This window comes from Actinacidiphila sp. DG2A-62 (genome assembly GCF_035825295.1).
Lineage (GTDB): Bacteria > Actinomycetota > Actinomycetes > Streptomycetales > Streptomycetaceae > Actinacidiphila.
The window spans coordinates 1,262,451-1,319,937 of the sequence record NZ_JAYMGI010000002.1; the positions used below are offsets into that span (position 1 = coordinate 1,262,451).

At 72.2% G+C, this 57,487-nt stretch carries 48 protein-coding genes and 2 pseudogenes (2 of these 50 only partly in view); 13 read left to right on the forward strand and 37 right to left on the reverse strand.

The annotated features are described in order from the left end of the window. The 8 genes from VSR01_RS05815 to VSR01_RS05850 all read right to left on the reverse strand — a co-directional run. Positions 1–121: the 5' portion of a phytanoyl-CoA dioxygenase family protein gene (locus VSR01_RS05815; protein WP_326448203.1), read on the reverse strand. The gene continues 722 nt to the left of window position 1, outside the view; only the first 121 of its 843 coding nucleotides appear in the window; it begins with the start codon at positions 119–121; its stop codon lies beyond the left edge, outside the window. 101 nt (positions 122–222) lie between these two features. Further along, on the reverse strand, positions 223–558 hold the full coding sequence (locus VSR01_RS05820; protein ID WP_326448204.1) for a YciI family protein: 336 nt from the start codon (positions 556–558) through the stop codon (positions 223–225). A gap of 150 nt (positions 559–708) precedes the next feature. Further along, a complete protein-coding gene (locus tag VSR01_RS05825) occupies positions 709–1,374 on the reverse strand; it encodes a cyclase family protein (protein WP_326448205.1) in 666 nt (221 codons plus the stop codon). 12 nt (positions 1,375–1,386) lie between these two features. Continuing rightward, a complete protein-coding gene (locus VSR01_RS05830) occupies positions 1,387–1,977 on the reverse strand; it encodes a pyridoxamine 5'-phosphate oxidase family protein (protein WP_326448206.1) in 591 nt (196 codons plus the stop codon). 15 nt (positions 1,978–1,992) lie between these two features. Continuing rightward, positions 1,993–2,952 carry an iron-containing redox enzyme family protein gene (locus VSR01_RS05835; RefSeq protein WP_326448207.1) on the reverse strand — a complete coding sequence of 320 codons (960 nt, stop codon included), beginning with the start codon at positions 2,950–2,952 and terminating at the stop codon, positions 1,993–1,995. Between the two features lie 116 nt (positions 2,953–3,068). Continuing rightward, entirely contained in the window at positions 3,069–3,917 is an 849-nt protein-coding gene (locus VSR01_RS05840) for a TauD/TfdA dioxygenase family protein (RefSeq protein ID WP_326448208.1), read from the reverse strand. A gap of 33 nt (positions 3,918–3,950) precedes the next feature. Beyond that, complete coding sequence (locus VSR01_RS05845; protein ID WP_326448209.1) at positions 3,951–5,336, reverse strand: condensation domain-containing protein; 1,386 nt, start codon at positions 5,334–5,336, stop codon at positions 3,951–3,953. An 82-nt stretch (positions 5,337–5,418) separates the two neighbouring features. After that, positions 5,419–6,669 carry an epoxide hydrolase family protein gene (locus VSR01_RS05850; RefSeq protein ID WP_326448210.1) on the reverse strand — a complete coding sequence of 417 codons (1,251 nt, stop codon included), beginning with the start codon at positions 6,667–6,669 and terminating at the stop codon, positions 5,419–5,421. Positions 6,670–6,904: 235 nt separating this feature from the next. Between VSR01_RS05850 and VSR01_RS05855 the strand changes: the two genes are divergently transcribed. Genes VSR01_RS05855 through VSR01_RS05865 form a run of 3 tightly spaced genes read left to right on the forward strand, consistent with a single transcriptional unit; the run spans position 6,905 to position 10,709 of the window. Continuing rightward, the gene (locus tag VSR01_RS05855) at positions 6,905–8,236 is read left to right on the forward strand and encodes an FAD-dependent oxidoreductase (protein WP_326448211.1); all 1,332 of its coding nucleotides are present in this window, start codon (positions 6,905–6,907) and stop codon (positions 8,234–8,236) included. 32 nt (positions 8,237–8,268) lie between these two features. Next, on the forward strand, positions 8,269–9,498 hold the full coding sequence (locus VSR01_RS05860; RefSeq protein WP_326448212.1) for a cytochrome P450 family protein: 1,230 nt from the start codon (positions 8,269–8,271) through the stop codon (positions 9,496–9,498). Positions 9,499–9,533: 35 nt separating this feature from the next. Next, positions 9,534–10,709, forward strand: a complete 1,176-nt coding sequence (locus tag VSR01_RS05865) for an acyl-CoA dehydrogenase family protein (protein WP_326448213.1) — start codon at positions 9,534–9,536, stop codon at positions 10,707–10,709. 278 nt (positions 10,710–10,987) lie between these two features. On the opposite strand, the gene VSR01_RS05870 is transcribed toward VSR01_RS05865, so the two are convergent. Further along, positions 10,988–11,956, reverse strand: a complete 969-nt coding sequence (locus VSR01_RS05870; RefSeq protein ID WP_326448214.1) for a GNAT family N-acetyltransferase — start codon at positions 11,954–11,956, stop codon at positions 10,988–10,990. A 325-nt stretch (positions 11,957–12,281) separates the two neighbouring features. Here VSR01_RS05870 and VSR01_RS05875 point away from each other — a divergent pair, with 325 nt between their 5' ends. The 3 genes from VSR01_RS05875 to VSR01_RS05885 are packed head-to-tail and all read left to right on the forward strand — an operon-like array spanning position 12,282 to position 15,292. Further along, on the forward strand, positions 12,282–12,548 hold the full coding sequence (locus VSR01_RS05875; RefSeq protein WP_326448215.1) for an acyl carrier protein: 267 nt from the start codon (positions 12,282–12,284) through the stop codon (positions 12,546–12,548). A 4-nt stretch (positions 12,549–12,552) separates the two neighbouring features. Next, positions 12,553–14,013 (forward strand): AMP-binding protein, encoded by a 1,461-nt coding sequence (locus tag VSR01_RS05880; protein ID WP_326448216.1) that lies wholly within the window; start codon positions 12,553–12,555, stop codon positions 14,011–14,013. Next, complete coding sequence (locus VSR01_RS05885; RefSeq protein WP_326448217.1) at positions 13,994–15,292, forward strand: ATP-grasp domain-containing protein; 1,299 nt, start codon at positions 13,994–13,996, stop codon at positions 15,290–15,292. The genes VSR01_RS05880 and VSR01_RS05885 overlap by 20 nt, the downstream gene beginning before the upstream one ends. 23 nt (positions 15,293–15,315) lie before the next feature. Here VSR01_RS05885 and VSR01_RS05890 read toward each other — a convergent pair. Then, a pseudogene (locus VSR01_RS05890) lies at positions 15,316–16,667 on the reverse strand (condensation domain-containing protein). Positions 16,668–16,958: 291 nt separating this feature from the next. Between VSR01_RS05890 and VSR01_RS05895 the strand changes: the two are divergent. The 3 genes from VSR01_RS05895 to VSR01_RS05905 all read left to right on the forward strand — a co-directional run bounded on the left by VSR01_RS05895 (position 16,959) and on the right by VSR01_RS05905 (position 21,430). Next, positions 16,959–18,305: an MFS transporter gene (locus VSR01_RS05895; RefSeq protein ID WP_326448218.1), complete on the forward strand. Its 1,347-nt coding sequence runs from the start codon at positions 16,959–16,961 to the stop codon at positions 18,303–18,305. Positions 18,306–18,674: 369 nt separating this feature from the next. After that, positions 18,675–20,411: a cellulase family glycosylhydrolase gene (locus tag VSR01_RS05900; RefSeq protein ID WP_326448219.1), complete on the forward strand. Its 1,737-nt coding sequence runs from the start codon at positions 18,675–18,677 to the stop codon at positions 20,409–20,411. Positions 20,412–20,551: 140 nt separating this feature from the next. Beyond that, entirely contained in the window at positions 20,552–21,430 is an 879-nt protein-coding gene (locus tag VSR01_RS05905; RefSeq protein WP_326448220.1) for a siderophore-interacting protein, read from the forward strand. Positions 21,431–21,512: 82 nt separating this feature from the next. Here the strand turns inward: VSR01_RS05905 and VSR01_RS05910 are convergent, their stop codons facing one another. The 15 genes and pseudogenes from VSR01_RS05910 to VSR01_RS05980 form a co-directional block, all read right to left on the reverse strand. After that, positions 21,513–22,259 (reverse strand): ABC transporter permease, encoded by a 747-nt coding sequence (locus VSR01_RS05910; RefSeq protein WP_326453510.1) that lies wholly within the window; start codon positions 22,257–22,259, stop codon positions 21,513–21,515. 95 nt (positions 22,260–22,354) lie between these two features. Next, on the reverse strand, positions 22,355–23,377 hold the full coding sequence (locus tag VSR01_RS05915) for an ATP-binding cassette domain-containing protein (protein ID WP_326448221.1): 1,023 nt from the start codon (positions 23,375–23,377) through the stop codon (positions 22,355–22,357). Positions 23,378–23,606: 229 nt separating this feature from the next. Further along, a complete protein-coding gene (locus VSR01_RS05920; protein WP_326448222.1) occupies positions 23,607–24,254 on the reverse strand; it encodes a PadR family transcriptional regulator in 648 nt (215 codons plus the stop codon). Positions 24,255–24,481: 227 nt separating this feature from the next. Beyond that, a pseudogene (locus VSR01_RS05925) lies at positions 24,482–27,305 on the reverse strand (DEAD/DEAH box helicase). Positions 27,306–27,459: 154 nt separating this feature from the next. Beyond that, a complete protein-coding gene (locus VSR01_RS05930; RefSeq protein WP_326448223.1) occupies positions 27,460–28,347 on the reverse strand; it encodes a diacylglycerol kinase in 888 nt (295 codons plus the stop codon). A 107-nt stretch (positions 28,348–28,454) separates the two neighbouring features. Next, positions 28,455–29,384 (reverse strand): twin-arginine translocase subunit TatC, encoded by a 930-nt coding sequence (tatC, locus tag VSR01_RS05935; RefSeq protein ID WP_326448224.1) that lies wholly within the window; start codon positions 29,382–29,384, stop codon positions 28,455–28,457. A 117-nt stretch (positions 29,385–29,501) separates the two neighbouring features. Then, positions 29,502–29,786 carry a Sec-independent protein translocase subunit TatA gene (gene tatA, locus VSR01_RS05940; protein ID WP_326448225.1) on the reverse strand — a complete coding sequence of 95 codons (285 nt, stop codon included), beginning with the start codon at positions 29,784–29,786 and terminating at the stop codon, positions 29,502–29,504. Between the two features lie 163 nt (positions 29,787–29,949). Continuing rightward, the gene (locus VSR01_RS05945) at positions 29,950–30,132 is read right to left on the reverse strand and encodes a hypothetical protein (protein WP_326448226.1); all 183 of its coding nucleotides are present in this window, start codon (positions 30,130–30,132) and stop codon (positions 29,950–29,952) included. A 58-nt stretch (positions 30,133–30,190) separates the two neighbouring features. Then, positions 30,191–30,427, reverse strand: a complete 237-nt coding sequence (locus VSR01_RS05950) for a hypothetical protein (RefSeq protein WP_326448227.1) — start codon at positions 30,425–30,427, stop codon at positions 30,191–30,193. An 11-nt stretch (positions 30,428–30,438) separates the two neighbouring features. Beyond that, positions 30,439–31,395, reverse strand: a complete 957-nt coding sequence (locus VSR01_RS05955; protein WP_326448228.1) for a helix-turn-helix transcriptional regulator — start codon at positions 31,393–31,395, stop codon at positions 30,439–30,441. A 20-nt stretch (positions 31,396–31,415) separates the two neighbouring features. Next, on the reverse strand, positions 31,416–32,357 hold the full coding sequence (locus VSR01_RS05960) for a helix-turn-helix transcriptional regulator (RefSeq protein ID WP_326448229.1): 942 nt from the start codon (positions 32,355–32,357) through the stop codon (positions 31,416–31,418). A gap of 130 nt (positions 32,358–32,487) precedes the next feature. Continuing rightward, positions 32,488–32,859 (reverse strand): FKBP-type peptidyl-prolyl cis-trans isomerase, encoded by a 372-nt coding sequence (locus VSR01_RS05965; protein WP_326448230.1) that lies wholly within the window; start codon positions 32,857–32,859, stop codon positions 32,488–32,490. 63 nt (positions 32,860–32,922) lie between these two features. Beyond that, complete coding sequence (locus tag VSR01_RS05970; protein ID WP_326448231.1) at positions 32,923–33,942, reverse strand: FKBP-type peptidyl-prolyl cis-trans isomerase; 1,020 nt, start codon at positions 33,940–33,942, stop codon at positions 32,923–32,925. A gap of 84 nt (positions 33,943–34,026) precedes the next feature. Then, on the reverse strand, positions 34,027–35,388 hold the full coding sequence (gene pafA / locus VSR01_RS05975) for a Pup--protein ligase (protein WP_326448232.1): 1,362 nt from the start codon (positions 35,386–35,388) through the stop codon (positions 34,027–34,029). A gap of 9 nt (positions 35,389–35,397) precedes the next feature. Further along, positions 35,398–36,645, reverse strand: a complete 1,248-nt coding sequence (locus VSR01_RS05980; RefSeq protein ID WP_326448233.1) for an MFS transporter — start codon at positions 36,643–36,645, stop codon at positions 35,398–35,400. Between the two features lie 184 nt (positions 36,646–36,829). Between VSR01_RS05980 and VSR01_RS05985 the strand changes: the two genes are divergently transcribed. After that, the gene (locus tag VSR01_RS05985; protein ID WP_326448234.1) at positions 36,830–37,996 is read left to right on the forward strand and encodes a LacI family DNA-binding transcriptional regulator; all 1,167 of its coding nucleotides are present in this window, start codon (positions 36,830–36,832) and stop codon (positions 37,994–37,996) included. 190 nt (positions 37,997–38,186) lie between these two features. Here the strand turns inward: VSR01_RS05985 and prcA are convergent, their stop codons facing one another. From prcA to arc, 5 genes are all read right to left on the reverse strand, one after another. Continuing rightward, positions 38,187–38,930, reverse strand: coding sequence for a proteasome subunit alpha (gene prcA, locus VSR01_RS05990; RefSeq protein WP_326448235.1), 744 nt, complete (start codon positions 38,928–38,930; stop codon positions 38,187–38,189). A gap of 95 nt (positions 38,931–39,025) precedes the next feature. After that, positions 39,026–39,874: a proteasome subunit beta gene (prcB, locus tag VSR01_RS05995; RefSeq protein WP_326448236.1), complete on the reverse strand. Its 849-nt coding sequence runs from the start codon at positions 39,872–39,874 to the stop codon at positions 39,026–39,028. 110 nt (positions 39,875–39,984) lie between these two features. Continuing rightward, positions 39,985–40,203, reverse strand: a complete 219-nt coding sequence (locus VSR01_RS06000) for a ubiquitin-like protein Pup (protein ID WP_326448237.1) — start codon at positions 40,201–40,203, stop codon at positions 39,985–39,987. Between the two features lie 146 nt (positions 40,204–40,349). Beyond that, positions 40,350–41,861 carry a depupylase/deamidase Dop gene (dop, locus tag VSR01_RS06005; protein WP_326448238.1) on the reverse strand — a complete coding sequence of 504 codons (1,512 nt, stop codon included), beginning with the start codon at positions 41,859–41,861 and terminating at the stop codon, positions 40,350–40,352. A gap of 93 nt (positions 41,862–41,954) precedes the next feature. Beyond that, positions 41,955–43,721, reverse strand: coding sequence for a proteasome ATPase (arc, locus tag VSR01_RS06010; protein ID WP_326448239.1), 1,767 nt, complete (start codon positions 43,719–43,721; stop codon positions 41,955–41,957). A 317-nt stretch (positions 43,722–44,038) separates the two neighbouring features. Between arc and VSR01_RS06015 the strand changes: the two genes are divergently transcribed. Then, positions 44,039–44,344: a ferredoxin gene (locus VSR01_RS06015; RefSeq protein WP_326448240.1), complete on the forward strand. Its 306-nt coding sequence runs from the start codon at positions 44,039–44,041 to the stop codon at positions 44,342–44,344. 58 nt (positions 44,345–44,402) lie between these two features. Here VSR01_RS06015 and VSR01_RS06020 read toward each other — a convergent pair whose 3' ends face one another. The 3 genes from VSR01_RS06020 to VSR01_RS06030 all read right to left on the reverse strand — a co-directional run bounded on the left by VSR01_RS06020 (position 44,403) and on the right by VSR01_RS06030 (position 47,638). Beyond that, positions 44,403–45,029 (reverse strand): hypothetical protein, encoded by a 627-nt coding sequence (locus tag VSR01_RS06020; RefSeq protein WP_326448241.1) that lies wholly within the window; start codon positions 45,027–45,029, stop codon positions 44,403–44,405. Between the two features lie 353 nt (positions 45,030–45,382). After that, the gene (locus tag VSR01_RS06025; protein WP_326448242.1) at positions 45,383–46,306 is read right to left on the reverse strand and encodes a tRNA (adenine-N1)-methyltransferase; all 924 of its coding nucleotides are present in this window, start codon (positions 46,304–46,306) and stop codon (positions 45,383–45,385) included. Between the two features lie 54 nt (positions 46,307–46,360). Continuing rightward, the gene (locus VSR01_RS06030; RefSeq protein ID WP_442785403.1) at positions 46,361–47,638 is read right to left on the reverse strand and encodes a site-2 protease family protein; all 1,278 of its coding nucleotides are present in this window, start codon (positions 47,636–47,638) and stop codon (positions 46,361–46,363) included. 205 nt (positions 47,639–47,843) lie between these two features. Here VSR01_RS06030 and VSR01_RS06035 point away from each other — a divergent pair, with 205 nt between their 5' ends. Further along, positions 47,844–48,758 carry a RecB family exonuclease gene (locus VSR01_RS06035; RefSeq protein WP_326448244.1) on the forward strand — a complete coding sequence of 305 codons (915 nt, stop codon included), beginning with the start codon at positions 47,844–47,846 and terminating at the stop codon, positions 48,756–48,758. 24 nt (positions 48,759–48,782) lie between these two features. Further along, positions 48,783–49,454 carry a response regulator transcription factor gene (locus VSR01_RS06040; protein ID WP_326448245.1) on the forward strand — a complete coding sequence of 224 codons (672 nt, stop codon included), beginning with the start codon at positions 48,783–48,785 and terminating at the stop codon, positions 49,452–49,454. Between the two features lie 38 nt (positions 49,455–49,492). On the opposite strand, the gene VSR01_RS06045 is transcribed toward VSR01_RS06040, so the two are convergent. The 4 genes from VSR01_RS06045 to metH form a co-directional block, all read right to left on the reverse strand. Continuing rightward, entirely contained in the window at positions 49,493–51,097 is a 1,605-nt protein-coding gene (locus tag VSR01_RS06045; RefSeq protein WP_442785404.1) for an ABC transporter substrate-binding protein, read from the reverse strand. A gap of 28 nt (positions 51,098–51,125) precedes the next feature. Then, a complete protein-coding gene (locus tag VSR01_RS06050; protein ID WP_326448247.1) occupies positions 51,126–52,739 on the reverse strand; it encodes an ABC transporter substrate-binding protein in 1,614 nt (537 codons plus the stop codon). Positions 52,740–53,139: 400 nt separating this feature from the next. Further along, on the reverse strand, positions 53,140–53,841 hold the full coding sequence (locus tag VSR01_RS06055; RefSeq protein ID WP_326448248.1) for an HAD family hydrolase: 702 nt from the start codon (positions 53,839–53,841) through the stop codon (positions 53,140–53,142). A gap of 152 nt (positions 53,842–53,993) precedes the next feature. Then, on the reverse strand, positions 53,994–57,487 hold the 3' portion of the coding sequence (metH, locus tag VSR01_RS06060) for a methionine synthase (protein WP_326448249.1). Its footprint extends 67 nt past the window's final position; the window shows 3,494 of its 3,561 coding nt (coding positions 68–3,561); its start codon lies off the right edge, out of view; its stop codon occupies positions 53,994–53,996.

The following is a 57,487-nucleotide window of genomic DNA, read 5'->3' on the forward strand; positions in this document are numbered from 1 at the left end:
CGTCCGCGGGCAGGAAGTCCGGCGGAAGGAGCAGATAGCCCGTACGGCGGTACTGCGCGAGCAGTTCGGGCCCGAGCGGTTGCAGGAGTTCACCGGACGCGCCTGCTGCTGTCTGAGTCATGGATCCGACCCTCCCTTGGTCGTGGGGCCACCGCCCGCCTGGGGCCGCCGCGGCTCCTGGTCTGGATCCGGCTCGCCCCGCACGAGCCGGCGTTGCGCGACTTACCAGAACGGACGGACGTCGATGGTGCCGAAGCGGGCGACCGGGTGCTTGCCGGCCACCTCGATGGCCTCGTCGAGGTCGGCGCACTCGATGATGTCGTAGCCGGCGATGTGCTCCTTGGTGTCCGCGAAGGGGCCGTCGGCGACGGCCACCTTGCCGTCCCGCACCCGGACCGTGGTGGCGTCGCTGACCGGCCGCAGCCGGCTGCCCTGCAGCCGCACCCCGCGCCCGTCCATCTCCGTCACCCAGTCGGCGGTGCCGACCGCCATGCCCGCCTCGTCCTCGGGCGTGACCTCGGTGTTCGGGTCGGCACAGATCAACAGCAGGTACTTCATGATGTCTTCTCCTTCTTCGCGCCTTCTCGCGCCTGACGCACGTCGTGTGCGCAGCCGGTCATGGCTGTTCGTTGCCTGTTCGGTCTCCCGGGGGTGCGACGAACGGGAGGGCTGCGGATGGACAGTCGGCGGTGTGGCGCCCGGGTGCGGCTACCCGGCGACGGCGTAGGCGCGGACCGGGAAACTGCCCATGCCCACCACCGGCGGCGGGGCGACGTGGAAACGGAAGCCGGTCTGCGGCAGCCGCTCGAGAGCGGTCAGGTGCTCGACGATCGCGATCCCCGCGGCGAGCAGACCGGTGTGCGCGGGCCGGGCCAGATCGGCCATGTCGTCGATGTTGACCGAGTCGATGCCGACCACCGCCGCGCCCTGGGCGACCAGCCACTGCACGGCCCCGGCGGTGAGGAACGGGTGGCCGGGGTCGCCGTACTTGTCGGTCGCCCAGTGCCGGTCCCAGCCGGTGCGCACCAGCACCGCACGGCCGGCCACCTGGTGCGCCGACAGGACCTCGGGGCCGATCGCCCGGTCGGGGCCGGTGGCGTCGACCACGACGCCCTCCACGTCGACCAGCCGGGACAGGTCGAGCCCGGAGAGGTCGGGGCCGTCGTGGTGGCGGTGGAACGGCGCGTCGAGATAGGTGCCGGTGTTGGCCACCATCGCGATCCGGCCGATCTGGAACTCGGTGCCCGGCGCGTAGCGCGGCCGGGACTCGTCTCGGGACATGTGGTCGCTGATCTCCGGTCCCGGCAGGCCGGGGTAGGTGATCATGCCGTGCTCGATGGGGTGGGACAGGTCGATGATGGTTCGGCCGCTCACAGTGGCGTACTCCTAGGGTTGTCGGACCGGCAGCAGCCCGTCGTACTCGGGCTTGAGCTTCCAGTCGGGGTCCGGGGGCCGGTAGCCCGGTCGCGGACAGTGCCGCGAGTGCTCGCCGGTCCGCGGGTCGTGCAGATAGCGGGGGCAGTTCTCGAAGACCGCGCGGACGGCGACCCTCAGCACGGCCTCCGCGCCGTGATGCGGGCCGACGGCGGCCGGATCGGTCAGTACCTCGCAGCTGCCGTTGACCCGCAGCTTGGCGGGCACGCCGGGGAAGAGGAAGAGCAGGCCGATCTGCTGCCGCGCGGCGGCGTTGCCCAGCGTGCGGTACATCCCGTTGCCGTCGTAGCTGGGGATCTCCAGGGTCCGGGAGTTCGGCACCTGGACGAAGCCGGGCAGGCCGCCCTTGTACGAGCAGTCGGGGAAGCCCTGCTCGTCGACGGTGGCCAGGTAGACCGCGTCGGCGCCGCGGATCCACTCCATGTGCTCGTCCTCCAGCACGTCGAAGACGTAGCGGCGCGACAGGTGCGCCGCCAGATCCTCGGTGCCGAAGCGGCGCTGCAGTTCGCGGCTGCCGTCCTGGTAGAAGTCCTCAGGCTCCATGCCCGCACCGCCGGGTCACCGCACGGCCCGCATCTGCTGCCACACCCGCTCGTAGTAGGCGTTGGCCACCCGCTCGCGGGTGAGCGCGCCCATGCCGATCTCGCGCAGCGCCTCCGGGGAGTGGTGGGCCAGCGGCACGAGCACGTTCTCCAGCCACTCGGCGCCGTGGTCGGCGTCGACGTGGACGTGGATGCGCTGGTAGTGGATGACGTCGGCGGGCACGCCGAGCCTGCTGCAGCCGTCGACCATCGCCTGGAAGCGGGTCGGCGCGCTGTACTCCATCAGCCCCATCGCGGCCAGCGCGCGCGGCGCCAAGTGGCGGTGGATGCCGTACATCAGCACGAGGTTGGCGTTCTCGTAGACCTCCATGCCGCCCAGGTGCGAGATGTCGACGGCGCTGTCGGTGAGCCGGGCGCGCATGAAGCGAGCGGAGTGCTCGAACAGCCGGGTGTGCATCTGCTCCAGCTTGCCCTCGCCCATCTCGTCCCAGTAGTTCTCCGCCATGGTCAGCTTGCTGACGTCGCCGGCGCCGATCTGGGCGAGCGCGACGAGGTCGTCGAAGCGGCTGTCGACGAGCTCCTCGGCGAGGAAGAACAGCGCGATCTCGTCGAGGGTGGCCTCCTCCGCGAGGTAACGGCAGAAGGCCGGCTGCACGTGGCGGGCGCGCAGGGCGGCGAACCAGTCGGCGAGCCCGTCCGCGGACTCCGGCAGCAGGGCGGTGTCCACCTGGCCGTCCTCCCAGCGCAGCCAGGCGTCCTCCACGGCGGCGATCTGCGGGTCGCCGTTGAGCCGCGGGACCTGCTGGAACGATTCGGCACCGCCCAGATAGGCGGTGTAGTAGCTGTGCAGCCGGTCCATCAGTTCGAGCCGCACCGCGGCGTCCGGCGCGGCGCCGTCGCTCGGGAAGGCGGCGGCGACGTCCGCGTCGGTGATGCCGCGCTGCGTCGCGACGCTCCCCGGAATTGCCCCAACCATGATTGCCTCCTGTTGTGTCCCATCCCCGGGGTCCGTTCCCGGGCATGTCTGCGGAGCCGCACCGCGCACGGTTGCGGTGCGGTCGGTCGTACTCGTGCGTGAACGAGGGCCGGCCCTTACATCACCGTGGTCCGGTAGAGCAGCCGGTGGTGGAGCCGGTGGTCGCACGCGGTGCGGGTGTGCATCGTGGCGTCGTTGTCCCAGATGACGAGGTCGCCGACGCTCCAGTGGTGCCGGTAGAGGTAGCGGTCGGCGGTGGCGTGGGCGTGCAGCTCGTCCAGCAGCCGGGTCGACTCGGCCTCGCCGAGGCCGACGATGCCGCTGATGATCATGCTGCCGAGCAGCAGCGACTTACGGCCGGTGACAGGGTGCCGCCTGACCAGCGGCTGTTCGACGTCGGGGGTGCGCTCACGCTCCTCGGGGGTCAGCGGCTTCTTGTGCGGGTTGGTCTTGAGCTCCTGGTCGACGAGGTAGGCCATGGAGTGCACCGCCCGCAGGTCCTCGATGCGTTCCTTCATGTCCGCCGGCAGCTCGTCGTACGCGGTGGTGGCGTCGGCGAAGACGGTGTCACCGCCCTCCTCGGGGGCCACCGCGGAGTAGAGCAGCGAGGCGCGGCTCATGACCTTCTTCCAGGAGTAGTCGGTGTGCCACTCCTCCTGGTCGTCGCCGTCGTAGAGGCCGATCGGCTCGCCGTTCTCGAAGATGTTGCTGATCTTCAGGACTTCGGGGTGCTCGGGCACGACGTACCGGGCGACCGGGTAGACGTCGAGCGGTCCGAAGTGCCGGCTGAAACGCACGTGGTCGGCGTGGTCCAGCTTCTGGCCGGGCAGCACGAGCACGCGGTAGCGGGTCAGGTCGTCGATCAGGCTGTCGGCGGTCGCCTGGTCCACCGGTTCCCTGAGGTCCAGCCCGGAGACGGTCGCGCCGAACACCGGGCTCAGCGCATCCAGTGTGTAGGACGTCATGAACTCTCCCCAACTTGTCGGCAGAATCAGGTTCTAGAGCGCTTTCCACTCGCGTTCCGGCGCGGCCGTCGCCGCCACGACGATCCGGCGATACTCCGCGACCCAGCCGGCGGCGGTGCTCTCGTCGAACTCCTCGGGGTTGAACTGCAGGGCGCCCCTGATCTCCCCGGTCGAGGCGACTCCCATGTTCCAGGCGGCGCCGCCGGGGATCTGCTCGCTCACCGTCTCGCGCTTCTGCACCCCCACGGTGCGGTCGGCGATCCGGTACGGGTCATCGGCCGGTCCTTCCGCGTCCAGGCTCGGGGACTCGAAGAACCCGAAGATGAAGTCGCAGTTGGCCGGATCGGCCATCGGCGCCATCAGGGACGGGATCGCCTCCTCCAGCAGCTGCACCGGCACTTCGTGCGCGTAGGCGTCCAGGCAGGTGGCGCGGGTGGCGCGCAGCACGTCGAGGAAGGTGGCACAGCCGGACAGGTCGGTGCGCAGCGGCAGGAAGTTCAGGAACGGCCCGACGGTGTCCCGGTACTCGGGCTTGCCGCGGCCGTGCACGATGGTGTTGATCACCGGGTCGAACCCGCCCCTGATCCGGTGGGCCAGCACGGAGAACGCGGCCAGCATCACCATGAAACTGGAGCTGCGGCTGGTCCTGGCGAGCCCTGCGACGTCCGCCGCCACCTCGGCGTCGAGTACGAGGTTGCTCGCCCGGTACGGTTCGGCGTGCACCTGCCGCACCGGCCGGTCGGTGGGCAGCGTGAAGAAGGGCGCGCCGTCCAATTGCCCGTGCCAGTACGCCATGTTGCGCTCGGCGTCCGGGCCCGCGGTGGCGTCCCGCTGCCAGCGGACGTAGTCCCGGTAGGGCCGGGCCGGCGGCAGCGGCGCGACGTCCTCACCGGTCCGCAGGGCGTAACAGGCCGCCAGGTCACGGTGGATGAGCTGGAGCGACCAGCCGTCGGCGGCGGTGTGGTGGGTGACCAGGCTCAGCACCGCGTCCTCGTCGTCGAACCGGGCCAGCACCGCGCGCAGCAGGGGGAGTTCCTCGACCGGGACGCTGCTCTCCTCGGCCTCGGTGAGCAACTGCTGTGCCAGCGCCTCCCGTTCCTCGCCGGGGGCGGCGGGCAGGTCGCGCACCGTCAGGGGCGCCGGCGACGGCGGGCGGACCTCCTGGTACCGCGGCCGGGCGTCGCGCACCACCACGGTGCGCAGCATCTCGTGCCGCGCCACCACGTCGTCCAGTGCGCCCTGGAGCGCGACCTCGTCCACGTATCCGCTGATGCGCAGGCACTTGGTCACGATGAATCGGGGCCCGAACGCTCCCGACTCCGCGCCGGCGCACCACAGCTCCTGCTGGCTCGAGAGGGGATACCGGTCCCGCCCGCCCTCCTGGTGCGGGGCCGGTGACACGTCCTGGGTGAACGGCACGTCATCTCCTCGTCTCGTCCTGCGGTTCGACACGTCGACGAACGGGAGGGCGCCGGATTGACCAACCGGCCGGGGAAAATTTTCAACCGACTTCGGAGCCCACCGACGACGGCTCCTGCCCGGACACGTCGACGGCGCCGGCGGCCTCCGCCGCTGCCCGGGGCGCGGGCGCCTGCGCCGCCGCGCCGCCGCGCAGCACCCGGTGGAAGGACTGCAGGTCGGCGGCGAGGAGTTCGGGCACTTCCAGCGCGGGGAAGTGGCCGCCCTCGTCGAACTCGCTCCACTGGATGATGTTCGGGAAGCGCGGCTCGGCCAGCTTGCGGATGGCCAGGCTCGCGTCGTGCGCGAACACGGCGACGGCGAGCGGCACCGGCAGCGGGGGCGCCGCGGCCGGCGGGTGCGGGGCGATGGGCAGCTGGTCGGCCATCTCGTAGTACAGCTGGGCGGAGGAACCTGCGGTCGCGGTCAGCCAGTAGATGGAGACGTTGGTCAGCAGTTGGTCGCGGCTGACCGAGTCGCCTTGTGTCCAGTCCCGGAACTTCTCCGCGATCCAGGCGAGTTGGCCGGTCGGCGAGTCGGTGAGGCCGTAGGCGAGGGTCTGCGGCCTGGTGCCCTGGATGTGCATGTCGCCGGCCCGGCCCTCCTCCTCGAACGCGGCGAGGTAGGCGAGGCGGCCGAGGTCCTGCTCGTCGAGGCCCTCAAGTTCCGCGGGGTCGCCGGACGGCGGGGTCAGCAGGAAGCTGACATGAGCGCCGATCAGGTTCTCCGGGGCCATGGCCGCGGCGGTCAACGATATCCACACGCCGAGGTCGGTGCCGTGGGCGGCGTAGCGGTCGTAGCCGAGGCTGCGCATCAGCTCGTTCCAGGCGGCGGCGATCCGCTGCACGTTCCAGCCGGCCTCCGGGGCCGGCCCGGAGAACCCGAATCCGGGCGGCGAGGGGATGACCAGGTGGAAGGCATCGGCGGGGTCGCCGCCGTGGCTGCGCGGGTCGGTGAGCCGCTCGATGACGTCCAGGTACTCGGCGACCGAGCCGGGCCAGCCGTGCGTCATGATCAGCGGGAGCGCGTCGGGCTCGGGCGAACGCACATGCAGGAAGTGCACGTTGGCGCCGTCGATCTCGGTGACGTACTGCGGGAAGCGGTTCAGCGCGGCCTCGGCTGCCCGCCAGTCGTAGCCGGTGCGCCAGTACTCGGCCAGATCCTTGAGGTAGTCCACCGGCACCCCGCGCGTCCAGCCGGCGCCGGGGACCTCGGACGGCCAGCGGGTGGCGGCCAGCCGGCGGCGGAGGTCGTCCAGGTTCTCATGGGGAATGGAGATACGGAAGGGGCGCATCTAAAGCCTCCTCTTGTCGGGCTGACGCGGCGACTCACAACCTGCTCCTGCGGCGACGCTACCAGCGGAACCGGCCACGATAGCCCCCGATTAGCGGCTTCCGATTGGGCAATCTCGAAGAAGCAGTCCGTGCCCTAGGCAACGATGCTGGAATTCCCGGCAGGTTGCGACTGCGCGATCGCGGTTTGCGCCGGAATCGAGAAATCAATGTCGCGCCGCCTATGAGAGGAACATCGTGGGCACTTATGTCGGGGAGCGCGCCGTGGTGCTCGGCGCGAGCGTGGCGGGCCTGCTGGCCGCGGGCTTGCTGGCCGAGACCTACCGGACCGTGACGGTGGTGGATCGGGACGTGCTCAGCGGGGAGCCCGGTCCGCGCCGCACCGTCCCGCAGGGCCGTCACATCCACGGCCTGCTGGCACGGGGACAGCAGGTTCTGGAGGAGCTGTTTCCCGGGATCACCAAGGAGCTTGCCGAGCTCGGGGTGCCGGTCTGCGACTTCGGCACCGGCCTGAGCTGGTACTTCAACGGCCGGATGATCGAGAAGAAGGAGACCGGCCTGATCTGCGTGTCGGCTGAACGCCCACTGCTGGAGGCCCGGATACGCGAGCGCATCCGGGCGCTGTCCAACGTGCGGCTGGTCGACCGCACCGACATCGCGGGCCTGACCGCGTCGCCCGACAGGGCGCGGATCACCGGCGTGCGGGTGCAGCCGGCGGACGGCGGCCCGGAGGAGGTGCTGGCCGCGGACCTGGTGGTGGACGCCAGCGGGCGCAGCTCGCGAACCCCGCGCTGGCTGACCGAGTTCGGCTATCCGCAGGTGCCGCAGGACCGGGTCAAGATCGATCTCACCTACACCACCGTGGAGTTGCGGGCACCGCTGCCGGTGGACCCGATCGGCGACGGCGCGGGCCTGGTGTGCGTCGCCAGCCCGGCCGATCCGCACGGAGCGACGCTGGTCAGGCTCCGCGACCGCTATGCGCTGTCGCTGTACGGCCTGCTCGGCGACCGCCCGCCGACCGACCGCGCCGGCTTCGTCGCCTACGCGCGGAGACTGCCGGTGCCGGAGATCCACGCGGCCGTCGAGCAGGCCGAGATGATCACCGAACCGGTGTCCATGCACTTCCCCGCGAACGTCCGGCACCGCTACGAGCGGATGAGCCGTCTGCCCGACGGCCTGCTGGTGATGGGCGACGCCGCGTGCGTCTTCAACCCGATCTACGCCCAGGGCATGACGGTCGCCGCGATCGAGGCGCTCGTCCTGCGCACACACCTGGAGAAAGGCCGCCCGCCGCGGCCCCAGGAATTTTTCCGGGATCTTTCCGGGGTCATCGACGCGCCGTGGGACATGGCCGTCGGCGGAGATCTCGGTTTTCCCGGAGTCGAAGGACGTCGGACATTGAAAGTACGGATGGGAAATTTCTATGTGCCGCGGCTGCAATCCGCGGCGGCATACGACGGCGTTCTTTCCAACGCCTTTCTGCGAGCTGCGGGGCTGGTCGACCCGCCCCAGGCCCTGATGCGTCCCACAGTGATTTCGCGAGTGCTTCGACGGATGAGGGCGTCCTGACGTACGCCCTTCGAGGATCTGCTGGAGGTCCCGTGTTGACCCACCCCGAGCCCATAGTTCTCGACCCCACCGGCCGTGACGTCCACGCCGAGGGCGCACGGCTGCTCGCCCAGGGCCAGGTGGCCCAGGTGGAGCTGCCCGGCGGCGTCCGCGCCTGGTCGGTGGTCGGCTACGACGCCGTCCGCCAGGTGCTGAACGACGAGCGGTTCGCCAAGGACGCGCGCAAGCACTGGCCGGCCTTCATCAACGGAGAGATCGGCGAGGACTTCCCCCTCATCGGCTGGGTGCTCATGGACAACATGACCACCAACGACGCCGAGGCGCACGCCCGGCTGCGCAATCTCACCGCCAAGGCGTTCACGCTGCGCAGGACCGAGGCGATGCGCCCGCGGGTCGAGCGCATCGTCTCCGAGCTGCTGGACGATCTGTCGACCGCGGCGCCCGGCGAAGTGGTGGACCTCAAGGGGCGGTACGCCTATCCGCTGCCGACCAAGGTGATCTGCGAACTCTTCGGCGTTCCGGAGGAGATGCGCGCCGACGTGATGCGCGGCGGCGAGGTCAACGTCGACACGACCATCAGCCACGAAGAGGCGGTGGCCAACGTCGAGGAATGGCACAGCGCCATGTACGACCTGGTGGCCATGAAGAAGAAGACACCCGGCGACGACCTGCTGAGCATGCTCATCGAGGCGCAGCACAACGGCTCCCAGCTCAGCGACTCCGAACTGGCCGGCACGCTCCACCTGATGCTCGGCGCCGGTTCGGAGACCACGACCAATCTGCTGAGCAAGGCGGTCGTCGCGCTGCTCACCCACCCCGACCAGTTGCAGATGGTGCTGGACGGCCGGGTGCCGTGGAAGGACGTCATCGAGGAGACGCTGCGGGTGGAATCACCCATCGCGCAGCTGCCGTTCCGCTTCACCGCCGAGGAGGTCGAGATCGCCGGGGTGACCATCCCCAAGGGGGACCCGGTGCTGATCGGCTTCGCCGCCTCGGGCCGCGACCCGCTGCGGCACGGCGACAGCGCCGACCGGTTCGACATCACCCGCGAGGACAAGGAGCACCTGTCCTTCGGCTACGGCGTGCACCACTGCCTGGGCGCGCCGCTGGCCAGGATGGAGGCCGCGATCGGGCTGCCGGCGCTGTTCGAGCGCTTCCCCGACCTTGCGCTGGGCGTCCCGGCCGACCAGATCGAGCCGCAGGGGACCTTCCTGCTCAACGGTGCCTCCACGCTCCCCATCCGTCTCACCCCCGCCGTCTGAGTGCGCGTCATCGCCATGGACCACGAGGAGCGTCGATGAACGCGGACACCACCGTGCGGACCGAACTCGGCCGGCGCGCAGCCGAGCTGGCGCCGGTCCTGCGGTCCAACGCGCAGTGGGGCGAGGACCACCGGGCGCTGCACGACGAGACGTTGGCGGCACTCGCCGACGCGGGCGTCTTCACGATGCGGGTGCCCACCCGCTACGGCGGCCAGGAGAGCGACGCGGCCACCTTCCTGGAGGTGATCACCCAGCTCGGCATGGGCGACGGCTCGGCGGCGTGGAACGTGTCCGCCTGGTCCACCTCGGCGTGGATGGCGGCCCAGTTCCCCGACCACGTCCAGGACGAGGTGTTCGCCCCCGGCTCGCGGGTGTGTGGGGTGCTGAGCCCCACCGCGGCCGCGGTGCCGACCGGCGACGGCGTGGTGATCAACGGCCGCTGGCAGTTCATCAGCGGCGCCAAGCACAGCCAGTGGCAGGTCGTGCTGGCCATGGCGCCCACGCCCGACGGCGCGTCGCAGTGGCCGGTGATGGCGGTCGTCCCGCTGTCGGAGCTGTCGATCGACGACGACTGGTACACCACGGGCCTGTGCGGCACGGGCAGCGTCACCACCATCGCCCACGACGTCTTCGTGCCGCAGGACCGGGTGCTGCCCCTGGTGGGCGTGCTGGAGGAGCAGACCGCGTCCGAGCTGAACGCCGGATCCGCCGTCTTCCGCACACCGCTGATGGTCACCGGCTGCGCCACATTCACCGGGGCCGCGATCGGGCTGGCCAAGGCGGCCCAGGCGGCCTTCATGGACCGGCTCGACCACAAGATCACCTACACCGACTACGCCAGCCGCCGTGAGGCGCCGATCACCCACCTGAAGGTCGCCGAGGCGGCCCTGCTGATCGAGGAGGCCGAGTCGCACGCCACGCGGCTGGCCGCACAGGTGGACGCGAAGGGCGCGGCCGGCGAGGCCTGGAGCCTGCCGGAGCGGGTCAAGGCCCGGGCCTACCTCGGCCGGGTCTTCCAGCTGACCAACGCGGCGGCCACGGGCCTGGCCGACGAGAGCGGCGGCTCGTCGCTCTACCGGTCCAACCCCTTCCAGCGGGCGGTGCGCGACCTTCACGCGCTGAGCGTGCACGCGCTCATGCACGCCTCGACCAGCGCGGAGCTGTACGGGCGCATCCTGTGCGGGCTCGAACCGAACACGATGTACCTGTGAGGCAGGGGCTCCCGGCCGGGCACGGACGGCCGTCCGCCTGATTGCGTGCCCGGCGTCGGCCGGCTCCGCGCACCGTCGCGGGGCCGGCCGCTCCCGTCCCGGCGGCCAGCCGTCCTGTCGGCGCCGCACCGGGACAGGGTCGGACACCCCTACGACGAACCGGCGCCGCCGTCTTGGACAGTGTGCCGAGGAAGCCGGTCACGGGTGGGGCGGACAGGACGCGGGAGCCGGTCACGGGTGGGGCGGACGGGGCGCGGGAGCCGGTCCCGCGGCAGGTGTCACCCGAGTACGCGCTGCGGGTCGTCGACCACCCGGTGGGTGACGGGGATGGGGGAACGGGGCAGCCAGGCGGGCTCCGACGCGTTCGGCACGGCCGAGAGGAGGACGGCGTGCAGCGGCAGCGAGGGCGGCAGGCCCTCCTGGCTGGGGACCGGCTCGGTCCCGCGGTAGGCGACCGACAGTGAGGGCTGCGCCAACGCCCGCATGTGGACGACGAGTTCCGCCTCGTCGCCGGTGACCTGCGGCGGCAGTGTCTGCGCCGGGACCGGCGCGAACCCGAGGCGGGCCTTGAAGCCGAACAGGCCGGGCTGCGCCGTGTGCCCCAGCAGCGAGGGGTCGTTGCCCAACGAGGCCCAGACGAAGCCGCGTTCGCGTGCCGCGTCGAAGGCCGCCGTGTACATCAGGCGCGACAGCATGCCCTGGCGCGCGGCGTCGGCCACCGCGGAGAACCGCAGCTGCACCATGGACTGCTCGGGCCGCAGCCAGCCCAGGCAGCCTCCGGTGAGCGTGCCGTCGGCGTACGCGAACACGCCGAGCAGGGTGCTCAGATGGCGCAGGAGATGGCGCTCCTGCCGACGGGCGTGGTTGACGCCGTGGGTCATCCCGGCGATCTGCCGGTCGTAGAGCCGGAGGAAGTCCTGGAGGTCCTGCTCGCCGACGGCCGGCAGGACGCGCAGCACGATCCCGCTGTTCTCGGCGACGCGCGCGGCGTAGCGGTGGCTCTTGCGCTCCTTGGTCGGCAGCCGCGCCTGGAACGCGGTCGCCGAAGCGGTCAGGGGGGCCAGCCAGCTGATCCATGACGGCTTGACCAGGAAGCCCGCGGCCTCCAGCTCCTCGCGCCGGGCCAGATCGGTCAGCCGCACCCGCACGATGTCGATGTCGAGCGCCGGGTCGTGCCAGTCCCGGTCGAGTGCCTCCGCCACGCTCGCAAGGGCGATCCTGGCGTTCTCCCTGGTGTCGATCCGCATGGTTTCGGCCTCCTCGCCCGGCGGTCCACGGTGATCCGTACCGCAGCCTGCCGACCGGCCCCGGCGCGGGCCATCTTCCGTCGTGCCGGATCCGGCGCACGCTCCACAAGCTGGAAGATGCGGCGGGCGCCGGGGGGGTGTGACAGTGGGGGCGCAGGCCGGCGGCGCCCGGGCGACGCCCCTGCGCCTGCCCATGGGCAGGCCGGCGGCGCCCGCTCCCGGCTGTCATCCGCGGGAAGGAGCACGCCTGCGAGCGCCGGCCCGCCGACCACCGCGACCTCGTCCTGCCCCTTGCCCACCCCTGACCAGCCCGGAGGGACCATCAGTGGACACCGCAACGAGCAGCAATTTCTCCCGCCAGGTGCTCGCCGCCGTGCTCGACGCGGCCCGGCAGGCCCACGGCGGAGACGTCGACGCGGACCTCGATCCGATCTCGGCCGGCTTCGACTCGATCGCGGCGGTGGAGATGGCCGGCATCCTGGAGGAGGCGTTCGACGTCGAGTGCACCATGGTGGACGTCTTCGACGTCACGTCGCTCGGCGAGCTGGCCGACCTCCTGGTCCAGCGCATCGACGCGGCCAGCGGCCGGTAGCGGCGTGGAAGCGGCCACGCCCTGCCCGATCGTCGACCGGGTCAGGCTCATCGCCGCGGGCCGTCCCGAAGACCCGGCCGTGGTCGGCGGGGGCGAGCGGATCACCTACCGGGACCTGCTGCGGCAGACCGACCGGTGGCAAGGCCGCTGCGCGGCGCTCGGCCTCGCCACCGGCACACCGGTCGCGGTACTCACCGGCGGCGAGCCGGCCACCGCGGCGGCCTTCCTCGGCGCCAGGGCCGCCGGGCTGGTGCCTCTGCTCGTCGACGAACAGCAGGCCGCGGCGCGGGTGACCGCCGTGCTGGAGGCCGCCCGGCCGTCGGCAGTGCTGCGGCCCGCGACCGGCGAGGCCGAGCCGACCGGTGAGCCCGACCCGCGCGTCCTGCCGGCCAGCGCCGGCTACCTGGTGTTCTCCTCGGGCAGCCAGGGAACTCCCAAGGGCATCGTCGGCCGCGCGGCCGGGCTGCTGGCCTTCATCGACTGGGAGATCGCCGCGCTCGGGCTGGCCCCCGGCACCCGGGTGGCGATGCTGACCTCCCCGTCGTTCGACGTGGTCTACCGCGACCTGCTGCTCCCGCTGTGCTCAGGCGGTGAACTGCATGTCGCCCCCCGGTCCACCCGCGTCACCCCGGCCGCCGTGCTCCCCTGGCTCGCCGAGAGCGGCATCGAGGTGCTGCACGCGGTGCCGAGCCTGAGCGCCCGCTGGCTCGCCGCTGCCCCGCCGACCACCCTCGACGCGCTACGGCACACGGTGTTCGCCGGCGAGCCCCTGTACGGGCGACATGTGCGGCAGTGGCGTGCGGTCGCCCCGAAGTCGAAGGTCGGCAATCTGTACGGGCCGTCGGAGACCACGCTCGCCAAGTTCCACTACGAGGTGCCCGACGACTGCGGTTCCGGTCTGCAGCCGGTCGGCCACCCGCTGCCCGGCACGGTCCTCGGCCTGGAACCCGTCGACCCGGCCGGCGCCCCTGGCGTTCAGCGAGTCGTCATCACCACCCCGGACGGCTCGCTCGGCTACCTCTCCGGCGCCTGCGGGCCGGACGACCGCGCACGCCTGTCGTGCGGCGACGAGGGGACCGCGTTCCGTACCCAGGACCGCGGCATGCTGGACGGGGCGGGGCGGCTTGTGATCGTCGGCCGGCTGGACTCGCTGGTCAAACGCCGGGGCGTATTCGTGGACATCGCCGCCATCGAGGCGGCCGCCGCCGACCTGCCCGCGGTCCGCTCGGCCTGTTGCGTCCACCTGCCCGCGACCGGCGACGTCGTGCTGGTCGTCGAGGTTCCGGACCCGGCAGTCGCCCCGGCGCTGCGCCGTCCGCTGCACGCCGTGCTCGGCGCCGGCATGCCCGATCGCGTCATCGGACTCGCGGCCATGCCGCTGCTCCCGGGCGGCAAGGCCGACCGGCGGGGCCTCAGAGAACTCCTCGACCTGAAAGGGGCCGACGATGACCGCGAGGCGTCCTGACCGCGCAGGTCCCTGCACCGTCGTCGTCTGCCGGTATCAGCCGGAGCTGCTCGCCGCCCTGCTGGACCACCCCGCGCGTGCCGAACGCCAGGCCGACGTCTGCCTGGTGCTCGAACGCGCCGACGTCCGGTACGAGTCGCCGGACCCGCGGTTGCTGGCCCGATGCCGGAAGGTCTACACCGTGGGCAGCCTCGACTCGCTGTCCGAAGTGTCGGCCGTCGCCGTCGACCTGCGGCAGACGTGTCCTCCGGTCATCCGGGTGTGCAACCAGAACGAGCTGAGCCAGTTCGGCGCGGGCTACCTGCGCATGCTGGTGCAGGACCCGCCGGGCGATCCCGTGCATCACGTCGCGCACCGCGACAAGCGCCTCATGAAGGAACTGGTACGGGCCGCCGGCGTGCCCGTGACCCGGTTCCGGTCGCTGGCGGACGCCCGGGACGAGGCGGCCACGATCCTGGCCGGGAAGGAGCTGACGGCGCCGCTGATCGTCAAACCGGCAGCCGGATTCGGCGCCAGCGCGACGGTCAGGGTCGACGAGGCCGCCGGACTGGAAGCCGCCGCGACCGGGCTGACCTTCGACCCGGCGCAGCGGTCCCGCCACCTGATCGTCGAGGAGTTCGTGCCGGGCGAGGAACTGTGCGTCGACGCGATCTGGTCGGGCGGCCGGGCGGAGACGTTCGTGGTCCACCGCTACCTGCGACCGCGGATCACGGTGCTGGAGACCGCGCTCGACGGATCGATGATCCTGGCGCCCGAGGAGCATCCCGAACTCTACGACCGGCTACGGCAGATGCACGCGCGGATCAACCCGGCGCTCGGCATCGTCGACGGCCCGACCCACCTGGAGGTGTTCCGGCGCCCCGACGGGGAACTGGTCTTCTCCGAGATCGCCTCGCGCGCAGGCGGCGCCTGGGTGCAGCCGATGCTCGGCGCCTACCACGGCCGCTCCACCTGGTCCCTCATCGCGGACTCCACGCTGACAGGCGGCATCCCGCCGCTCACCCGGCCCTGGCCGCACGTCGGCGGGATCAGCATCCGGCCGTCGGTCCCCGGGGTCATCACCAGCGTGCCGACCGATGCGGAACTGCGGGCCTTCCCCGGCACGATCACCTGGCGCCGGCAGCGGGGGATCGGCGAGCGGGCCCGCCTGACCGGGCCGTCCGACTGGTACTTCTTCCTGGTCCTCGGCGCGGGCAGCGCCGCGGAACTCCACGACCTGTGCGTCCGCGCCGCCCGGACGTTCAGCCTGCACACCGACGGCGGGACCGGCGCCGCCTGACGGCCGCCGCCGGTCCCGGCTGCTCAGACGTCCGCTGTCCAGGGCTTGTCGGGGGCGACGGCGATGCGTGCGACCAGGGCGGCGAAGTCGGCTGTCCAGCGTTCCGCCGTGCCGGCCCTGAGCCGGTCGGGCGCGTACTCGAACAGGCCGCGCAGGCCGCCGGAGGGCAGGTCCCACATGCCCCAGATGCAGAATCCGCCCCGGCCCAGCGGCACTTCACGCCGCATGGTGACCTGCTCGACGTGCTCGGCGAACTGGATGTCCTGGTCCGCCACCACCGGCCGGGCGTAGTTGAAGAGGAACAGCATGTTCTCCGGCTGCGCCTGGGGCCGCATGAAGTCGGGGTTGTCCTGTTCGATCACCTGGTTCGGCAGGGGGTGGCGGGAAGCGTCCAGGCAGGTTCCGCGCGCTCGCAGCAGGACGTCCCGGTAGGTGACGCAGTCCCGGAGGTCGACCCGCAGCGGCAGCACGTCCGCGAAGAACCCCACGGTGTCACGGAAGTCCCGGTCGTCGCGGGCGGCGGTCTGGGAGATGAGCGCGGCGTCCGGAACCCCGGTGACCCGGGCGGCGAGCAGCGCGCCCGCCGCGACCAGCACGTGCCAGGGCGTACCGCGCACGCTGCGTGCGACGGCGCGGACGGCGTCCATCTCCCGCGGACCGAGTTCGAAGGCGGCGTGGCCGTAGACGCTGCCGACAGGAGCGGCGCCGGGGACCTGATCGGCGGCCGGCGCGAAGACCTGGCCGCCGGCCAGCTGCGCGGTCCAGAAGTCACGGACCTTCCTGGACTTCTCCCCGGCCAGCTCGGCCTGCTGTCGCGCGGCGTACTCCCCGTACTGCCGGGCCGGGGGAGTCCGGCTGCCTCGCCGCGTACCCGGGCCCGGTAGCAGGCCGCGAGGTCGCGGCGGAGGAGACCGGCGGACCACGCGTCGACCGCGAGGTGGGAGGAGAGGATCGTCAGCACCGCGTCCCGGTCGTCGAACCGGTGCAGCGCGGCCCTGAGCAGGGGGGTCTGCGAGCGCGGCATCGTCTGCGCGTGCAGCTTGACGAGGAGCTCCTCGGCGACGTCCTCCCGTGATTCCCCCGGGCCGGGCACCAGGACGTGCTCGGTGAACGGCACGGAGGAGGGAGGCAGCACCGACTGGTACGCGGGGCCGTCGTCCTCGCAGTCGCAGGCGAGCACCGTGCGCAGCGACTCGTGCCGGGCCACCACGTCGTCCAGCGCGCTCCGGAGCGCGGAGGTGTCCACGACGCCCCGTATCCTGAGCGCCATCGGCGCGATGAACTTCGACATGTCGAAGCCCTCCCGCTCATCGGCACAGCACATCGTCAGCTGGGCGGAGAGCGGATAGCGGGTGACTTCCTCGGCGCCTGGCATACGGCAACGCCCTTTCCGGTTCTCTGTCCCGCACCGAAGGCGGTGCTCGGCCCTTCGACGCTAGGAGTCGGACGCGGCGCCGGGCAGCTTCGAGGTTGCCGAGCCGGGCGGGCACCGGCCGGCCGGGCATGTGGGGAGATGCCCGCCAGGCCGCGAACCCCTAGGTTGTCCATCCAGCAGAGCCGTGACGGAACACCGGAGCGGACGGTCAGGACGCGCGGCGACGCTCGCTTCGGGCGAGACGCGTCGCCCGTCCTGGGATGCCGACGCGTGGACGACAGAAGGCAGGCCATGTCCGTACTCAGTCCGTTGACCTTCGCCAAGAGCCTCGTACCGGAGGCCGGCCCGCAGCGCATGTATGTCACCTCGTCGTTCGTGGGCACGGTGGGCGGCGGCATCATGATGCCGATCAGCGTCCTCTACTTCACCAGGATCGTCGGCCTGTCCTCCGCGAAGGTCGGACTCGCCTTCACCGTGTCCAGCCTGATCGCCATCCTCATGTCCGCGCCGGCCGGCGCGCTCGCGGACCGAGTCGGCCCGCGCCGGGTGGTCATGGGATCGCTCGCCCTGCTGGCCGCCTCCGGGCTCGCCTACCTGCTGGTCCAGAACTTCTTGACCCTGCTGGTCGTCAACGCGTGCATGGACGTCAGCTTCGCCGCCTACTTCCCCTCCGTCGGCGCCCTGCTGCGCAGGGTGGGCGGCGAGCAGACCGTCACCATCCGCTCGCAGTCCCGCGCGGTCGCCAACATCGGGGTGGCGTTCGGCTCACTGGTCAGCGGCGCCGGCATCCAGATCGGCACCGCCGCCGCCTATCACGTCCTCATCGTGTTGTTCGGCGCCGCCCAGACAGCCGCACTCATCCTGCTGTTCAGGGTTCCCGACTACCGGCCGCTGCCCCGGCCGGAGAAGGATTCCCCTGACGACGACCACCCGGGTCCGGCCGTCGACGCCGCGCCCGATCCCAAAGGCATCGCGCTGCGGGACAAGGCGTTCGTCGCCTATGCGCTGGTCGGCGGCGCGATGACCGTCCAGTCGCTCATCCTCGAAATCATGATCCCGGTCTGGATCGTCGGCCACACCGACGCCCCGAGCTGGGGGGTCACCCTCGCCTTCATCATCAACACCGCCCTGGTGGTGCTCCTCCAGGTCCGGCTCGGCGGCAGCGTCCAGACACTCGGCGACGGCGGAGTGGCCCTGCGCCGCGCGGGCATCGCCCTCATGCTCGGCTGCGCCGCGATCAGCCTGATGGCCGCGGCACCGGCATGGGCGGCCCTGCTCGTGCTCGCCGCCGGAATGGCGCTGCTCACGCTCGGCGAGATCTGGTACGCCTCCGGCACCTTCGCGTTCGATTACGGTCTTCCGCCGGCATACGCCCAGGGCCAGTACCAGGGCTTGTCCGGTACGGCGTCCGGAGCAGCCCGCGCCGTCGCGCCGGTCTTCCTGCTGGGCGTCGTCCTGGACTTCGGCAGCGCCGGCTGGATCGGGCTCGGGGCGATCATGCTGTTCCTGGGACTCACCGGCCCGGCTCTGGCCCGCTTCGGCGCCCGCACCCGGCCGGCCGAGCGGGCCGACGGGACCGGCGCCTCGGCCACCGCGATCCCGCCCGCCGCGAACTCGCCGGTCGGCGACACCGCCTGACGGGAGCGGCACCGCGCCGACGACCGGCGGGCTGAGCCGGATGATGTCGTCGTCACCGCGACGGGCCGGTCGTGTCGGTGCCGCCGCAGAAACCGCCGCGGCGACGTCGCGAGCCACCGACGTCTCACCGCCGGCCATTCACCGCCATCCATGCACGAGCCCGTTGGCTTCACAAGGTGAAGACGGTCGGCCCTCTTGACGCCCCGCAGGTGACGTCGCTTTCATGCAGGGTGCGTCTGGGAGCGCTCCCACAGTGTTCCCGGCGTCCCCCCACACCACGAACTGAAGGCGTTCCACCCCCCACCGAGAGGAATCGCACCCGTGGTCAGCACCTCGGGCTCCCCCACGAGCCCCCCTCGAACGTCCCGCATGCCGCGCGCCGCGTTCGGCGCCGCGGTCGCGGCAGCCCTGCTGGCGCTGATCGCGCTCGTCGTGGGCCAGTCGTCCGCGACGGCGGCGGGCAACTCCGCCCCGACCGCCGCGAAGCCGGCCCTCGCGCCGGCCGCCGCAGCGGCGGCAGCCGCCGCGGGCACCGGCTACTGGCACACCAGCGGGCGGGACATCCTGGACTCCAACAACCAGCCGGTGCGCATCGCGGGCATCAACTGGTTCGGCTTCGAGACCTCGAACGAGGTCGTGCACGGCCTCTGGTCGCGTGACTACAAGAGCATGATCGACCAGATGAAGCAGCTCGGGTACAACACGATCCGACTGCCGTACAGCGACGACATCTTCAAGCCCGGCGCCACGGCCAACAGCATCACCTTCTACGGCATGAACCAGGATCTGCAGGGTCTCAGCCCGCTCCAGATCATGGACAAGATCGTCGACTACGCGGGGTCGGTCGGCCTGCGGGTCATCCTGGACCGGCACCGCCCGGACTCCAGCGGCCAGTCGGCGCTGTGGTACACCAGCAGCGTCCCGGAGTCGACCTGGATCACCAATCTCAAGGCGCTGGCCGCCCGTTACCAGGGGAACACCGCGGTCGTCGGCATCGACCTGCACAACGAGCCGCACGACCCGGCCTGCTGGGGCTGCGGCGACACCTCCACCGACTGGCGGCTGGCCGCCGAGCGGGCCGGCAACGCGGTCCTCGGCGTCAACCCCAACCTGCTGATCTTCGTCGAGGGCATCCAGACCTTCAACGGCACGTCCGGCTGGTGGGGCGGCAACCTGATGGGCGTCGCGCAGTACCCGGTGCAGCTCAGCGTGGCCAACCGGGTCGTGTACTCCGCGCACGACTACGCGACCTCGGTCGCCCAGCAGACCTGGTTCACCGACCCGTCGTTCCCGGCCAACATGCCGGGCGTGTGGGACAAGTACTGGGGCTACATCTTCAAGCAGAACCTCGCGCCGGTGTGGGTCGGCGAGTTCGGCACCACCCTGCAGTCCACGACCGACCAGCAGTGGCTGAAGGCCCTGGTCTCGTACATGCTGCCGACCTCGACCAACGGCGGGGACAGCTTCAGCTGGACGTTCTGGTCCTGGAACCCCGACTCCGGTGACACCGGCGGCATCCTCAAGGACGACTGGCAGAGCGTCGACACGGTCAAGGACGGGTACCTGACCTCGATCAAGGCGCCGACCTTCGGCGGCACGGGCTCGACGGGCGGCACCTCCTCCGGCACGTCGTCGGGCACGTCCTCCGGCACGTCCTCCGGCACGTCCAGCGGCACGTCCTCCGGCACCTCGTCGGGCACGTCCTCCGGTACGTCCAGCGGCACGACGACGGGCACCTCCACCGGCACCTCCGCCGGAACGTCGACCGGCACCACTTCCGGTACGACCACCGGCGGCACGGGCAACGCGGGCTGCACCGCGGTCCTGCACATCGACAACCAGTGGTCCGCCGGCTTCACCGCCACCGTGACGGTCACCGCGGGCAGCGCCCCGGTCAACGGCTGGAAGGTCGCCTGGACCTGGCCCGGCAGCCAGCAGGAGACCAGCGCCTGGAACGCCACCGTCCAGCAGACCGGCGCCTCGGTCACCGCGACCAACCTCAGCTACAACGGCGCACTCGCCGCGGCCGGTTCCACCAGCTTCGGTTTCCAGGGCACGGCCAGCGGCGCCTTCACCGCACCGGCCCTCACCTGCACCGCCTCCTGACGGCCACGGCCGCACCGACGTCCGCGCCGGCGGGTCCCCGACCCGCCGGCGCGGACGTGCCGCGTGACCGGGTCCGGTGCGTGCGGTCCGGCCGACCCATGGGTTAGGCTTGCCTAACTTGAAAGGTCTGGAGGCTGCCGATGGCGGAACGACCCGAGCGCGGAGCGCCGCGCAGGACGCCGAGGGCGAAGTCCGCGCACGTGGTGCGGGCCGAGCGGCTGACGCCGCACATGATCCGGGTGGTGTTCGAGCTGGCGGCGGACGCCGAGCTGGAGGTGGGCGCGTGCACCGACCACTACGTGAAGCTGCTGTTCGCGCCCGGCGGCGGCGCGCTGGAGGACGCCTACCGGCAGCGGTACACCGCGCCGTTGGACATCGAGGCGATCCGCCGCGACCTGCCGCGCGAGCAGTGGCCGACGACCCGCACGTACACCGTGCGGGCCTGGGACCCGGCGGCGCGCGAGATGACGGTCGACTTCGTGCACCACGGCGACCAGGGGCTGGCCGGGCCGTGGGCGGCGCGGGTGGAGCCGGGCGACAGCCTGTGGTTCATGGGCCCGGGCGGCGGGTACGCGCCCGATCCGGCGGCCGACTGGCACCTGCTGGCCGGTGACGAGAGCGCGCTGCCGGCCGTGGCCGCGGCGGTGGAGCGACTGCCGGCCGGGGCGACGGCGAAGGTGTTCGTGGAGGTCGAGGGGCCGGCCGAGGAGCAGAAGCTGGTCACCGCGGGCGACGCCGAGATCGTCTGGCTGCACCGCGGCTCGCGCCCGGTGGGCGAGGCCCTGGTGGAGGCGGTCACCGCGCTGGACTTCCCGCCGGGCGACGTGCACGCCTTCGTGCACGGCGAGGCGACTTTCGTCAAGGAGCTGCGCCGGCACCTGCGGCTGGACCGCGGGGTCCCGCGCGAGCGGCTGTCGATCTCCGGTTACTGGCGGATCGGCAAGGACGAAGACGGCTGGCAGTCCTCCAAGCGGGAGTGGAACGCGCAGGTCGAGGCCGAGCAGGAGGGCGCTGCCTGAACGCGCCTCGCGCCGGGACAAGGCCGGCCCCGCGCCGGGACAGGGCTCGGGCCCCCGCACGCCGCGGGGGCCCGGGCCGCTCTCACACCGACTTCTGGTACGAGCGGAAGGTTCGGGTGGACAGCCACACCGCCGCTGCCGCCAGCGCCAGCAGCGCGCCGCCGCGGCCCAGCACCACGCCCGGGTCGGGGTTCGCGGACATCGCCGAACGCCCGGCGACCAGCGCCCAGTTGACCGGGTTGAAGTCGGCGATGTGCCGCATCCAGGAGGGCATCAGGCCGGGCGCCATGAACGCGGAGGACAGGAAGGTCAGCGGCAGCAGCAGGAAGGTGTTGACACCGATGATGCTCTCGCGCTGCCTGACCAGCATGCCCAGCGCGTTGGACAGCGCGCCGAAGACCGTGCCGAGCAGGATCGACAGCAGCACCAGCAGCAGCACGCCGCCGATGCCGCCCGGGTAGTGCGCGCCGCCGAGCTTGCCGAGCAGCACGATCACCGCGGACTGCACGGTGGTGCTGAACGCCTGCTGCACCACGTTGGCGTTCATCAGCGCCGCGCGGCTGACCGGCGTGATCAGGAAGCGGTTCAGGGTGCCGCGCTCGATCTCCTCCAACGTGCCCATGCCGGCCCACATGTTGGAGGACACCGCGCTCATCACCACCACGCCGGGCACCAAATAGTCCAGGTACGACTGGGCGCCGAAGCCCGGGAGTTCGACCACCTTCTTGAACAACTGGCCGAACAGGAACAGCCAGATGACCGGCTGCACCAGGGTGATCACGACGAAAACCGGCTGGCGGAAGATCGCCACCAGCTGACGCTGCGTCATGTACCAGCTGTGCGCGAGCGCTTCCAGGAGGCCGCGGCCGGGCGCGGACCCGGCGGAGTCGGCACGGCCGGCTCCGGCGTACGGGGTGGCGGCGGTCATCGCGCACCTCCGGCGGCGCCCGCGGGGAGGGGGGCGGCGCCCGCGGCGCCGTCGGCGTCGGCGAACCGGCGCCCGGCGTAGCGGAGGTAGACGTCGTCCAGCGAGGGCCGGGCCACGGTCACGGACGCGACCTGCGCCCCCTCGCGCTCCAGCACGGCCAGCACCTGCGGTACGGCGGCGGGCCCGTCGTCGGCGCGGGCGCTGAGCCTGCGGCCGTCGACCACCGCCTCGCGCACGCCGGCGAAGGCGTCCAGGGCGGCTCGCAGCAGCTGCGCGTCGACCGCGCCGGGCGTCTCGCGCAGCTCCACGTGGACGGCGTCGCCGCGCAGTTCGCCCTTCAGCTCGTCCGGCGTGCCCTCGGCGACGACCCGGCCGCGGTCCACGATCGCGATGCGCTCGGCGAGGCGGTCGGCCTCCTCCAGGTAGTGCGTGGTGAGCAGGATGGTCAGGCCCTCGTCGCCGGCCAGCCGGTCGATCTCGTCCCACATCGCCGTGCGCGCCTCCGGGTCCAGGCCGGTCGTCGGCTCGTCCAGGAAGAGCACCAGGGGCCGGTGCACCAGCCCGAGCGCCACGTCCAGGCGGCGCTGCATGCCGCCGGAGTACGTCCTGACCAGCCGGCCGCCTGCGTCCGCGAGGTCGAAGCGCTCCAGCAGCCCGTCGACGCGGCGGGCCAGGTCCGCGCCGCGCAGCCCGTACAGGCGGCCCTGGAGCAGCAGGTTCTCGCGGCCGGTGGCCACCGGGTCGGCGCCCGACTTCTGGGCCACCACGCCGATCGCGCGGCGCACCCGGTCCGGGTGGCGCAGCACGTCGTGCCCGGCGACCGAGGCGGCGCCGGAGTCGGGGCGGGCCAGGGTGGTGAGGATCTTGACGGTGGTGGACTTGCCGGCGCCGTTGGGGCCGAGCAGCCCGAAGACGGTGCCGGCGGCGACGGTGACGGACATCCCGTCCAGGGCGGTCACGCCGCCGGGATAGCTCTTGGTGAGGTCGCTCGCCTCGACGGCGGGCGGGTGGGTGGTCATGGTGGTGTGCCTCCGCGGTGCTGTGGTGCCGGCCGGAGGTGCGCGCGGGCGCCTCCGGACGGGCACGGCTGTGGGGCCGGACGAGATGGCGCAGCCGCGGAGGGGAGCCGGGATATCGTGGGTGTGCCGCACCTCGATCCCCCGGTGTCCGCGGTCCGCGGGCGTTCCGGCCGGGTTCGCTGGTTCGCGTGCCGGCGTCCGCTGTTGCCGCAGCGGGCGCCGGACCTCGTCATTCCTGCTCTGCCATGCGCTCCTCGATATCGGTCCACTCCTCCGGCACCTCGCCGGTCTCGTGGAAGGTCCGCCACTGTGCCACGCCCGGCAGGGCGCCGTCGGCCATCGCCGTGAGCAGCCCGCGCACCCACTGCGCCTGGGCGTCGATCATGTGCAGCTGGTACTCGGTCTCGATCACGAACAGCCGGGGCAGGTCCGCGTCGAGCCGGCCGAGGATGCCGCGCAGCGCGGCGGCGTGCACCTCCAGGGCGTGCACCCGCTCGGCGAGCAGATCGGCCACCTCGTCCGGGTGCAGCGCGCCGATCAGCGAGAGCGCGGTGTCGAAGGCGGGGTACTCCCGGGCGGGCACGGCCACCAGGTCGGCCAGCCAGTCGTGCATCTCGACCCGGCCGGCCTCGGTGAGGCCGTAGAGGGTGCGCTCGGGCCGGTTGCCCTCGCGTTGCACGCCGGTCACCTCGACGAAGCCGCGCTTCTCCAGGTTCTGCACCACGGTGTAGAGCGAGCCGTAGTTGATCTTGATGACGTGTTCCTTGCCGCGCTGCCGCAGCAGCCGGGCGATCTCGTACGGGTGCATCGGGCGTTCGCCGAGGAACACCATGACCGCCAGGGCCAGCGGATTGGACAGCCGTGCCCGCTGGGCCATGACCGCCACCCCCGACCATCACTCGATCCCGTATATCCGCAGCCGAGTATATCGCGAAGACAGGTCGGCATCAACCGCGATGTATCGCGAATCTGGGAGGACGCACGGCAGGGCGCGACCCCGCGTGGGCGCCCGCAGGCGCGAAGGAGCGCGAACGGGCGCCAACGGGCGTACGGGAGCGGCCGTACGGAGGAGGTCAGGAGGGTCAGGAGGGGGCCAGGAGGGGGTCAGCCCACCGAGGAGTACGCCACCACGCCGCGGCGCAGGCCCTCCACGGCCTTGCGGGCGTTGCGGCGGACCGGGCCGTCGGGCGGCGCGGCGTCGGCGATCTGGCCGAGCACGTCGATCAGCTGCTTGCACCAGCGGACGAAGTCGCCGGCCGGCATGTCCGCCTCCGACAGCACGTCGTCCAGCGGCCGGCCGGACGTCCAGCGGTAGGCGGCCCAGGCGAAGCCGAGGTCCGGCTCGCGCTGGCCGACGCCCTCGGTCTGGTTGATCCGGTGCGCCTCCTCCAGCGCGTCGAGACGGCCCCAGATGCGGACCATCTCGCCGAGCGCGTCACGCGCGGCGCCGGTCGGCAGCTTGGGCGTCACCGCGTCGTCGGACTGCCGGGACTCGTAGACCAACGCCGAGGCGCAGGCGGCGAGTTCGGCCGGGCCGAGGGCGTTCCACACGCCGTCGCGCAGGCATTCGCTGGCCAGCAGGTCCAACTCGCCGTAGAGCCGGGCCAGCCTGCGGCCCTCGGGGGTGACCGTGTCGCCCTCCAGATAGCCGAGTTCGGACAGCACCGCGCACACCCGGTCGAAGGTGCGGGCGATGGTGTTGGTGCGGCCCTCGATGCGGCGCTCCAGCTGCTGGTTGTCGCGGCGCAGCCGCTGGTAGCGCTCGGCCCAGCGGGCGTGGTCCTCGCGGTCGTCGCAGCCGTGGCAGGGGTGCGCCCTGATCGCGGCGCGCAGCCGGGCGATCTCGGTGTCGTCGGCCGCCGCCGCGCGCTCCCTGCGGTGCCGCACCGGCCCGGTCCAGCGGGCCGTGCCGGCCTTGCTGCGCATCGCCGAGGCGAGGTCGCGGCGGGACTGCGGGCTGCGCGGGTTGAAGGACTTGGGGATGCGCATCCGCTCCAGCGGCTCGACCGGCACCGGGAAGTCCAGCGCGGCCAGCCGCTTGACCTGGCGCTCGGCGGTCAGCACCAGCGGGCGCGGGCCGTCGTGGTACTCGCCGCCGCGCGGGTGGTGGTGACCGGTCGCGCGGCCGGGGATGCCCGGCTCCAGCACCAGTGCCAGGCCCGCGAACTTGCCGGCCGGCACATGGATGATGTCGCCGGGCCTGAGCTTCTCCAGCGCGTCGGACGCGGCGGCCCGGCGCTGCGCGGCGCCCTGCCGGGACAGCTCGGCCTCCCGCTCCTTCAGCTCCCGGCGCAGCCGCATGTACGCGTCGAAGTCGCCGAGGTGGCAGGTCATCGACTCCCGGTAGCCGGCCAGGCCCTCCTCGTTGCGCTGCACCTGGCGGGAGATGCCGACCACCGAGCGGTCGGCCTGGAACTGCGCGAAGGACGTCTCCAGCAGCTCCCGCGAGCGGTGCCGCCCGAACTGGCCGACCAGGTTGACCGCCATGTTGTACGACGGCCGGAACGACGAGCGCAGCGGATACGTACGGGTGCCGGCCAGTCCCGCCACGGCGGCCGGGTCGAAGCCGCGCTGCCACAGCACCACGGCGTGGCCCTCCACGTCGATGCCGCGCCGCCCGGCCCGGCCGGTGAGCTGGGTGTACTCGCCGGGCGTGATGTCGGCGTGGGTCTCGCCGTTCCACTTGACGAGCTTCTCCAGCACCACGCTGCGGGCCTGGCATGTTGATGCCCAGCGCCAGCGTCTCGGTGGCGAACACCGCCTTGACCAGGCCCTTGACGAACAGCTCCTCGACGACCTCCTTGAAGGTCGGCAGCATGCCGGCGTGGTGGGCGGCGATGCCCCGCTCCAGGCCCTCCAGCCACTCGAAGTAGCCGAGGACGTGCAGGTCCTCGTCGGGGATGGAGCGGGTGCGCTCCTCCACGATCGACCGCACCCGCACCCTGGCCTCGTCGTTGTTCAGCCGCAGCCCGGCGTACAGGCACTGCTGGACGGCGGCCTCGCAGCCGGCCCGGCTGAAGATGAAGGTGATGGCGGGCAGCAGGCCCTCGGCGTCGAGCCGGTCGATGACCTCGGCGCGGCTGGGCGTCCACACCCGGCTGCGGGCCCGGCGCTCGCGCTCCCGGTCGGCCTCCCGGCCGCGGCCGCGGGGCCGGTGGACGCGCTGGTTCTCCATCCGGGCCAGCCGCTCCAGGTCCGCGTTGACCTCGCGGCGGCCACGCGGCTCGGTCGGCCCGGACTTCTCCTCGAACAGGTCGTACATCCGCAGGCCGGCCAGCACGTGCTGCCACAGCGGCACCGGGCGGTGCTCGGAGACGATGACCTCGGTGTCGCCGCGCACGGTGTCCAGCCAGTCGCCGAACTCCTCGGCGTTGGAAACCGTCGCCGACAGCGACACCAGCGTCACGGACTGCGGCAGGTGGATGATCACCTCTTCCCACACCGCGCCGCGGAACCGGTCGGAGAGGTAGTGCACCTCGTCCATCACCACGTAGGCCAGGCCGTCCAGGGCGGCCGAGCCCGCGTAGAGCATGTTCCGCAGCACCTCGGTGGTCATCACGATCACCGGGGCGTCGCCGTTGACGCTGTTGTCGCCGGTGAGCAGGCCGACGCGGTCGGCGCCGTAGCGCTTGGCGAGGTCGTTGTACTTCTGGTTCGACAGCGCCTTGATCGGGGTGGTGTAGAAGCACTTGCGGCCCTGCTCCAGGGCCAGGTGCACGGCGAACTCGCCGACGATGGTCTTGCCGGACCCGGTCGGCGCGGCCACCAGGACGCCGCTGCCGGACTCCAGCGCCTGACAGGCCTCCACCTGGAACGGGTCGAGCCCGAACTCGTACAGCTCGCGGAACCGGGCGAGTGCGGTGGCGTTCTCTTCGGCGCGGCGACGGCTGGCGGCGTAGCGCTCGGCTGGTGACATCTCTTCGGTCATCTCGGGAACGAGCGTACCGGCAGGTGCCGACACGGCGCGTGATCTTATCTGCCCGGTACAGCTTTTCCGGGGCATGATTGCCCAGCGGGAACCCGCGCGCGGTCACCGCCGCCCCGGGGCCCACCAGCGCCCCGGACGCCCCGTGCCCGGCGCCTCACACCAGCAGGCGCAGCGCCCCCGGCACCGTCTCGGCCTCCAGCGGCAGCGGGCCGATCCGCTCGCCGTCGGCGTAGCCGGTGACGTCGGCCGCGGCCAGCCGCACCCGGGCGGCGCGGTGCACCGTCACCACCGGGTGCGAGGGGTGGGTGCCGCGGTAGACCCGCGGGAAGACCCGCAGCAGGGTGCTGCGGCTGCACGGGCCGACCACGCACACGTCGAACAGCCCGTCGTCCATCACCGCGTCCGCGCAGATCCGCATGCCGCCGCCGTACGAGGACCCGTTGCCGACCGCGATCAGGGTCGCCTCGATCTCCCGCTCGGGCGCGTCGTCGAAGGCCACCGTGTACGGGATCGGGCGCAGCGCGGCGAGCTCGGCGAGCATCGCCAGGTCGTAGCGGAAGCGGCCGACCGGCCACCGCATCCGGTTGCCGCGGTCGTTGACCCGGGAGTCGAAGCCGGAGGCGAGCACGGTGCCGAACCAGCGGTCGCCGGTCCTGCCCAGGTCCACCGGGCGGCCCCGGCCCTCGGCCAGGGCCCGCGCGATCGCGGCGCCGGCCGCGGCGGGGTCGCGCACCGGCAGGCCGCTCACCCGGGCGAAGTCGTTGCCGGTGCCGACCGCGACGACGCCCAGCGGGGTGCCGGTGCCCGCGACGGCCTGCAGGGCGAGCGAGACCATGCCGTCGCCGCCGACCGCGATGAGTGCCCCGGTGCCGCCGGCGACGGCCGCGCGGGCCAGGTCGAGCGCCTCCGCGGCGTCCGCGCCGGCCACGACGCGCACCCGGTGGCCGGCCTCCCGCAGGGCGCCGGCGGCGGGCTCGGCGGCGCGGGCGCCGCGGCCACGGCCCGCGGCGGGGTTGACGACAAGGGTGATCTCGCTGGTCACGGCCGGACCCTATCCCGTATCCGCCGGCTCCAGGCACTCCGAGGATGCCCGGTCACCGCCGCCCGGGGCCGCGCCTGCCGAAGAGCCGGGCCGCGCCCGGGCCGCGCTCAGGTGGCGTCGTCGTAGCCGTCGTCGCCGCGCCGGTCGGCCGCGTCGAAGGGCTGGGAGGTGATCTGCTCCGGGATGTGGTCGAGGCTGGACGCCTCGTCGGGGTCGAGACCGAAGTCGGGGTCGGCCTCGCGGCGGCGGCGCCGGCGCGCGTCGTTGAAGAAGCAGACGCCCATCGCGAGGAAGTACAGGAAGACGATCGGCGCGGCCAGCAGGCACATGGTCAGCGGGTCGCCGGTGGGGGTGGCGACGGCGGCGAAGACGGTGATGCCGATCACCATGCCGCGCCACCAGCCGAGCATCCGCCGGCCGCTGACCACGCCGGTGAAGTTCAGCAGCACCAGCACCAGCGGCAGCTCGAAGGCCAGGCCGAAGACCACGATCATGCGCACGACGAGGTCGAGGAAGTCGTCGAGGGCCAGCAGGTTGGTGGTGTCGTTCGGCACGAAGCCGATCATGATCCGCGCGGTCTGCGGCAGGATTTCGTACGCCAGCAGGCCGCCGGCCAGGAACAGCGGGACGCCCGCGCCGACGAAGCCGAGGGTGTAGCGCTTCTCGTTGCGGTGCAGGCCGGGCGCGAGGAAGCCCCACAGCTGGTAGAGCCAGACCGGCGAGGCGCCGACGATGCCGGCCATCAGCGAGACCTTCAGCGCGATGGAGAAGCCGCCGAGCAGGCCGCTCACCGTCATCTGCGCGCAGGCCTTGCTGGTGTCCTTGTGGTTCTGGCCGTTGATGCAGCGGACGTTGTCGGGGATGCGCTGCTGGAGCAGGTGGATGATGTCCTTGTAGAAGAACGCCGCCACGACGGTGACGACGATGATCGCAAGGACCGACTTCAGAAGCCGGTTGCGCAGCTCGCGCAGGTGGTCCGCGAGGGGCATCCGCCCCTCGGGGTCCTTGGCCGGCTTGCGGCGGGCAGTCTTGAGCACCCACGTCCTCGTCTCGTGCGGCAGCCTGGGCGGGGCGCCCCGCCTACGGCTTGGTCCTGCGTCGGGTCGTCCGGCGGCCGGTCGGGCCCGGCGGCGCCGGTCAGCTGCGGGCGACGGTCAGCCGCGGGCGGCGCGGTCCGCCGGCTCCTGCACCGGGCGGGCGCTCGCGGTGTCGCCGGGCGCGGACTGGATGGTGCGCGGGGTCTCGGCCGCCGGCTGCGCGGCGGTGGATTCGGCGGTGCCGTCGGACCCGTCGTTCTTCATCGCCTTGGCCTCGCTTTTGAGGATGCGGGCCGACTTGCCGAGCGACCGGGCCACGTCCGGCAGCTTCTTGGCGCCGAAGACCAGGACGACGACGAGAAGGATGAGGACGAGCTCCAGGGGCTTGAGGTTGCCGAGCATATGAGATCTACCTTCTCACCGGGGCGGCGTGTTCCGCTGTGATCGTAGCGTGCACCGGTGAACGGAGGGGAGGTCCCCGCCGTACGGCCGGTGGCGGCCCCCGCCGCGCTCCGTAGCGGGCCGCCCGGCCAGAGTACCCTTCGTCCCCCTCGGCACGGCAGGCTCAGTGGCGGGAGATGCCGCCGGCGCGCTCGGCGGCCCGGTCCGCGGCGCGCTTCAGCCGCTCCCCCGCCTCCGCCAGCGCGCGGCTGCCGGCCTCGACCCGGCGGGCCAACTCGGCCACCTCGGCGTACACCCGCAGGGCCAGCACGGCGAGCACCAGCAGGCCGGCGGTCGACAGTCCCACGCAGGCGATGATCCACCACATGGACGGCGAGCCTACCGCCCGCCGGACCGGCCGGGCCTCACGCCAGCCGGATGGTGCGCACGCCGCCGCCGGTGAGGAGTTCGACGATGCGCTCGCCGGCCGGCTTGCGGACCTGCTCGCCGCACGCGGGGCAGGTGAAGGAGTAGAACGTGGTGCGGGCCGAGCCGCCGAGGGCCAGCCGCAGCGCGTCCGCCGCCAGTTCGAAGCTCTCCCGGCAGTGCGGGCAGTTCGCCCGGAACAGCACGGGCCCGGCGGAGACCGGCGTCAGCGTCATCGGCGGCGTCCTCACTCCCCGTAGGCGGCCAGTGCCTGGACCGCGGCGTCCCGGGCCTCGGCGGCCAGCCCCGCGGGCGACACGATCCGCCCGTCCGGGCCCAGCCGCAGGGCCAGCCGGCGCAGCGAGCCCGGGTCGGGGGTGCGCAGGGTGATCCGCAGACCGCCGTCCGGCAGCTCCTCGGCGCTGTCGTGCGGGTAGTACTCGGCGACCCATCGTCCGCCGGGGCCGACCTCGACGACCACCTCCGGGTCGTCGCCGGCGGGCTGCACCAGCCCCTGGGACAGGTCGCGCGGCTCGATCCTGGGCGGGTCGGACGGCTCGTCCAGCAGCCGGATCTCGGCGACGCGGTCCAGCCGGAAGGTGCGGCGGTCCTCCGAGAGCCGGCACCACCCCTCGACGTAGGTGTGGCCGACGGCGAACAGCCGGATCGGGTCCACCTCGCGCTCGGTCAGCGTGTCGCGAGCCGGGGAGTAGTAGCGCATCCACAGCCGGCGGCGCTCGGTGAGGGCGCGGTCGACGGTCGCGAACACGCTGCCCTCGGACTCGAAGGTCACCGACAGGTGGGTGCTCGCCCCGGCCGCCTCGCCGGCCGCCGCCTCCAACTTGGTGCCGGCCCGCAGCAGCGCCTGCCGGTCGCTGTCGCGCAGCCCCGGCAGGTTGGCCACCGCGCGGGCGGCCACCAGCAGCGCGGTGGCCTCGTCGGCGGCCAGCCGCAGCGGCTGGGCGACGTCGTCGGCGGTGCCCGGGTTGTGCCACCAGATGCGCTCGCCGTCGGTGTCGATGTCCAGCAGGTCGCCGCCGCGGAAGCTGGTGCCGCACAGCGGCAGCACGTTGAGGTCGCCGATCAGCTCGGCCTCGGTGACGCCGAAGGCCCGCGCGACCTCGCTGACCCGGGCGCCGGGCCGCTCGCGCAGATACGTGACCAGCGACAGCATCCTGCGCGTCTGGTCGATGGCGTTGCTCATGCTCCCCGCTCTCCCCCGCGTCAGCCCTTGGCCACGGCGCGCAGCCGGTCGACGACCTCGGTGCGCAGCTCCTCGGGGGCCAGGACCACCACGTCGGGGCCGAACTCGGCCAGCCAGGCGTCCAGTCCGTGCCCGTACGGAATCTCCAGCTCGTCCCACTCGGCGTCCACCGGCGTGGTGAGGACGGCGCGGGCGTGCAGCGGGTAGCCGCTGCCGCGGCGCAGCCTGATCCGGGCGGTGGCCGCGGTGGCGCCCTCGCCGGCCCAGCGGGCGACGGCCTCGCGGACGTCGACGTGGTCCAGGACGGGGGCGGTGGCCGCGCCCTTGGTGCGGACCCGGCCGCAGATCCGGGAGAGCCGGAAGACCCGGACGTCGTCGCGGTCGCGGTCGTGGCCGGCCACGTACCAGTGGCCGCGCCAGCACTCCAGCGCCCACGGCTCGACCAGCCGGGGCTCGGGGCGCGCCGCGTTGGCCTTGCGGTAGTCGAAGGCGACGGCGCGGCGCTCGCGGGTGGCGAGCATGAGCGCCTCGAAGGCCGGCTCGGGCGCGGCGATGCGGGGTTCGAGCGCGCTGCTGGCGTCCTCGAACGGCACGCCGGCGGCGCGCAGCTTCTGCAGCGCTCCGCTGGCCGCCTCGGCGAGCCTGGCCTGCTGCCAGACCTTGGCGGCCAGGCTCAGCGCGGCGGCCTCCTCGGGGTCGAGCGCGATGTCCGGCAGCCGGTTGCGGTCGCTGCGGGCGAGGTAGCCGAATTCGCCGTCCAGGCTCTCCACCGTGTCGATGACCAGGCCGAGTTCGCGCAGGTCGTCCTTGTCGCGCTCGAACATCCGGTTGAAGGCGTCGTCGGAGGTGACCTCGTGGTACGCCTCGATGGAGGCGCGCAGCTCGCGCTTGCTGACCGGGCGCCGGGTGTTCATCAGGCACAGCGCGAGGTTCATCAGCCGCTCGGCCTTGGCAATCGCCATCCGTACCCTCGCCACCCCTCGTGAGCGCCCCAGCGTGTCGAACCTACCGCCCCGAAAGGGCGCGGACCAAACGGCCCGCGCCCTTTCGGCGGTGGTGCTATGGACCGGCCCGGGCGGTCCGGACCGGAGGTCAGACGGAGACCAGGTCGCAGACGAAGATCAGGGTCTCGCCGGGCTTGATGGCCGAGCCGGCGCCGCGGTCGCCGTAGGCGAGGTGGGCCGGGATGGTCAGCTGGCGGCGCCCGCCGACCTTCATGCCCTGGATGCCGCGGTCCCAGCCGGGGATGACCTGGCCGGCGCCCAGCTGGAAGCTCAGCGGCGCGCCGCGGTTCCAGCTGGCGTCGAACTCCTCGCCGCTGGAGAAGGCGACGCCGACGTAGTGGACGGAGACGTTGTCGCCGGCCGTGGCGACCGGTCCGTCACCCTCCCAGATGTCCTTGATCTCCAGGTCGGCCGGCGGCTCGCCGCCCGGGAAGTCGATCTCGGGCTTGTCGATGCTCAACGGAAACTCCTTGTGCGTTGCGGGAGAACCCGCACAGTCTTGCAGAGCCCGGGACGGACCCGGTCACAGGATCGCGAGGATGTCCAGGCAGAAGACCAGCGTCGCGTTGGCCGGGATGCCGCTGCCGCTCGGCGGCTGGGCGCCGTAGGCGACGTCGGGCGGGGTCACCAGCATCACCCGGCTGCCGGCCTTCTTGCCGGCCAGGCCCTGCTGCCAGCCCTTGATGAGCTGCGCCAGCGGGAACGCGGCGAGTTCCCCGCTCCGGTAGGTGGCGTCGAACTCCTTGCCGGTGTCCCAGACCACGCCCTTGTACTGCAGCAGCAGCGTGTCGCTGGCCTTGACCACCGCGCCGTCGCCCTCGATGACGTAGTTCGAGACCAGCTTGGCGGGGGGCTTGACGCCCTTGGGCACGGTGATGTCCGGGGCCTTGCCGTCGGTGTTGGCGCCGACCGTGGGCAGCTTCTTGTCCGACTGCGGGACCTTCGTGCCGGTGGCCGAGCTCTTGCCGTTGAACCGCTGGAGGACGTCGACCACGAAGACCAGGGTGTCGGTGCCCTTGATGCCGGCCTGCGCGTTGCCGGAGCTGCCGTAGCCCAGGGACGGCGGGATGGCCATCTCGACCCGGCTCTTGACCTTCTTGCCGACCAGGGCCTTGTCCCAGCCGGGGATGACCTTCCCCTTGCCGATCACATTGGTGTACGGGCCGCGGCCGAAGGAGGTGTCGAAGACCTTCGCCGAGTCCCAGATCTGGCCGAGGTAGTTGACCTGGATGTAGTCGCCGGCGGCGATGACCGGGCCGCCGCCGGCGACGACGGTCTTGACCGCGAGGTCCGTCGACGGGGTGCCGGTGCCCTTGGCGACGGTGGGCTTCTGGCCGAAGGCCGTGCCGGCGGTGATGGCCGGCACCGGGCCGTCGACGATCTTCGGGGCGGCGGTGGCGGACGCAGACGGCGTGGCGCCGGTCGAACCCGAGGGCGTCGGCGACGAGGACGACGCCGAGTCGCTCCCCTTGTCGTCGTCGCCGCAGCCGGCGGCGGTGAGCATCAGCGCGGGTACGGCGAGCAGAACGGAGCGTCGGCGCACGGGGTGTCCTCGTTACGGGTCGTCGGGTGTGGGGCTGGCGGGTCGCGAGTGCCGCCCCACACCCTACGGTGTGCCGTCGCGCGGTCACATCCCGGCGATGAGCTTCTCCACCCGGTCGTCCACGGACCGGAACGGGTCCTTGCACAGCACGGTGCGCTGCGCCTGGTCGTTGAGCTTCAGGTGCACCCAGTCGACGGTGAAGTCGCGGCGCTGCTCCTGGGCGCGGCGGATGAAGTCGCCGCGCAGCCGGGCCCGGGTGGTCTGCGGGGGCACCGACTTGGCCTCGAAGATCTTCAGGTCGCTGCAGATCCGCTTGGCCTGGCCCTTGCGCTCCAGCAGGTAGTAGAGCCCGCGGCGCCGGTGGATGTCGTGGTAGGCGAGGTCTATCTGTGCGACCCTGGGGTGGGACATGGTGATGTTGTCCCGGTTCCGGTAGCGCTCGATCAGCTGGTACTTCATCACCCAGTCGATCTCGGTGCCGATCTTCGCCAGGTCGCCGCTGCCGATGGCGTCCAGGGTGCGGCCCCACAGCTCCAGCACCTGCTCGATGACGCCGCTGCGGATGCCGCGGCGCTCGCAGAACTCCACCGCTTTGGAGTAGTACTCCTGCTGGATGTCCAGCGCGGAGGCCTCGCGGCCCGAGGCCAGGCGGACCTTGCGGCGGCCGGTGATGTCGTGGCTGACCTCGCGGATGGCCCGGATGGGGTTCTCCAGGGTGAGGTCGCGCATCACGGTGCCGGCCTCGATCATCCGCAGCACCAGGTCGGTGGCGCCGACCTTGAGCAGCATGGTGGTCTCGGACATGTTGGAGTCGCCGACGATGACGTGCAGCCTGCGGTAGCGCTCGGCGTCGGCGTGCGGCTCGTCGCGGGTGTTGATGATCGGGCGGGAGCGGGTGGTGGCGGAGCTGACGCCCTCCCAGATGTGCTCGGCCCGCTGGCTGACGCAGTAGACCGCGCCGCGCGGGGTCTGCAGCACCTTGCCCGCGCCGCACAGCAGCTGGCGGGTGACGAGGAACGGAATGAGGATGTCCGCCAGCCGGGAGAATTCGCCGTGCCGGGCCACCAGGTAATTCTCGTGGCACCCGTAGGAGTTGCCGGCCGAGTCGGTGTTGTTCTTGAACAGGTAGACGTCGCCGGCGATGCCCTCCTCGTGCAGGCGGCGTTCGGCGTCGACGAGAAGGCCTTCGAGGATGCGCTCCCCGGCTTTGTCGTGCGTGACGAGTTCGGTGACGTTGTCGCACTCCGGAGTGGCGTACTCCGGGTGCGAGCCCACGTCGAGGTAGAGCCGGGCACCGTTTTTCAGGAAGACGTTGCTGCTGCGGCCCCATGACACGACACGGCGGAAGAGGTACCGCGCCACCTCGTCAGGGGACAGGCGGCGCTGTCCCCTGAACGTGCATGTGACGCCGTACTCGTTCTCCAGCCCGAAAATGCGGCGGTCCATGTCTGAACATTACGCCTGATGCGTGGTGCTGAAACGGGGTTGAGGGGCACGGTTTGGATCTTTTTCCGCACCGGTTTCGAGGTTTGCCGCCGTCAGGAAAGCGCCGGTGGAGAGCAGTACGACCGTGGCGGCGGCCCCGCCGGCCGCCGCCACGCCGAAGGCGGCGGCCGCTCCCCCGTGCTGCGCGGCGGCTCCGGCGACCGCGGTGCCCAGCGCCGAGCCGACGCCGATGGCGGTGACCACCCAGGAGAACGCCTCCGTCACGGTGCCCGGCGGGGCGTGCCGGTCGACCACCAGGAAGGCGCAGGCCAGGGTGGGCGCGAGAAACAGGCCGGACAGGGCGGCCAGCGGCAGCATCCAGGGCAGGCCGGGGACTGCCGGCAGCGGCGGATAGCAGGCGGCCAGGCCCAGCGAGAGCAGCCGCAGCCGCCGCTCGGGCGGGCCGCTCCAGGAGCGGGCGCCGTAGCCGAGGCCGCCGGCCAGCGCGCCGAGGCCGTTGGCGGCCAGCACGTACGCCGCGGCGGGGCCGCCGCCGTGCGCGTCCCCGTAGGCGACGGCGGCCAGCGCGACCGCGCCGAGCGCGATGCCGACGAAGAAGCAGGCGCACAGCAGCACCGCCAGGCCCGCCGAGCGCAGCGCGCCGAGCCAGTGGGCCTCGCGCGGCTCGGCCCGCCAGGCCCGCGAGGGCGCGGCGGTCACCACGACCAGGGTGCCGGCGACGCCGAGCGCGCCGGTGAGCACGACGGCGGCGGCGTGCGAGGCGGCGGACGCGGCGAGGGTCACCAGCAGCGGGCCGACGGTGAACATCACCTCCTGGGCGGCGGCGTCCAGCGCGTAGGCCCGCTTCACCCGCTCCTGGTCGCGCAGCACGTCCGGCCACAGCGCGCGCAGGCCGCCCTCCAGCGGCGGGGTGGCGAGACCGGCCAGCAGCACGGCGGCGACGGCGAGCGGCAGCGGCGCGGGGCCGGTGGCCGCGAGCAGGCAGAAGCCGGCGGCGGACAGCAGCGCGGCGCCGGTCATCACGCGGGGCTGGCCGCGCTTGTCGACGGCCCGGCCGAGCAGCGGCTGCCCGGCGGCCACGGCGAGCCCGTAGAGCGCGGACAGGGTGCCGGCGGTGCCGTAGCCGGCGCCCTGCGAGCGCAGGAACAGCACGATGGCGAGCGCGGCCATCGCGTTGGGCAGCCGCCCGAGCAGGGTGCCGCCGAGCAGCCGCGCGGCGTGCCGCGTCCGCAGCAGGTCCCGGTATCCGCCGGCCATCTCTCCCCCAGGGTGCGCGGGTACGTGTTACGTATAACGTCCTGGGGTCATACGTACCATGTCGGCAGTCCGCGGTCCAGGCCGCGGCAGCGGGTCGCACGGCAGGCGATCCCACAGGCGGGCGTACGGGGGGCGTGCCCGCAGACGCACGGCGGACGGCGCACGGCGAGAAGGGCGGACGAGGGTGAGCGGGGACGGGACGCGGGCGGGCGGCGGCACGGCCGGGGCCGCGCGGCCGACGTCGCGCGACGTGGCGCGGGCGGCCGGCGTGTCGCAGGCGACGGTCTCCCTGGTGCTCGGCGGCAAGTGGCCCGGGCGGGTGTCGGCGGCGACGGCGGAGTCGGTGCGCGCGGCGGCCGGCGAACTGGGCTACCGGCCGAACCTCGCGGCGCGCAGCCTGCGGACCGGCCGCACCCGCACCGCCCTGCTGGTCGTGCCCGCGCTCACCCACGAGTACTTCGCCCGGGTCTACGCGGGCGCCGCCGCGGTGGCCGCCGAGCACGGCTTCGGCGTGGTGCTCTACCCCTCGCCGGCCGGCGTGGGCCCGGCGCGCGACCCCTTCGGCTCCGCCCAGACGGCCATCGACGGCGTGATCGCCTCCTCGATGGCCGCGGACGCGCTGGGCGGGATCGGCGGCGGGGGGCTGCCGCTGGTGATGCTCGACAGCGAGCCCGCGCCCGCCGTGGGCGGGGCGTCCGCGCCCGCGGCGGCGCCGGACCGGGCGGCGCCGGACCGGGCGGCGCCGCCGACGGTGAACCTCGCGGTGGCGGACGGCATGCGGCAGGTGGCGCGGCACCTGGTGGCGCTCGGGCACCGCCGGATCACCCATCTGGCGGCGGACGTGGACTCCTGGACGTTCCGGGTCCGGGCGCGAGCGGTGCGCGAGGTGCTGGACGCGGTGCCGGGGGCGCGGCTGGCCGAGGAGCGCTGCGCGCTGGACATGGGCGCGGCGCGGGAGGCGGCGCTGCGGGCCCTGCGCGGGCCGGGCGGCGCCGGCGGTGCGGACGGGCGGCCCACGGCGCTGCTGTGCGACGGGGACCTGCTGGCCGCGGGGGCGTACAAGGCGGCGCGGGCGCTGGGGCTGCGGGTCCCGGAGGATGTGTCGGTGTCAGGGTTCGACGATCTGGTGCTCGCGTCGGCGTTGGAGCCCGAGCTGACCTCGGTGCGGCTCCCCGCGGAGGAGGTCGGGGCGCACGGCATGCGCGCGCTGCTCGCCCTCTTCGAGGGCGCGCCCGCCGCGCCGGTCGAGCTGCCCGTCCGCCTGGTCCCCCGCGGCAGCACTGCGCGTCCGCCCCGCCCTCCCGGCTGCCCCGTCCCGCCGTCCCGGGATCTCCCCCCGGCACCAGGTTGACCGCGCAGTTCCCCGCGCCCCTGAAAAACACGCCCAGCGCCGAGCTGACCAACGAGGCGGTCCAGCGCGACGCCGAGCGTCAAGCAACCAGGGGCGCGGGGAACTGCGCGACAAACCACCCACCGGGAGAAGGTCCGGACGCACCCCCCAGGGGCAGCCCCGTGCGGTGTCAGGCGAACCGGGCTGGAGGCTACTCCTCGTCGGTGGGGTCGTCCGTCGCCGTCGTCGCGGCCGACTCCGTCTCCAGCAGACGGGACAGCTGGCGCCCCAGGATGCGCTTGAACTTCCGCTGCTGCGGCCGGGTGCGGTCCAGCACCGCGACCTCCAGCTGCTCCGCGGTCAGCCGCCGGTCGCCGCCGTTGTTGTCCCGGCTGAGCGACTCGACCGCCAGGGACAGCGCCTCCGCGAGCGTGAGCCCGTCCCGGTGCCGCTGGTCCAGGAAGCTGCCGATCTGGTCGGAGTTGCCGCCGACCGCGACCGCGCCGTGCTCGTCCACGATGGACCCGTCGTGCGGCAGCCGGTAGATCTGGTCGTCCTCGGGGGCCGCGCCCACCTCCGCGACGATCAGCTCGACCTCGTACGGCTTCTCGCCGACGCTGGAGAAGATGGTGCCGAGGGTCTGCGCATACACGTTGGCCAGGCCGCGCGCGGTCACGTCGTCGCGGTCGTAGGTGTAGCCGCGCAGGTCGGCGTAGCGGACGCCGCCGATGCGCAGGTTCTCGAACTCGTTGTACTTGCCGACCGCCGCGAAGGCGATCCGGTCGTAGATCTCGCTGACCTTGTGCAGGGCGCGGGAGGGGTTCTCGGCGACGAAGACGATGCCGTCGGCGTACTGGAGCACGACGACGCTGCGGCCGCGCGCGATGCCCTTGCGGGCGTACTCGGCGCGGTCGGCCATGGCCTGCTGAGGTGAGACGTAGAACGGCGTGGACACCGGCTAACCGTGCCTTTCTGCTGTCGGCGCTGGGGACCCCACCGGCCGGGAGGGCCGGTGGGCGGGGCTGCGGACGTGCTCCGGAGGACCGGCCGTCACAGCACCTCGGCCTGTGGTCCGTCGGGGTTCTCCAGCCGCCCGTCGAGCACCGAGCGGGCGATCTGGGCGATCTCCTCCTCGGGCAGCCGGCGGAAGCCGTCCTCGCTGATGGCGGCGACGATGGGGTAGATCCTGCGGGTGAGGTCGGGGCCGCCGGTGGCCGAGTCGTCGTCCGCCGCGTCGTAGAGCGCCTGGACGACCGCGGTGACGGTCTGCCGCTCGCCGGCGTCCTTGCGGTAGAGCTTCTTCAGCGCGCCGCGGGCGAAGACGGAGCCGGAGCCGGTGGCCGAGAAGTTCAGGTCCTCGCTGCGGCCGCCGGTGACGTCGTAGGAGAAGATCCGGCCCTTGCCGCGCTCGGTGTCGTACCCGGCGAACAGCGGCACCACGGCCAGGCCCTGCAGGGCCATGCCGAGATTGCCGCGGATCATGGTGGACAGGCGGTTGGCCTTGCCCTCCAGGGAGAGCGTGGCGCCCTCGATCTTCTCGTAGTGCTCCAGCTCCAGCTGGAACAGCTTCACCATCTCCACGGCGAGGCCCGCGGTGCCGGCGATGCCGACGGCGGAGAACTCGTCGGCGGGGAACACCTTCTCGATGTCGCGCTGCGCGATCACGTTGCCCATGGTGGCGCGGCGGTCGCCGGCGATGATCACGCCCTCGTCGTAGACCGCGGCCACGATCGTGGTGCCGTGCGGGAGTTCGACGGCTCCCTTCAGCGGCGGCAGCGCGCGGTTCCCCGGCAGCAGCTCGGGCGAGTGCTCGCCCAGGAAGTCCAGGAACGACGACGAGCCCGGCGTCAGGAAGGCCGCCGGCAGACGCCCGGTGGTGCTGCGAGTGTTGGCTTCCACGCGATTCCTTCCACACGATCTTGGCAGACGGTACGGACCCTACCCGCGGCCCGGAAATCCATCCGCCCCGCGCACCGGTGGGGTTGCGGGGCGGACGGAAGGGTGAGCGGCTACTCGCCGCCCTTCTGGACGAAGGACCGAACGAAGTCCTCCGCGTTCTCCTCCAGGACGTCGTCGATCTCGTCCAGGACGGAGTCCACGTCGTCCGAAAGCTTCTCCTGGCGCTCCTTGAGGTCCTCCGCGGCCTGAGCGTCCTGCTGGACCTCCTCGACCTCCTCGGTGGAACGCGTTGCCCGCTGCTGTCCGCCGTCACTGTCCCTGGTGGCCATGTCCCTCACCCCGCTCGGTTGCGTGACCTACAAGATCAGACCCTACAAGGAGGGTCCGACTCAGGCCCTCGAATACTCAACGTCCGAGTGCTACCCGGTTGATTCCCGGTTCCGGGCCGCTTCAGCCCCGTCCGGGCCCGCGAAGATCAGCCCCCGGACAGGATGCGCACCAGTTCCTCGGCGGTGCGGCAGCGGTCCAGCAGCTCCTTCACGTGGTTGCGGGTGCCGCGCAGTGGCTCCAGGGTGGGCACCCGTTGCAGGGAGTCACGGCCGGGCAGGTCGAAGATCACCGAGTCCCAGGAGGCGGCGGCCACGTCGTCGGCGTACTGCTCCAGGCAGCGGCCGCGGAAGTAGGCCCTGGTGTCCTCCGGGGGCTTGTCCACGGCCCTGAGCACCTCCGGCTCCTCCAGGACCCGCTGAATGCGCCCGCGGGCCGCCAGACGGTTGTACAGGCCCTTGTCGGGCCGCACGTCGGCGTACTGCAGGTCGACCAGGTGCAGCCGGGCGGCGTCCCAGCCGAGGCCGTCACGGCGCCGGTAGCCCTCCAGCACCTCCAGCTTCGCCACCCAGTCCAGCTCGCCCGACAGGCTCATCGGGTCGTTCTCCAGCCGGTTGAGCACGTCCTCCCAGCGGGCCAGCACGTCCTTGGTCTGCTCGTCCGCGTCGGAGCCGTAGCGCTCCTCGGTGTACTTGCGGGCCAGCTCGTAGTACTCCATCTGGAGCTGCACCGCGGTCAGCGTGCGGCCGTTGCGGAGCGTGACGAGCTGTCGCAAGCCGGGGTCGTGCGAGACCTCGTGCAGGGTGCGGACCGGCTGGTCCACCGCGAGGTCGACCTTGATGAAGCCGTCCTCGATCATGGACAGCACCAGTGCGGTGGTGCCGAGCTTGAGGTAGGTGGAGATCTCGGACAGGTTGGCGTCGCCGATGATGACGTGCAGCCTGCGGTACTTCTCGGCGTCGGAGTGCGGCTCGTCCCGGGTGTTGATGATGGGCCGTTTGAGGGTGGTCTCCAGGCCGACCTCGACCTCGAAGTAGTCGGCGCGCTGGCTGAGCTGGAAGCCGTCCTCGTGGCCGTCCTGGCCGATGCCGACCCGGCCCGCGCCGGTGACCACCTGGCGGGAGACGAAGAACGGCGTCAGGTGCCGCACGATGTCGGAGAAGGCGGTCTCCCGCTTCATCAGGTAGTTCTCATGGGTGCCGTAGGAGGCGCCCTTGTTGTCGGTGTTGTTCTTGTACAGGTGGATCGGCTGGGCGCCGGGGATCTGGTCGGCCCGCAGCGCCGCCTCGGCCATGATCCGCTCGCCGGCCTTGTCCCACAGCACCGCGTCGCGCGGGTTGGTCACCTCGGGCGAGGAGTACTCCGGATGGGCGTGGTCCACGTAGAGCCTGGCGCCGTTGGTGAGGATCACATTGGCCAGGCCGATGTCCTCGTCGGTCAGCTGGGTGGAGTCGGCGGCCTCCCGGGCCAGGTCGAAGCCCCGGGCGTCGCGCAGCGGGTTCTCCTCCTCGAAGTCCCAGCGGGCCCGCCGCGCCCGGTGCATCGCCGCCGCGTAGGCGTTGACGATCTGGGACGAGGTGAGCATGGCATTGGCGTTGGGGTGCCCCGGGACGGAGATCCCGTACTCCGTCTCGATGCCCATTACTCGCCGTACGGTCATGCGGCCCTCCTTGCCCGGCTCCGGCCGGTCCAGACCGGAAAACACACCGGCCGCGGGTACCCGCTGTGGGGACCCGCAGCCGGAGGGTAGTGCCTACAGATACTGTCCGGTGTTCGCCACGGTGTCGATGGAGCGTCCGGTGTCCGCCCCCTGCTTTCCGGTCACCAGGGTGCGGATGAACACGATCCGCTCGCCCTTCTTGCCGGAGATCCGCGCCCAGTCGTCGGGGTTGGTGGTATTGGGCAGGTCCTCGTTCTCCTTGAACTCGTCGACACAGGCCGCGAGCAGGTGGGAGACGCGCATGCCGCGCTGGTTGTGGTCCAGATACGCCTTGATCGCCATCTTCTTGGCCCGGTCCACGATGTTCTGGATCATGGCGCCGGAGTTGAAGTCCTTGAAGTACAGGACCTCCTTGTCACCATTGGCGTAGGTGACCTCCAGGAAGCGGTTCTCCTCGGACTCGGAGTACATCCGCTCGACCACGGACTGGATCATGGCGTCCACGGTCGCGGCCGGCGAGCCGCCGTGCTCGGCGAGGTCCTCGCTGTGCAGCGGGAGCGAGTCGAGCAGGTACTTGGAGAAGATGTCCTTGGCCGCCTCGGCGTCCGGACGCTCGATCTTGATCTTGACGTCCAGCCGGCCGGGCCGCAGGATCGCCGGGTCGATCATGTCCTCGCGGTTGGACGCGCCGATCACGATGACGTTCTCCAGGCCCTCCACGCCGTCGATCTCGGCGAGCAGCTGGGGGACGATGGTGTTCTCCACGTCCGAGCTGACGCCGGAGCCACGGGTCCGGAAGAGCGACTCCATCTCGTCGAAGAAGACGATGACCGGGGTGCCCTCGGACGCCTTCTCCCGGGCGCGCTGGAAGACCAGGCGGATCTGCCGCTCGGTCTCGCCGACGTACTTGTTCAGCAGCTCCGGGCCCTTGATGTTCAGGAAGTAGCTCTTGCCCTGCGGCTGTCCGGTCACCTCGGCGACCTTCTTGGCCAGCGAGTTGGCCACCGCCTTGGCGATCAGCGTCTTGCCGCAGCCGGGCGGGCCGTAGAGCAGCACGCCCTTGGGCGGGCGCAGTTCGTACTCCTTGAACAGGTCGGCGTGCAGGTAGGGCAGCTCCACCGCGTCGCGGATCTGCTCGATCTGGTTGCCGAGACCGCCGATCTGGCGGTAGTCGATGTCCGGGACCTCCTCGAGGACCAGTTCCTCGACCTCGCTCTTGGGCACCCGCTCGTAGACGTAGCCCGAGCGGGGCTCCAGGAGCAGGGCGTCGCCGGCCCGCAGCGGGGCGTCCGCCAGCGTGTCGGCGAGGCGCACCACGCGCTCCTCGTCGGTGTGGCCGATGACCAGCGCGCGCTCGCCGTCCTCCAGGACCTCCTTGAGGGTGACGATGTCGCCGACGCGCTCGAACTCCATGGCCTGCACCACGTTGAGCGCCTCGTTGAGCATCAGTTCCTGGCCGCGCCGGAGCTCGTCGAGCTCCACCGACGGGCTGACGTTCACCCGGAGCTTGCGCCCTCCGGTGAAGATGTCCGCCGTGCCGTCGTCGTTCGCCTGGAGGAACACGCCGAAGCCGGCAGGGGGCTGCGCGAGCCGGTCGACCTCCTCCTTGAGGGCCACGATCTGGTCGCGGGCCTCCCGCAGGGTGTTCGCGAGCCGTTCGTTCTGCGCGGACACTCCTGCCAGATTGGTCTGCAGCTCGACGATCCGCTCTTCGAGAATCCTCGTGTGCCGCGGAGAGTCGGCGAGCTTGCGTCGCAGGACGGCGATCTCCTGCTCAAGAAAGGCGACCTGGCTCATGGGATCTTCCGATCCACGAGCGGGTCGGCCGCCACGGTTGATGTCGTCGTCGTGGGCCGCCACGGTCCTCACCTCCTCCAAGGGGAGCTGGACGTTTCCAGACCCTACCTGGGCCAGGTGGGGTTGAAACCCCTAGATCACAAAGACGATCGCGGTGTGTCCGATCTTCACCCTTGCGCACGTCCCTCCGCCACTGAGATACCCGCCGATCTCCATCCGAAAGCCGCCGGTTGTATCGTCGTTTCGGTCAACCACCGCGGCGGGCCGTTGCTTCCCGGGACTTCCGGGAGGCGCTGCGGGGGCTCCCGCGGGGCTCCCCAGGGGTCCGTCGGCGGTTGCCCGGTCACATCCTGAACGAGGAACGGCAGGCGAGGGGTTCCGTGAGCGAGGACACAGCCGAGGCGCTGGAGGTCTGGATCGACCAGGACCTGTGCACGGGTGACGGCATCTGTGTGCAGTACGCGCCCGAGGTCTTCGAACTGGACATCGACGGTCTGGCGTACGTGAAGGCGCCGGCGCCCGACGGCGGCGAGGGCGAACTGCTGCAGTCCCCCGGCGCGACGACGCCGGTGCCGCTGCCGCTGCTCCAGGACGTGGTGGACTCCGCCAAGGAGTGCCCCGGCGAGTGCATCCACGTGCGCAGGGCCGCCGACCGCGTCGAGGTCTACGGCCCCGACGCGGAGTGAGCCGCAGGCCGCGGCGGGCGGCCGTGGCGGGCGGGCGCGGCGCCGGCCGGGAGGCGGCTCAGACGCTGTTCGGCGGCGGGCCGGGGATCGCCACGTAGCGGCCGTCGCGCCACTCCCAGGTGTACGCCCGCTGGAGGTCGGGGCAGCAGCGCGGCACGGTGTCGCCGGAGAAGCCCAGGACGGTCGCCCGCACGGTACGGCCCTGCAGCCGGAAGTTCGCGATCTCCCGGTCGTCCTGCGGCCTGACCAGGGTCTCCACGATCCGCGGGGCGCCCCCCGCGGCGGCCGACAGCACGTAGACGCCGCTGGGCGGGGTGCCGGTGTCGGCCTGGCAGCGGACCACCACGACGGTGTCCGGGCGGCCGTCCCCGTCGAGGTCGGCGGAGACGTGCGAGAGCACCGCCACGGACACGCCGGGGGCGCAGTCCAGCGGGTAGGTCACGGCGTTCGGGTCGGGCGCGGCGGCGGGGGCGGGGGCCGCGCGTCCGGCTCCGGTCCCGCCCTGCGCGGCCCGGCCGCCGTGGGTGCTCTGGCCGGCCGCCGGCCGGGACGCGGTGGGCGAGGCGTCGGCGGGCTGCACCAGGGCGACGGCGCCGACCACGGCGCCGAGCGCGACGGCGGTGGTGAGCCAGTGCACGGCTCGGGTGCGGGTGTGCGGAAGGGCGGGGCCTGCGGACGGCTGCACGCGCCTGTCTCCTGGGGTCGTTCACCGGGGGGTGGCCAGCATCGTGCCATATCTCACACCGGGCGGGAACGGCGGGGTCCAGGACAGCCGCCGCGGCGGTCCGGCACCGGTCCGGCAGCGTTCCCGCGGCGGGCCGGCGCCGGTCCCGCGGCGCGTCGGCAGCCGCCCGAATGCGGTCCGAAGACGGTCCGAAGACGGTCGGAACGCGGTCCGAAGGCGCTCCGGAAGCGGCGCCGCGCCCGACACGAACCGGCGAAAGTTGGCCGAAACCGTACGTCACGTCACCGGCGCCCCCGCCGCCGCTCACCTCACGTGGGCCGCGCCCGCCGCTCGCCCCGCTCCTGTCCCCCGCCTCACGCCTCGGCGGCGCCGCTCCTGCTGCCCCCGCCGCTGCCGCTGCCCGGACCGGTGTAGTCCTCGCCGTAGGCGCCCGGGGCGGGACGGCGGCGGCGCAGCGGCGGCTCGACGCCGTCGGCCAGCCGCCGGGCGGTGAGCAGGAAGCCGGTGTGGCCGATCATCCGGTGGTCGGGCCGGACCGCGAGGCCCTCGACGTGCCAGGTGCGCACCATGGTCTCCCAGGCGGCCGGCTCGTTGAAGTTGCCGTGCTCGCGGATCGCCTCGACGGTGCGGGCGAGCTGGGTGGTGGTGGCGACGTAGGCGCACAGGATGCCGCCGGGCACCAGCGCCTTGGCGACCGCCTCCAGGCACTCCCAGGGGGCGAGCATGTCCAGGATGACGCGGTCGACCTCGGTGTCGGACAGGTTGTCCTGGAGGTCGCCGACGGTGAGCTGCCAGGCCGGGTGCGGCCCGCCGAAGTAGCGCTCGACGTTCTGGGTGGCGATCTCCGCGAAGTCCGCCCGGCGCTCGTAGCTGTGCAGCATGCCCTGGTCGCCGATCGCCCGCAGCAGGAAGCTGCTGAGCGACCCCGAGCCGACGCCGGCCTCCACGACGCGGGCGCCGGGGAAGATGTCGGCCATCGCCAGGATCTGCCCGGCGTCCTTGGGGTAGACCACGGCGGCGCCGCGGGGCATGGACAGGACGTAGTCGGGGAGCAGCGGGCGCAGCGCGAGGTAGGCGACGTTTCCCGTGGTTCTGACGACACTGCCCTCGGGGGCGCCGATCAGCTCGTCGTGCGGGAAGGCGCCCTTGTGGGTGTGGAACTGCTTCCCTGCTTCGAGCGTGAAGGTGTAGTGGCGTCCCTTGGGGTCGGTGAGCTGGACCTGGTCCCCGACTCTGAAGGGCCCGCGACGGCGGGCGGCACCGGTCGGTTCGGACATGCGCTCACCTTACCGGCTCACCGGCGGCCGTCCTTCCGGCGGCGGGCGGGCCGGTTACGGCGCGGTGTCCCTGGACATGGCGGCGAGGAAGGCGCGTTCGACGTCGGCGGTGGACAGCACGCCGTAGATCTCGCCGGTGTCCTCCACCACCAGGTACTCGGTGGAGGGCTCGGCGCGCAGGGCGTCGAGGAGGTCCTCGCCGGCCAGCTCCGCGGAGACGCGCATGCCGGGGGTGAGGTCCTGGGCGAGGCCGCTGACCGCGACCCAGGGGCGGCGGTGCTCGGGGACGCCGACGATCGCGGACTCGCGGACCAGCGCGGTGGGGGCACCGCGGCCGTCGACGACGACCAGGGCGCGGGCGCCGGCCTCGTTGGCCCGGCGCAGCGCCTCGGACAGCGGGGTGTCGGAGTTCACCGGGACGGCCCGCCGGGTCAGGGTGCGGGCGCGCAGGCCGGGCAGCCGCTCGCGCAGCCGGGCCATCCGCAGGCTGTTGCCCGCGCCGGTCCAGATGATCGCGGCGAGGATCGCGGCCAGCAGCGCGTCGGTGAGGGAGTCGGCGCTGGAGACGTTGTCGCCGCCGTCCAGCCCGCCGCGGTAGGACAGCGTGGGCAGTCCGATCAGCACGGCGAGGGCCAGCGCCCGGCCGACCCAGGCGGCGGCGACGGTGCCGGTCATGGCGCTGCCGCTGACCTTCCACACCACCGCGCGCAGCATCCGGCCGCCGTCCAGCGGCAGCCCGGGCAGGAAGTTGAAGATCGCAACGATCAAGTTGCTGACCATCAGCCCGGCCAGCAGCACCCCGGGCACGGTGTCGCGGTCGACCAGGCGCATGCCGCCGAAGAAGGCGCCGGCCAGCACCAGGGAGAGCAGCGGTCCGACGAAGGCGAGCACGAACTCCCGGCCGGGGGTGTCGGAGTCCTTCTCGATCTCCGAGACGCCGCCGAAGAACTGCAGCTGGATGCGGCGCACCGGCAGCTTGAAGCGCAGCGCGGCCACTGTGTGGGCCAGCTCGTGCACTAGCACCGAGGCGTAGAAGGCGACCGCGAAGAACAGCGAGACCAGGTAGCGGGCCCGGCCGAGCTCGGGCAGCACGGTGTCGAGCTGGCCGCCGAAGACCCAGGTGATCAGCGCGGCGACCAGGAACCAGCTGGGCGCGACGTAGATGGGGACGCCGAAGAACCGGCCCATCAGGATGCCGCCGCCCGGCTCCCGCGGCTGTTTGCCGGAGTCGCCGTCGCCCTCCTGCCCCGGATCGCGGGTGTTGTCCGACGGCGGCTTCCCGCTCTCGCTCACTGGTTCCCCTCGTTCGAAACAGACCCTCGTACCGATCATGCGGCACGAGGGGTCCCGCGACCATGCTATTGCGCTGCCGCTCGCGGGTGGGGGCCGCGGTGCGCTTCTCCCCCGCGAGGTCGCGGCGCGGGGCCGCGCGGCCGGGGGTGCGGCCACGGCGGGGCCCGGGGCGCGACCGGGGCGCGGGGGCCGCGCGGCGGTCGTGTCGGCGCGCTGTCGGTGGCAGGCAATAGGGTCGTGTGCCATGGAGATCCCCGCCCAGAGTCCGTCGCCGGACGCCGCGCCCGCGCGGCCCGCGCCGCCGCGGCCGCCGTCGTCGCTGTCGCCGTCGCGCGCCGCGGACTTCATGCGGTGCCCGCTGCTGTACCGGCTGCGGGTGATCGACCGGCTGCCGGAGAAGCCGAGCGCCGCGGCGACCCGCGGCACGGTGGTGCACGCCGTGCTGGAGCGGCTGTTCGACGCGCCGGCCGCCGACCGCACCGCGGACCTGGCCCGTTCGATGGTGGCCGGCGAGTGGGAGCGGCTGCTGGCCGCCCGCCCGGAGCTGCGCGGGCTGTTCACCGCGGCCGAGGGCGCGGCCGACCCGGCGGCGCTGGAGGAGTGGCTGCGCAGCGCCGAGCGGCTGGTGGACCGCTGGTTCACGCTGGAGGACCCCACCCGGCTGGAGCCGGCCGAACGCGAACTGTTCGTGGAGACCGTGCTGGAGTCGGGGCTGACGCTGCGCGGGTACGTCGACCGGCTGGACGTCGCGCCGGCCAGCGGCGACCTGCGGGTGGTGGACTACAAGACCGGCAAGGCCCCGCGCCCGGAGTACGCCGACGAACCGCTGTTCCAGATGAAGTTCTACGCGCTGGTGCTGTGGCGGCTGCGCGGGGTGGTCCCGCGCCGGCTCCAGCTGGTCTACCTGGGCAGCGGGGACGTGATGACCTACGACCCGTCCGAGGCGGATCTGCGGGCCGTCGAGCGCAAGCTGCTGGCGCTGTGGGAGGCGATCACCGAGGCGACCCGCAGCGGCGACTGGCGGCCGCGCCGCTCGCCGCTGTGCGGCTGGTGCGACCATCAGGCGGTCTGCCCCGAATTCGGCGGGACTCCCCCGCCCTACCCCCTGGTGGAAATCTCCGGGGCGCCGCCGGCCGTCGGCGAGAATGGTCCGGTCTAGGGCGTGTCGTGCAAAGGAGAACCCGTGGCTATTCGCGTCCTGCTCGTGGACGACCAGCCGCTGCTGCGCACCGGCTTCCGGATGATCCTGGAGGCCGAGCCCGACCTCGCCGTGGTCGGTGAGGCCGGGGACGGCCAGCAGGCGCTGGACCAGGTCCGGGCGCTCCAGCCCGACGTGGTGCTGATGGACATCCGGATGCCGCGGATGGACGGCGTCGAGGCCACCCGGCAGATCACCGGCCCCGACCGGGCCGGCCCGGCGAAGGTGCTGGTGCTGACCACCTTCGACCTGGACGAGTACGTGGTGGAGGCGCTGCGCGCGGGCGCCAGCGGCTTCCTGCTGAAGGACGCGCCGGCCGCGGAGCTGGTGCAGGCGATCCGGGTGGTGGCCGCCGGCGAGGCGATGCTCGCGCCGAGCATCACCCGGCGGCTGCTGGACAAGTACGCGGGCCGGCTGCCGTCCGGCGAGGAGGCGGTGCCGCAGCCGCTGCACTCGCTGACCGAGCGCGAGGTCGAGGTGCTCAAGCTGGTCGCCCGCGGCCTGTCCAACGCGGAGATCGCCGCGGAGCTGTTCGTCAGCGAGACCACCGTGAAGACCCACGTCGGCCACGTGCTGACGAAGCTGGCGCTGCGCGACCGGGTGCAGGCCGCGGTGTACGCCTACGAGAGCGGGCTGGTGCGCCCCGGCGCGGGCTGAGGCTTAGCGCCGGGGCGGTGCCGCCGGGGTTCCGCGTGCTACTCCGCCGAGACGCCGCGGCCCAGCTCCCAGAACTGGGTGGTCGAGGAGGCGTTGAGCGCCCACTCGGTGCCGGTGATGTCGCTGCGCGCGGCGATGTACTGCTTGCCCTGCCACAGCGGCAGCAGCGGCACGTCGTCGGCGATCAGCTTCTGCGCCTGCTCGAAGTCCTGCACGGCGCTGCTGCGCTGGGTCTTCTGCCGGGTGCTGGGGATGATCTGGTCCCGGATGCGGGTGTTGACGTAGGCCAGGTTGAGGAAGTCGTCCTTGCCCAGGAACGGCGCCAGGTAGTTGTCCGGGTCCGGGAAGTCGGGGAACCAGCCCATGCCGAACACCTGGTACTTGTGCGCCCGGTAGGCCGCCTTGTAGGCGTCCCAGTCCGAGACGCCCTGGAGCGTCACCTTGAACAGCCCGCCGGACTCCAGCTGGTTCTTCAGCAGCTCGAACTCCGCTTTGGTGGCCTCGCCGTAGTGGTTGGTGGTGTACGACAGCGTGAGCGGCACCGGGGTGTCGATGTTCGCGCTGTCCAGGTACTGGCGGGCCCTGGCCAGGTTCGGCTCGTCGCCGTAGGCGTCGAAGAACGAGTTGGTGTGGCCGGTGATGCTCTGCGGGACCATCGAGTACAGCGGCGTCGTGGTGTGCTGGTAGACGTCCTTGGTCAGGCTCTGCCGGTCGACCAGGTTGGCCACCGCCTTGCGCACGGCGAGCTGCTTGACCGTGGGGTCGGCGGTGTTGAAGACCAGGTACCGGATCTCGGTGCCGGGCGCCTCGGTGAGCTTGATCTGCGAGTTGCTGCCGTCGGACAGGTCGGAGACCTGCTCGGGCGTCATGGTCCGGCTCATCACGTCGATGTCGCCCTTGGTGAGGGCGGTCTGCATGGCCTTGGCCGTGGTGAAGAAGCGCAGCTCGATCTTGCTGTTGTTCAGCTTGATCGTGCCCTTGTAGTGCGGGTTCTTCACGAAGACCGCGCTCTTGCCCGCCGAGAAGGACTTCAGCTCGTAGGGCCCCGAGCCGATCACGCTGTATCCCGGGTGGATCTTCGTCGCCTCGTACGCCTGGCCGTCCACGATCGCGGCGGCCGGGGTGGAGAGCTTGAACGGGAAGGTCGAGTCGGGGCCGGTCAGGTGGAAGACCACGGTCGACGGGTCCGGGGTCTCCACCTTGTCGACGTTGCTCAGCAGGCTCGCCGGACCGTTGGGATCGTTGATCTTGATCATCCGGTCGATGGAGAACTTGACGTCCTCGGAGGTGATCTTGTCACCGTTGGAGAACGTGAGGCCGCTGCGCAGCGTGCAGCGGTACTGCTCGCCCTGGCTGTCCGTGAAGTGGCACTCCTTGGCGGCCTCGGGCTGCGGCTCGGTGCCGCTACGGGGCAGGCGCAGCAGCATCTGGTACGTGTTGTTGAAGATGTTCCAGCTGCCGATGTCGTACCCGGTCGCCGGGTCGAACGGCGCCGGGTTGTCCTTCGACATCTGGAACGTGTCCGTCGTACCGACCACGATGGCTCTGCCGCCGTCCCCGCTGCCGCCGCCGGAACCACACCCGGCGAGCGACAGGGTTGCCATGCCTATCAAGGCCGGCGCAACGAGCAGCTTACGGTTCATCCTCGACGTTCTCCCTTGTCCGTGCTGATCACCCCGTCACACCACGGCCGAGCTCCCAGAACTGCGTGGTGGTGGAGGAGTTGAGTGCCCATTCGACGCCGGTGATGTCGCTGCGCGAGGCGATGTACTGCTTGCCCTGCCACAGCGGCAGCATCGGCACGTCGTCCGCGACGATCTGCTGCGCCTGGCCGAAGTCCGAGCTGGCGGTGCTGCGCTGCGCCATGCGGCGCGTCTCCGGCAGGATCTGGTTCTGAATCCGCGCGCTCTGGTACGGCAGATTCAGGAAGTTGTCCTTGTCGAAGAACGGTGCGACGTAGTTGTCGGGGTCCGGGAAGTCCGGCAGCCAACTGATCGCGAAAATCTGGTACTTGCGCTGAGAGGCGGCCTTCAGGAAGGCGCTCCACTCCTCGCTCTGTGCGGTGACGTCGAACAGCCCGGACTTGTTGAGCTGGTCGGCGATCTTCTCCGCCTCCGCCTGGTTCTTCGTACCGCCGTTGTCGCGGCGGTAGTTGATGGTCAGCGCGACCTTGCCGGTGATGCCGGCGGCGTGCAGCTTCTGCCGGGCCGCGGACACGCTGGGGGTGGGGTAGGCGGAGAAGAAGGAGTTGATGTGCCCGGTGATGCCCTGCGGGACCACCGAGTACAGCGGGTCCGCGGTGCGGTCGTAGACGTCGCGGGTGATCGCCTGGCGGTCGATGACCTCGGCGATCGCCTGCCGGACCGCCTTGCTCCGCAGGTCGCCCGAGGCGGTGTTGAGGAACAGGTAGCGCGCCTCGCCGCCGGGCGACTCGGTGAGCTTGAGGTTCTGGTCGCCGCTGGACTGCAGTTCCTGGATCTGGTTCGGCGCCAGGGTGCGCGACATGACGTCGATGCCGCCGTCCTTGAGCGCGGACTCCATCTTCCCGGAGTCCGTGAACATCTTCAGTTCGACCTTGCTGTTGTTGAGCTTGAGCAGGCCCTTGTAGTTGCCGTTCCTGGTGAACTCGGCGGACCGCAGGTCGTGCTCGCCGTCCTCGGTGACCGAGCCGAGCGTGTACGGGCCGGAGCCGACCAGCTTGAAGCCGTCGTACGGCTTGGCCGCGTCGTAGACCTTGCTGTCCAGGATCGCGGCGGCCGGGGTGGCGAGCTTGGCCGGGAAGGTGGCGTCGGGGGCCTTCAGCTGGAAGACCACGGTCTTGTCGTCGGGGGTGTTGACCGACTTCACGCCGGATATCAGCGAGGCGGGACCGGTCTGCCAGTTGATCTTCTGCATGCGGTCGACCGAGAACTTCACGTCCTGCGAGGTCATCGCGTCGCCGTTGGAGAACTTCAGGCCGTCGCGCAGCGTGCACTGGTAGGTCAGGCCCGAGGTGTCGGTGTAGTGGCAGTCGCTCGCCGCGTCCGGCGTCGGCGTGGTGCTGCCGCGCGGGTAGGTCAGCAGCATCTGGAAGGTGTTGTAGAAGACGTTCCAGGTGGCGCTGTCGTAGGAGGTGGCGGGGTCCAGCGGGGCGGGGTTGTCCTTGGTGAGCTGGATGCTGTCGGTGGTGCCGACGACGATGGGTTTGCCACTGTCGCCGCTCCCTCCGCCGGAGCTGCCGCACCCACTGATCAGGGGTGTCATGACGCCCAGGAGGGCGGGCAGCACCAGAAGCCTGCGGTTCATCGTCGTCGTTCTCCTCTTGCCTCGCACAGGTGCCGATGACGCCTTCGGCATCGCGCTGTCGTGCTCGTCGTGCCCGGTGGTGCGGGTCGTCCCGTGTCGCGTGCGGGCGCCGGCCCAACTCCCGGGCCGCTTGCGGGGTTGCGGCCGAAAGCGGCCGACCCGGGCAGGCCGGTGAAGGTGGGCGCGGAGGAATCGTCGCACGGGGTCACCGCAGGTATTCCAGCACACTCCGCACGCACGCTCGGGCGACGATACCGAGGTTGCCGGTGATCAGCACCAACGGGTCGACAACGTTCGGGTCACACCCGCCCGCGGGGCCCAACCGGTCACGCTGCGTGCGGTGGCGTGTTCGCAGCGCTCGGAGCGACGGCCACCGCGGGCCGGTGACGCGGACGCGGGCTCAGGACGCGGCGCGCAGGAAGGAGTGCAGCAGCGGTACGGTCAGCTCCTCCAGCGAGCGCAGGACGGTCACACCCGGCGCGGGCTCGATGGGCGCGACCGAGGGCACCGCGACCACCTGGCAGCCGGCCGCCCGAGCGGAGGCCACGCCGGTCGGGGTGTCCTCGACCACCACGCAGTCCGCGGGGGCGGCGCCCAGGCGGGCCGCGGCGGTCAGGTACGGCTCGGGGTGCGGCTTGGTGCGGGTCACCTCGTCGCCGGACAGGGTGAAGGAGAAGTGCTCGCGGCCCAGCGAGCGCAGCATGGCGTCGATGGTGGTCCGGTAGGACGCGGAGACCAGCGCGGTGGGCACGGAGTGCGCGGTCAGCTCGGCGAGCAGCCGGGCGGCGCCGGGCATCAGCGGGGCGCCGCGCTCGACCAGGCGCTCGAAGCGGGCGTTGATGGCCACGGTCAGCTCCGGCAGGGCCGCGGTGGTGCCGGTGACCTCGATCAGGTGCCCCACGCTGCGGGACATCGGGCCGCCGACCACCACCGAGCGGTGCGCGTCGTCCAACACGTGCCCCAGCTCCGCGAAGACCTCGCTCTCGGCGGTCCACCACAGACCCTCGGTGTCCACCAGGGTGCCGTCGAGGTCCAGCAGGACGGCGGCGGGCCCGCGCCGGCCGGCCGTGCGGACGCCCGCGACGGGCATGCTGCTGGTCATAGGCGCCACTCCTCGGCCGTCGGGGGGCACGAAGGCCGGTCGCCGGGCCCCGCGGACCTGCGGGGAGGCGACCGGCCTGTGCCGGACCGTCCAGTGTACGTCGCCGGGCATCGCCGCGCCGGACGGCGCGGGAACGGCCGGCGACGGGCCGCTCAACGGGCGTTGAAGTACGTGGCCTCCGGGTGGTGGATGACGATCGCGTCGGTGGACTGTTCGGGGTGCAGCTGGAACTCCTCGGACAGCTTCACGCCGATCCGCTCGGGCTCCAGCAGGTCGGCGATCTTGGCCCGGTCCTCCAGGTCCGGGCAGGCGCCGTAGCCGAGCGAGAAGCGGGCGCCGCGGTACTTCACCGCGAACATGTCCTGCATCTCCCCCGGGTCCTCGCCGGCGAAGCCCAGCTCGCCGCGGACCCGGGCGTGCCAGTACTCGGCCAGCGCCTCGGCCAGCTGCACGGACAGGCCGTGCAGCTCCAGGTAGTCGCGGTAGGCGTCGGCGGCGAACAGCTCGCCGGCCGCCTCGGAGACCCTGCCGCCCACGGTGACCACCTGGAAGCCCACCACGTCGGTCTCCCCGGACTCCTCGGGCCGGAAGAAGTCCGCCAGGCACAGCCGCCGGCCGCGGCGCTGCCGGGGGAAGGTGAAGCGGGTCCGCTCGGTGCCGTCCTCGTGCAGCACGATCAGGTCGTCGCCCTTGGACACGCACGGGAAGTAGCCGTAGACCACCGCGGCCTCCAGCAGGTTCTCCGACTGCAGCCGGGTCAGCAGGCCGCGCAGCCGGGGGCGTCCCTCGGACTCCACCAGCTCCTCGTAGGACGGCCCGCTCGCGCGGGACTGCTTCAGGCCCCACTGGCCCTTGAACAGCGCGCCCTCGTCCAGCCAGGAGGCGTAGTCGGCCAGCTGGATGCCCTTGACCACCCGGCTGCCCCAGAACGGCGGGGCGGGCACCGGATTGTCGGTGGCCACGTCGGAGCGGACCTCGCCGAGGTCCTCCGGCTCCGGCTCGTGCTGCGGTCGCCGCGGCACCCGGCGGGCTTTCAGCTCGGGCAGCGCCGCGCCGGGCACGCCGCGCTTGATGCCGATCAGCGCGTCCATCAGCCGCAGCCCCTCGAAGGCGTCGCGGGCGTAGCGGACCTCGCCGGCGTAGACCTCGTGCAGGTCCTGCTCGACGTAGGCGCGGGTGAGGGCGGCGCCGCCGAGGATCACCGGGTAGTCGGCGGCGAGGCCTCGCTGGTTCAGCTCCTCCAGGTTCTCCTTCATCACCACGGTGGACTTCACCAGCAGGCCGGACATCCCGATGACGTCGGCGCGGTGTTCCTGCGCGGCGTCCAGGATGGCCGCGACCGGCTGCTTGATGCCGAGGTTGACGACGTTGTAGCCGTTGTTGGACAAGATGATGTCGACCAGGTTCTTGCCGATGTCGTGCACGTCGCCGCGGACGGTGGCCAGCACGATGGTGCCCTTGCCGCCGCTCTCGTCGGACTTCTCCATGTGCGGTTCCAGGTAGGCCACCGCGGACTTCATCACCTCGGCGGACTGCAGCACGAACGGCAGCTGCATCTGGCCGGAGCCGAACAGCTCGCCGACGGTCTTCATGCCGGCCAGCAGCGTCTCGTTGACGATGTCCAGCGCCGGGCGCTCGGCCAGCGCGGCGTCCAGGTCCTCGGTCAGGCCGTTCTTCTCGCCGTCGACGATCCGGCGCTGCAGCCGCTCGTCCAGCGGCAGGGCCAGCAGCTCCTCGGCGCGGCCGGCCTTGACCGACTTGGTGTCGACGCCCTCGAACAGCTCCATCAGCCGCTGCAGCGGGTCGTAGCCCTCGCGCCGGCGGTCGTACACCAGGTCCAGGGCGGCCTCGCGCTGCTCCTCGGGGATGCGGGCGATCGGCAGGATCTTGGAGGCGTGCACGATCGCGGAGTCCAGGCCGGCCTTCACGCACTCGTCCAGGAACACCGAGTTGAGCACCACGCGGGCCGCGGGGTTGAGGCCGAAGGAGATGTTCGACAGGCCCAGCGTGGTCTGCACGTCGGGGTGCCGGCGCTTGAGCTCGCGGATCGCCTCGATGGTGGCGACGCCGTCCTTGCGGGACTCCTCCTGGCCGGTGCAGATGGTGAAGGTCAGACAGTCCACCAGGATGTCGGACTCGCGGATGCCCCAGTTGCCGGTGAGGTCGGCGATCAGCCGCTCGGCGATCTCGACCTTCTTCTCCGGGGTGCGGGCCTGCCCCTCCTCGTCGATGGTGAGCGCGACCAGGGCGGCGCCGTGCTCGACGGCGAGCCGGGTGACGCGCGCGAAGCGGGAGTCCGGGCCCGCGCCGTCCTCGTAGTTCACCGAGTTCAGCACCGCCCGGCCGCCGAGCTTCTCCAGGCCGGCCCGCAGCACGTCGACCTCGGTGGAGTCCAGCACGATCGGCAGCGTGGAGGCGGTGGCCAGGCGGCCGGCGATCTCGGCCATGTCGGCGACGCCGTCCCGGCCGACGTAGTCCACGCACAGGTCCAGCAGGTGGGCGCCCTCGCGGATCTGCTCGCGGGCCAGCTCCACGCAGTCCTCCCAGCGGCCCTCCAGCATCGCCTCGCGGAACTTCTTGGAGCCGTTGGCGTTGGTGCGCTCGCCGATGGCCAGGTACGAGGTGTCCTGGCGGAACGGCACGGTCTGGTAGAGCGAGGCGGCGCCGGGCTCGGGGTGCGGGTCGCGCTCGGCCGGCGTCAGGTCCCGTACCCGCTCCACCAGGTGGCGCAGGTGCTCGGGGGTGGTGCCGCAGCAGCCGCCGACCAGCGACAGGCCGTACTCGCGGACGAAGGTCTCCTGGGCGTCAGCGAGCTGGACCGGGGTCAGCGGGTACGAGGCGCCGTCGCGGGCGAGGATCGGCAGGCCGGCGTTGGGCATGCAGGACAGCGGGATGCGCGCGTGCCGGGCCAGGTAGCGCAGGTGCTCGCTGTACGCCTCGGGGCCGGTGGCGCAGTTCAGGCCGATCATGTCGATGCCGAGCGGCTCCAGGGCGGTCAGCGCGGCGCCGATCTCCGAGCCGAGCAGCATGGTGCCGGTGGTCTCCACGGTCACCGAGACCACCAGCGGCAGGTCGGCGCCTGCCTCGTCCATGGCGCGGCGGGCGCCGAGCACGGCGGCCTTGGTCTGCAGCAGGTCCTGGGTGGTCTCCACGACCAGGGCGTCGGCGCCGCCCTCGATCAGCCCGGCGGCGTTGGCCTGGTAGCCCTCGCGCAGCACCGCGTACTCGGTGTGGCCGAGGGTGGGCAGCTTGGTGCCCGGGCCCATCGAGCCGAGCACCCAGCGCGGCCGGCCGTCGGCGGCGAAGCCGTCGGCGACCTCGCGGGCGATGCGGGCGCCGGCCACGGACAGGTCGTAGACTTGGTCGGCGATGTCATACTCGCCCATCGCGCTGTGGTTGGCGCCGAAGGTGTTGGTCTCCACGCAGTCCACGCCGACCGCGAAGTACGCCTCGTGCACCGAGCGGACGATGTCCGGGCGGGTGAGGTTGAGGATCTCGTTGCAGCCTTCGAGCTGCCGGAAGTCGTCGAGGGTCGGCTCCTGCGCCTGGAGCATGGTGCCCATCGCGCCGTCGGCGACGACCACGCGGGAGGCGAGCGCCTCCCGGAGGGCCGCGGCCCGTTCGTTGCCGGTCGCGGCCGGCGGGG

Bases quoted from the DNA above. Each gene is read 5' to 3' on its own strand.
- VSR01_RS05895 (WP_326448218.1), top strand. From the start codon at position 16,959: ATGTCCGTACTCAGTCCGTTGACCTTCGCCAAGAGCCTCGTACCGGAG.
- VSR01_RS05830 (WP_326448206.1), bottom strand. From the start codon at position 1,977: ATGGAGCCTGAGGACTTCTACCAGGACGGCAGCCGCGAACTGCAGCGC.
- VSR01_RS06025 (WP_326448242.1), bottom strand. From the start codon at position 46,306: ATGTCCGAACCGACCGGTGCCGCCCGCCGTCGCGGGCCCTTCAGAGTC.
- VSR01_RS06030 (WP_442785403.1), bottom strand. From the start codon at position 47,638: ATGATCGGTACGAGGGTCTGTTTCGAACGAGGGGAACCAGTGAGCGAG.
- VSR01_RS05835 (WP_326448207.1), bottom strand. From the start codon at position 2,952: ATGGTTGGGGCAATTCCGGGGAGCGTCGCGACGCAGCGCGGCATCACC.
- VSR01_RS06050 (WP_326448247.1), bottom strand. From the start codon at position 52,739: ATGAACCGCAGGCTTCTGGTGCTGCCCGCCCTCCTGGGCGTCATGACA.
- VSR01_RS06035 (WP_326448244.1), top strand. From the start codon at position 47,844: ATGGAGATCCCCGCCCAGAGTCCGTCGCCGGACGCCGCGCCCGCGCGG.
- VSR01_RS05980 (WP_326448233.1), bottom strand. From the start codon at position 36,645: ATGGCCGGCGGATACCGGGACCTGCTGCGGACGCGGCACGCCGCGCGG.
- dop (WP_326448238.1), bottom strand. From the start codon at position 41,861: ATGACCGTACGGCGAGTAATGGGCATCGAGACGGAGTACGGGATCTCC.
- VSR01_RS05840 (WP_326448208.1), bottom strand. From the start codon at position 3,917: ATGACGTCCTACACACTGGATGCGCTGAGCCCGGTGTTCGGCGCGACC.
- VSR01_RS05950 (WP_326448227.1), bottom strand. From the start codon at position 30,427: ATGACGCTGACGCCGGTCTCCGCCGGGCCCGTGCTGTTCCGGGCGAAC.
- VSR01_RS06045 (WP_442785404.1), bottom strand. From the start codon at position 51,097: ATGAACCGTAAGCTGCTCGTTGCGCCGGCCTTGATAGGCATGGCAACC.
- VSR01_RS05960 (WP_326448229.1), bottom strand. From the start codon at position 32,357: ATGGCGATTGCCAAGGCCGAGCGGCTGATGAACCTCGCGCTGTGCCTG.
- VSR01_RS05955 (WP_326448228.1), bottom strand. From the start codon at position 31,395: ATGAGCAACGCCATCGACCAGACGCGCAGGATGCTGTCGCTGGTCACG.
- VSR01_RS05870 (WP_326448214.1), bottom strand. From the start codon at position 11,956: ATGCGGATCGACACCAGGGAGAACGCCAGGATCGCCCTTGCGAGCGTG.
- VSR01_RS05850 (WP_326448210.1), bottom strand. From the start codon at position 6,669: ATGCGCCCCTTCCGTATCTCCATTCCCCATGAGAACCTGGACGACCTC.
- VSR01_RS05915 (WP_326448221.1), bottom strand. From the start codon at position 23,377: ATGACCACCCACCCGCCCGCCGTCGAGGCGAGCGACCTCACCAAGAGC.
- VSR01_RS05900 (WP_326448219.1), top strand. From the start codon at position 18,675: ATGCCGCGCGCCGCGTTCGGCGCCGCGGTCGCGGCAGCCCTGCTGGCG.
- VSR01_RS05820 (WP_326448204.1), bottom strand. From the start codon at position 558: ATGAAGTACCTGCTGTTGATCTGTGCCGACCCGAACACCGAGGTCACG.
- VSR01_RS05905 (WP_326448220.1), top strand. From the start codon at position 20,552: ATGGCGGAACGACCCGAGCGCGGAGCGCCGCGCAGGACGCCGAGGGCG.
- VSR01_RS05920 (WP_326448222.1), bottom strand. From the start codon at position 24,254: ATGGCCCAGCGGGCACGGCTGTCCAATCCGCTGGCCCTGGCGGTCATG.
- VSR01_RS06000 (WP_326448237.1), bottom strand. From the start codon at position 40,203: ATGGCCACCAGGGACAGTGACGGCGGACAGCAGCGGGCAACGCGTTCC.
- pafA (WP_326448232.1), bottom strand. From the start codon at position 35,388: ATGGACCGCCGCATTTTCGGGCTGGAGAACGAGTACGGCGTCACATGC.
- VSR01_RS05865 (WP_326448213.1), top strand. From the start codon at position 9,534: ATGAACGCGGACACCACCGTGCGGACCGAACTCGGCCGGCGCGCAGCC.
- VSR01_RS06055 (WP_326448248.1), bottom strand. From the start codon at position 53,841: ATGACCAGCAGCATGCCCGTCGCGGGCGTCCGCACGGCCGGCCGGCGC.
- tatA (WP_326448225.1), bottom strand. From the start codon at position 29,786: ATGCTCGGCAACCTCAAGCCCCTGGAGCTCGTCCTCATCCTTCTCGTC.
- VSR01_RS05885 (WP_326448217.1), top strand. From the start codon at position 13,994: ATGACCGCGAGGCGTCCTGACCGCGCAGGTCCCTGCACCGTCGTCGTC.
- VSR01_RS05910 (WP_326453510.1), bottom strand. From the start codon at position 22,259: ATGACGCAGCGTCAGCTGGTGGCGATCTTCCGCCAGCCGGTTTTCGTC.